The sequence below is a fragment of the Streptomyces sp. NPDC093111 genome (assembly GCF_040683955.1).
Classification (GTDB): Bacteria; Actinomycetota; Actinomycetes; order Streptomycetales; family Streptomycetaceae; genus Streptomyces.
The window spans coordinates 56,115-111,435 of record NZ_JBFBNW010000023.1; the positions used below are offsets into that span (position 1 = coordinate 56,115).

Here is a 55,321-nt window from a genome sequence, read left to right on the forward strand (position 1 = left end):
TCACCCGGGCGAGGGCCCGGTCGAGGTCGCGGTGGAGCGTGCGGGTCGCGGCGAGGGCGCGGGCCTCGGTCAGGTAGCGCAGCAGCTCGTGCAACTGGCGCATCACCGGGAAGACCTCGTACATCTGACGGGCCGTGTCCGGGGCCGCGCGCCAGGAGACGCCGCCGAAGGTCACCTGGGAGACCTTCTGGCCGGCGCCGAAGCAGTCGTACACCGTGCAGCCGGGGAAACCGCTGTCCCGCAGCCGGGTGTGGATGCCGCAGCGGAAGTCCTCCTGGAGGTTCCGGCACGGGTCGCCGGACGACTTGTTCACGGCGAAGTCCGCCGACTTGGCGAAGGGAAGGGCCACGCAGCACAGCCCGAAGCAGTTCGCGCAGTCGCCGCGCAGCTCGGCCTGACGGGTCTCGGACACGGTGAAACGGCTTCCTTCGCTGGTGGGGGAGGACATCCCACCGTATCGCGCTGTCGGCGAACGCGGTTGCCGCGACCGGGCCACCCTGACCATGATCGACGGCATGGCCCCGCACACGCGCACGTTCACGACGTACGACGGAACCGCACGCGCCTACCGGACCGAGGGCCGGGGCGAGCCGCTGGTCGTCCTGCCCGGCGGACCCCTGCGCGACCCGGTCCGTCTCGGCGACCTCGGGGGCCTGTCCGCCCACCGCACCCTCGTCGTGCTCCCCGCGCGCGGCACCGGGGACGGCGCGGCCCCCGCCGACCCGGCGAGCCACCGCCGCGACCGGGTCGCCGACGTCGAGGCGCTCCGCGCCCACCTGGGGCTCGACCGGATCGACCTCCTCGGCCACTCCGCGGGCGGCGACCTGGCCACCCTGTACGCGGCCGCGCACCCCGAGCGCGTGCGCTCCCTCGTCCTCGCCGCCCCCGGCACCCACGCCGTCGGCATCGGCGTCGAGACCTCCGACGAGGAGGGGGACACGGTCCACCACGGCGACGGCGCCTTCGCCCCCGAGGCCACCCGGCGGGCCCTGCGCGCGTTGACCGCCCCGGTCCTCGTCCTTGCCGGCGGGGACGACCACGGGCCCACCCCCGCCGAGGCCGCCGCACTGGCCGTCTGTTTCCCGCACGCCGAGCTGCTCGTCCAGGCGGGCGCCGGACACGTCCCGTGGGCCGACGACCCCGGCGGGTTCGCCCGCCCCGTCGCGGCCTTCCTCGACCCCGAGGTGCGCACGGTCACCGTCGACGGCGTCCGGCTCGCCTACCGGGTGCGGGGCCCCGAGGGCGCCCCGCCCGTCGTCCTGGTGCACGGGCGCGGCGGCGACTCCACGGAGTGGCGGAAGATCACGGCCGAGCTGGCGGCCGACCGCCGGGTGTACGCGCTGGACCTGCGCGGCCACGGTCTGAGCGACCACCCGGGGGAGTACGGTTTCGCCGCGCTCCGTGACGAGATCGGCGGCTTCCTCAAGGCCCTCGGGCTCGCCGGGGCCACCGTCGTCGGGCACTCGATGGGCGGGGCGGCGGCCTGTCTGCTCGCCCAGCGGGAGCCGGCCCTGATCGGGCGGCTCGTCCTGGAGGACGCCCCGGTCTTCTTCCCCGTCCTCCCGCCCCGCGGCCCGGCGGGCCTCCCGGAGGAGCCGGTCGCCTTCGACTGGGCGGTCCTGGACGCGACCAACGCCGACCTGAACGCCCCGGACCCGGCCTGGCGCGAGGAACTCACCGCCGTCACCGCCCCCACCCTGATCATCGGGGGCGGGCCGACCAGCCACCTGCCGCAGCGGCACCTCGCCTGGATGGCCGAGCGGGTGCCGGACGCCCGGCTGGTCACGATCGAGGCCGGGCACCTGGTGCACGCCGCCCGGCCCCGCGAATTCCTTTCCGCCCTGAGGGAGTTCGGCGTGTGAGCCGGACGGACCCGTCAGGCGCCGTCGCCCGGCGCCGCCGCCGAGGCGTCCGCGTCCACCGCCACCGTGCGCGCCCACCGGTAGTCCGCCTTGCCGCTGGGTGAGCGCTGGATCCGCTCGGCGAGCACGAGCTGGCGCGGCACCTTGTAGCCGGCCAGCCGGGTGCGGCAGTGGGCCTGGACGGCCGGCAGGTCCAGCGGTGCGGCCCCGGAGCGCAGCTGGACCACGGCGGCCACGTGGTTGCCCCACCGGGCGTCGGGCACTCCGGCGACCAGCGCGTCGTACACGTCCGGATGGGACTTGAGCGCCTGCTCGACCTCCTCCGGGTACACCTTCTCGCCGCCGGTGTTGATGCACTGGGAGCCGCGGCCGAGGACGGTGACGATGCCCTCCTCGTCGACGGTGGCCATGTCGCCGAGGAGCACCCAGCGCTCGTCGCCCTTCTGGAAGAAGGTCTCGGAGGTCTTGGCCGGGTCGTTGTAGTAGCCGAGCGGCACGTGGCCGCGCTGGGCGAGCCGGCCGATCTCGCCGACGCCGACGAGTTCGTGGGTGGCCGGGTCGACCACCTGGGTGCGCTCGTTGACGTGCAGCCGGAAGCCCTTCTCGGGGCCCGAGTCGTCGGTGGCCCGGCCGTTGGAACCGGACTCCGAGGAGCCGAAGTTGTTGAGCAGCAGCACGTTCGGCGCGAGCGCCCGGAACTGGGCGCGGACGGTGTCGGACATGATGGCGCCCGACGAGGAGAGGCTGAAGAGCGCGGACAGGTTGGTGCCCTTGAGCGGTCCGTTGAGGGCGTCGATCAGCGGGCGCAGCATCGCGTCACCGACCAGGGAGACGCTGGAGACCTTCTCCTTCTCGATGGTCCGCAGCACCTCCTCGGGCACGTACTTGCGGTGGATGACGACGCGCTGCCCGTAGTTGAAGGCGACGAACGAGGTGAGCGTCGAGGTGCCGTGCATCAGCGGGGGAGTCGGGAAGAAGGTGATCCCGGCGCCGCCCGCGGCGACCCGCTCGGCCAGTTCCTCGGGGCGCTTGACGGGCTCGCCCGAGGGGTCGCCGCCGAAGAGCCCGGCGAAGAACAGGTCCTCCTGGCGCCACATCACGCCCTTGGGCATACCGGTGGTGCCGCCGGTGTAGATGATGAAGAGGTCGTCGGCCGAACGCGGTGCGAAACCGCGCTCCGGCGACGAGGCCGCCTCGGCCGCCGTGAACGGGACGCAGTCGAGCGCCGGCGCGCCCTCGGGCGGGGTCCCCACCCGCACGAGGTGCCGCAGCTTCTCCGTCTGCGGCCGCGCGGCCGCGACCCGCTCGGTGAACTCCGCGTCGAACACGAGCGCGGCCAGGTCGGCGTCCCGGTAGAGGTAGACCAGCTCCTCCTCCACGTACCGGTAGTTGACGTTCACCGGCACGATCCGGGCCTTGAGGCAGGCGAGCACCGTCTGGAGGTATTCGATGCCGTTGTACAGGTGGATGCCGAGCTGTTCGCCGGGGCGCAGACCCGCGTCGATCAGGTGGTGCGCGATGCGGTTGGCCGCGGCGTCGAGTCCGGCGTAGGTCAGCCGGCGCTCGGCGCCGGTGCCCGGGTGGTCCACGTAGACCAGCGCCTCGCGGTCCGGGACCACGTCGACGACCGATTCGAACAGGTCGGCAAGGTTGTACTCCACCGTTCCTCCTGATCCTGGCCCGGACGGACCCGACGGTCACTGGCGCGGTCATCAGAGCACCGAAGGGCGGAGGGCGGAAGGGGTCGCGCAGAAGAATCTGACTGGGTGTCAGAAAACTATTGAACTGGACCCGTCACTCCTGCAACCTGTTCCAGAACTGGAGACGGGAGACGCCCATGGGCGGCAGCACCGAGCACCTCACCGTGCGGCGCGAAGGCGCCACGCTCGTACTCACCCTCAATCGGCCCGAGGCCAAGAACGCGCTCTCGCTGCCGATGCTGGTCGGCCTCTACGACGGCTGGCTGGAAGCCGACGCCGACGACACGATCCGCTCCGTCGTCCTCACCGGCGCCGGCGGCAGCTTCTGCGCCGGCATGGACCTCAAGGCACTGGCCGGCAAGGGCATGGAGGGCGAGGCCTACCGGGACCGCATGACCGCGGACCCCGACCTGCACTGGAAGGCGATGCTGCGCCACCATCGCCCCCGCAAACCCGTGATCGCCGCCGTCGAGGGGCACTGCGTCGCGGGCGGCACCGAGATCCTGCAGGGCACCGACATCCGCGTCGCCGGGGCCTCCGCGACCTTCGGCCTCTTCGAGGTCCGCCGCGGCCTGTTCCCGATCGGCGGCTCCACGGTGCGCCTGCCCCGGCAGATCCCGCGCACCCACGCCCTGGAGATGCTCCTCACCGGCCGCCCCTACACGGCCGACGAGGCCCAGCGGATCGGCCTGGTCGGCAGCGTCGTCCCCGACGGCACGACCCTCGACGCGGCCCTGGAGATCGCCGAGCGGATCAACGCCTGCGGGCCGCTGGCCGTCGAGGCGGTCAAGGCATCCGTCTACGAGACCGCGGAGATGACCGAGGAGGAGGGACTGGCGGCCGAACTCAAGCGCGGCTGGCCGATCTTCGCCACCGCGGACGCCAAGGAGGGGGCGAGGGCCTTCGCGGAGAAACGCGCCCCGGTGTACCGGCGCGAGTGAGGGCACGGACCCGCGCGCCGCAGGCACCGCCACCGCGTCCCACCCACCAAGGAGCCGCCCCATGACATCCGCCCCCGAGACGCTCTCCGCCCCCCTCGTCGTCGAGTTCCCCTTCACCCGCTCCCTCGGCCCCGTCCAGTCGGCCTTCCTCACCGGACTGCGCGAACGCACCCTGCTCGGCGTGCGCACCGAGGCCGGCCGGGTACTCGTGCCGCCCGTCGAGTACGACCCGGAGACCGCCGCCGAACTCGGCGAACTCGTCGAGCTCGCCACCACCGGCACCGTCACCACCTGGGCCTGGAACCCCGACCCCCGCCCGGGACAGCCCCTCCAGACCCCCTTCGCCTGGGTGCTGGTCCGCCCCGACGGCGCCGACACGGCCCTCCTCCACGCCCTCGACGCGCCCGGCCCCGACGCCGTGCGCACCGGCATGCGGGTCCGCGTCCGCTGGGCCGCCGAACGGACCGGCGCCCTCACCGACATCGCCTGCTTCGAACCGTACGAGGACACGGACGCCCCCGACGCGACCGCGCCCCGCGCCCACGACGGCCGCTTCGAGGACCCCGTCACCGGCATCGTCGCCCACGCCCGCCTCGACTACACCTACAGCCCCGGCCGCGCCCAGACCGGCTACCTCCAGGGGCTCGCCGAACGCCGCACCGTCGGCGAGCGCTGCCCCTCCTGCGCCAAGGTGTACGTCCCGCCCCGCGGCGCCTGCCCCACCTGCGGCGTCGCCACCACCGACCGCGTCGAGGTCGGCCCGCGCGGCACGGTCACCACGTACTGCATCGTCAACATCAAGGCGAAGAACCTGGACATCGAAGTCCCCTACGTCTACGCCCACATCGCGCTCGACGGCGCCGGGCTCGCCCTGCACGGCCGGATCGGCGGCATCCCCTACGACCAGGTCCGCATGGGCCTGCGCGTCGAACCCGTGTGGAGCGAGGACGGCCGCTACCCCGACCACTACCGCCCCAGCGGGGAGCCGGACGCCGACTACGACACGTACAAGGAGCTGCTGTGAGCCGAGAAGTGGCGATCGTCGCCTTCGCCCAGACCGACCACGCCCGGCGCACCGACGAACTCTCCGAAGTCGAGATGGTCATGCCGGTCCTCCACGACGTGCTGCGGCAGACCGGCCTGAAGACCTCCGACATCGGCTTCACCTGCTCCGGCTCCTCCGACTACCTGGCCGGCCGCGCCTTCTCCTTCACCATGGCCCTGGACGGCGTCGGCGCCTGGCCGCCGATCTCCGAGTCGCACGTCGAGATGGACGGCGCCTGGGCCCTGTACGAGGCATGGGTGAAGCTCCTCACCGGCGAGGCCGACACCGCCCTCGTCTACGCCTACGGCAAGTCCTCGCCCGGCTCCGTGCGCGACGTCCTGACCCGCCAGCTCGACCCCTACTACGTCGCACCCCTGTGGCCCGACTCCGTCGCCCTCGCCGCCCTCCAGGCCCGCGCCCTCATCGACGCGGGGGACACCGACGAACCGGCACTCGCCCGGATCGCCGCCCGCAGCCGCGAGGACGCCGCCGCCAACCCGCACGCCCAGCTGCCCGGGGCCCGCCCCCAGGGCGACTACGTCGTCGCGCCCCTGCGCACCGGCGACTGCCCGCCCATCGGCGACGGCGCCGCCGCCGTGATCCTCGCCGCCGGCGACAAGGCCCGCGAACTGTGCGCGCGACCCGCCTGGATCACCGGCATGGACCACCGCATCGAGGCCCACTCCCTCGGCGTGCGCGACCTCACCGACGCGCCCTCCGTCCGGCTCGCCGCCGAACGCGCCGGAGCCTTCGACCCGGCCCGCCCACCGCTCGACACCGCCGAACTCCACGCGCCGTTCTCCTCCCAGGAGGTCGTCCTGCGCAAGGCCCTCGGCCTCGGCGACGAGGTCAGGGTCAACCCGTCCGGCGGGGCGCTCGCCGCCAACCCCGTGATGGCCGCCGGCCTCATCCGGCTCGGCGAGGCCGCCGCCCGCATCCACCGCGGCGCCTCCGACCGCGCCCTCGCCCACGCCACCTCCGGGCCCTGCCTCCAGCAGAACCTGGTCGCCGTCCTGGAAGGGGACTCGCATGAGTAAGGAGCCCGTAGCGATCGTCGGGATCGGCCAGACCAAGCACGTCGCCGCCCGCCGGGACGTCTCGATGGCCGGACTGGTCCGCGAGGCCGCCCTGCGCGCCCTGGAGGACGCCCAGCTGACCTGGTCGGACATCGACGCCGTCGTCATCGGCAAGGCCCCGGACTTCTTCGAGGGCGTGATGATGCCGGAGCTGTACCTGGCCGACGCCCTCGGCGCCGTCGGCAAGCCGATGCTGCGCGTGCACACCGCGGGCTCGGTCGGCGGCTCCACCGCCCTGGTGGCGGCCAACCTCGTCGCGGCCCGCGTCCACGGCACCGTCCTGACCCTGGCCTTCGAGAAGCAGTCCGAGTCCAACGCCATGTGGGGCCTGTCCCTGCCCGTCCCCTTCCAGCAGCCGCTGCTCGCCGGGGCGGGCGGCTTCTTCGCCCCCCACGTGCGCGCCTACATGCGCCGCACGGGCGCCCCCGACGCGATCGGCTCCCTCGTCGCGTACAAGGACCGCCGCAACGCCCTCAAGAACCCGTACGCGCACCTCCACGAGCACGACATCACCCTGGAGAAGGTCCAGTCCTCGCCGATGCTGTGGGACCCGATCCGCTACTCGGAGACCTGCCCGTCCTCCGACGGCGCCTGCGCGATGGTCCTCACCGACCGGGCGGGCGCGGCCCGTTCGCCCCGCCCGCCGGCGTGGCTGCACGGCGGCGCCATGCGCAGCGAGCCGACCCTCTTCGCGGGCAAGGACTTCGTCTCCCCGCAGGCCGGCCGGGACTGCGCCGCCGACGTCTACCGGCAGGCCGGCATCACCGACCCGCGCCGCGAGATCGACGCGGTGGAGATGTACGTGCCGTTCTCCTGGTACGAGCCGATGTGGCTGGAGAACCTGGGCTTCGCGGAGGAGGGCGAAGGCTGGAAGCTCACCGAGGCGGGCGTGACGGAACTGGACGGCGACCTGCCGGTGAACCCGTCCGGCGGAGTCCTGTCGACCAACCCGATCGGCGCCTCCGGCATGATCCGCTTCGCGGAGGCGGCCCTCCAGGTCCGGGGCCAGGCCGGAGAACACCAGATAGAAGGCGCACGCAAGGCCCTGGGCCACGCCTACGGAGGCGGCGCCCAGTTCTTCGCGATGTGGCTGGTGGGCACGGACGCCCCCAGCACCTGACCCACCCGTACCGAGGCGACCCGATCCGCGCCCTACGCTGGGGATCATGAGTGCAGAGCGTGATCTGACCCGGCTGGTGGCCGGGATGCGTCCGGAGCTCCACCCCGGCCGCTATGTCTTCACCACCGTGGACGGCCCCGTACCCGCGGGCGTCGCCCCGGTCGCCACCGTGGCCGAACGCGAGGGCCTGACGATGGTCGTACGCCAGGAGGACGCCGACGCGGCCTCGCTGGCGTACGACTACGTGGCGGGCTGGATCACCCTGCGCGTCCACTCGGCCCTGGACGCGGTCGGCCTCACCGCGGCGGTGGCCCGAGAGCTCGCCCAGGCGGGCCTGAGCTGCAATGTGGTGGCGGGCTTCCACCACGATCACCTGTTCGTGGAACACGCCCGGGCGGAAGAGGCGTTGGGCACCCTGAACGCCCTGTCGGAACGGGCGTCCGGCGCATTCACATGATCCCCACAATCCCCCTCCCGGAGGGCGCGTCCGGGCGTACGCTGGGGTTTTCGCGGGGCCACCGCCCCGGCCGCATCACTCGTGCGCCGGGCATGCGCCCCCGGCGTGGGGGTGGACGATGGCAGTACACACCGGCAGGTCCGGGGCCCGCGGCTTCGGCCTGTTCGAGCGCGAGGCCGAACTGGCGGCGGCAGAGGAGGCCCTGAACCTCCTGACGGGTCAGGAAGCACCCAGGCCACCCCTCCGACTGGTACGCGAAGCCGAAGACGGCGGGGAGGGGGCCGGGGGCGGAGCGGGGGTGGAGGTGTCCGGACATGGCGGCGCCCGCAACGAGCGAAGCGAAGTGGAGGTCGCAGTCCGGACACCTCCACCCCCGCGGAGCCCCCGGACCCCGCAGCACCACCCGGACCTACCGCCCGCCCAGCCGACGCAGCCCCGCCGAGGCGGAGTCCTGGCCTACGCGGCCCCCGCGGGTCTGGGCAAGACCACCCTCCTGGCCGAGATCCGCCGCAGCGCGGCCGCCAAGGGCTGTACCGTCCTCTCCGCCCGGGGCGGCGACCAGGAGCAGCGCGTGGCCTTCCACGTGGCCCGCCAGCTCCTCCAGCCCCAGCTGGCCGCCGCCTCCCGCACGGAGCTGACCGAGCGTCTGGGCGGCTGGTACGACATCGTCGGCCCCGCCCTGGGCCTGTGCACCGCGGCCGAGGGCTCCCCGCCGGACCCGCAGGGCCTGCGGGACGGCCTGGACTGGGTCCTCACCCACCTGGCCGTCCGCCGCGCCCCGCTCGTGGTCGTCCTCGACGACGCCCACTGGGCGGACCCGGAGTCCCTGGGCTGGCTGTCCGCCTTCGCGCCCCGCGCCGAGGACCTCCCGATGCTGCTGGTCGTCGCCTACCGCCCCGACGAACTCCCGGAGTCCGGCGCGGAGTTCACGGGCCGCCGGTCCGGCCAGCGCCCCCTCGGCCTGGAGCCGCTGACCCAGGAGGCGATCGCGAGCCTGGTCCGTGACCGGGTGGGCGCCCACGCCGACGACGCGTTCTGCCGGGAGTGCTGGGAGGTCACGTCCGGCAACCCCTTCGAGGCGGTCGAACTGGCGGCGAGGGTCCGCGACCGGGGCCTGGAGCCGACGGCGGACCGCGCCCACGCGCTGCGGGACCTGGCCGCGGCCGTCAAGGGCAGCGGTCTGATCGCCCAGATCGAGGGCTTCGGCACCTCGACCGTCCGCCTCGCCTGGGCGTGTGCCGTCCTGGGCACGGAGATCTCCCCGCAGCTCGCGGGAGCCGTCGCGGGACTCGGCGCCGAAGAGGTGGCCCGCTGCGCCGAGCGCCTGCGCCAGGCCCGCGTGCTCGCCCCGGCCTCGCAGACCGCACAGGAGGCCGAACCCGGCGCCGACACCCTGGAGTTCGTGCACCCGCTGATCGCGACGGCCGTCTACGACGCCATCCCGGCCGCCACGCGCGTCGCCCTGCACGGCCAGGCCGCCTGGTGCGTGGTGGACGCGGGGCTCGGCTCGACCGCCGCCGCCCGACACCTGGTGGAGACCCACCCGGACGGCGACCCCTGGGTGGTGCAGCACCTGCGCACCGCCGCCCAGCAGACGCTGCGGGCGGGCGCCCCCGACACGGCCCGCCGCTACCTGGCCCGCGCCCTGCGCGAGCCCCCGGACCAGGACGAACGCGCCGCCGTCCTCTTCGAGCTGGGCTGCGCCTCCCTCCTGACGGAACCGGCGACGACCGTCAACCACCTGCGCGCCGCCCTGGAGGAGCCGGTCGCGGACCCGGCCCTGCGGCACGGCATCGTGTACCGGCTGTCCCAGGTCCTGGCCCACAGCGACCGGCTGGTGGAGGCGTCCGAGCTGCTCGCCCGGGAGTCCCGGCTGACCACGGACGCCCGCAGCAGGCTGCGGATGCAGTCGGAGAAGTTCATGTGGGACGCCTTCCGCGCCGACGAACCCGACTCGCCGGCCCGCTCCCGCCGCCTGGCCAGGCTCGCCGACCGGCTCACCGGCCGCGACCTCACGGAGCAGTACATCATCGGCCTGCGCGCCTGGGACGCGACCCTGCGCGCCGAGCCGTCCGGGATCGGGCTCGGGCACGCCGAGCGCGCTCTGGAGGGCGGCCTCAGCTGGGCCGACGAGAGCCGCGGCTTCGAGGTCCCGGTCCTGGTCGCGCTCACCTTCCTCTACGCGGACCGGCCGGGCCGGGCGGAGGAACTGTTCGCCGCCGGCACGGCGGAGTTCGAGCACCAGGGCTGGCGCGGCGCCCACCTCTCCTTCGCGTACACGCTGCTCGGCTACATCCGCTACCGCCGCGGCCGGCTCGTCGAGGCGGAGGACTTCGTCCGGGCGGGCCTGCGGCTCGCGGAGCGGGTGGGGCCGCGCACGCCCGCCGAGTGGTACGCGGTGGGCGTGATGATCGAGGTGCTGCTCGCCCGGGGCCGTACGGACGAGGCCGAGCGGGTGGCCCGCGCCCACGGCTTCGGGGAGCCCTTCCCGGCGGCCGTCACCTTCCCCGATTCCCAGACGGTCCACGGCGAACTCCTGCTGGCCACCGGCCGCACCGAGGAGGCCGCCGCCGAGCTCGCCGCGGTGGGCCGTCGTCTCGACCCGCGCGGCATGCGCAACCCCGCCTGGTGCCCGTGGCAGCTGCACCTGGCGCTCGCCGAGGCGTGCGAGACCCCGGAGCGGGCCCGCGACACGGCCCTCGCGGGCGTGGCCAGGGCCCGCCAGTACGGTGCGCCCTCCGCGATCGGCCAGGCGCTCCGGGTCACCGCCGAGGTCTCGGGCGAGGCCGACCGGGTCAAGCTACTGGAGGAGTCGGTCGACTGGCTGGAGCGCTCGCCCGCCGCGTACGAGCTGGCCCGTTCCCTGGTGGCCCTCGGCGCGGCGCTGCGCCGCACGGGCCGCGTGGCCGAGGCGGCCGAGCACCTCTACCGGGGCCTGGAGACGGCGCAGAGCTGCGGGGCCGACGGCCTCGTCGACGACGCCAGGTCCGAGCTGGCCGCCGCCGGACTGCGCCCGCGTACGCTCCACCCGACGGGTACCGACACGCTGACCGTCCGCGAGCGCGGCGTGGCCGAGCTGACCGTGCGCGGCGAGGACCCGGCCGTCGTCCTGGGCCTGGACCAGGCGGCCGTCACCCGGCTCCTCTCGGCCGTCTACCGCAAGCTGGGCACCGACCCGGCGGGGCTCGCGCAGGCCCTGACCAGTGGCAGGCCGTGACGCCGCCCCGGCGCGCCGCGCCGCGCGCCGGGACACGTACCATGGCCGTATGTCCTTCCTCCGCCGCCGCAGCGCCGCCACACCCGCTGGCCCGGACTTCGATGTCCTCGCCATGGACCCGGGGGACTGGCCCGGCAATCTCGGCGCCGGCCTGCTCCCGGCCCCCGACGGCACCTGCCAGGGCGTGTTCCTGCGCTACGACCTGTTCGGCGGTCGCGGACCCGCGATGATCATCGGCAACCTGCCGGAGGGCTCCCCGGCGCGCGAGCTGTCCGACGGCCAGATCCCCTTCGAGGTGGCCCAGCTCCTCGCCGCCCTGGAGAACGACGAGCCGGTCGACGTCCTCGACGTCGAGGACGTCCCGGTGATGCAGGGCGACAACCTGCTCATCGTGCGCCGCCTGAAGCTCTCCGAGAGCCGGATCTCCTGCGTGCAGTTCGACCGCAGCGACAACGTCCTGGTGACCATCGCCAGTTGGGACCGGCCGATCACCGACGACCTGTACGCGCTGCTCAAGCCGCTGCCCGCCGAGCTGTTCCAGCAGGGCTGACGGGGAGGGCGGGGGCCGATGAGCGCACGCGTCGACAGCTGGATCTGGGCGGTCCGGCTCACCAAGACCCGCTCCCAGGCCGCCGCGGCCTGCCGGGCCGGCCACGTCAAGGTCAACGGGGAGCGCGCCAAGCCCGCGCAGCCGGTGAAGCCGGGCGACGAGGTGCGGCTCGTGCACGGCGACCGGCTGCGGATCGTCGAGGTGAAGGAGCTGCTGACCAAGCGGGTCGGCCCGCCGGTGGCCGCCGAGGCGTACGTGGACAACAGCCCGCCCCCGCCGCCGCGCGAGCAGGTGGCCGTCGCGGCCGTCCGCGACCGGGGCGCCGGCCGCCCCACCAAGCGCGACCGCCGCGAACTCGACCAGCTGCGCGGCCTGCGCCCGTGACGGCATCGGACCGCCCCCGGAGCGCCGGGGGCGGTCTTTCCGTACCGGCGTCAGCCCACCGGTGATCCGAGGGCGGCGGTCAGGTGGGCCGCCGAGGTGCCGAGCCCCGTCGGGTCCCGGTGAAGCAGCGCGCTGCCGCTGCCGGAGCGGAGGTCTTCCGTCCCGTAACGGCGTACGCTCCGGTGCCAGTTTAGGACGCCCGCCAGCCAGTCCTCCAGCTCCCGCAGATACGCCTGGAAGGCCGCCCGGGCCTCGGAGTCGAGCCCGAACTCCGCGTAGAGCAGCGGCACTTCGTTCTTCTTCACGTGTTCGTACTGGCGCAGCCTGCCGCGCATCAGGTCGTCGGTGATGGTGACGGCGGCCGGGTAGTCGCAGTCGAAGAACTTCTGCACGACCAGCAGCAGGTTGTGCACCTCGCCCTCGACCTCGATCTCCTTCTGGTAGGAGAAGAGGTCGTTGACGAGCGCCCCGTAGTCGGCGACCGAGTTCTCCAGGGCGCGCACGGTGCCCGTGCGGAAGATCTCCGGTGGCAGCTCCCGCCGGTGCGCCAGCCGGGCCAGCAGCATCGTCAGTTCCGCGCCGAAGGTGGCCCGCCTCATCTCGATGTAGTCGACGGGGTCGGGCACCCGGTGCTGGGCCGTGTTGTGCAGCTCCCACAGCCAGCTGTCCAGCATCACGTCCAGGGAGCGGCGGAGCTCGGTCCGCGCCGCGGGGTCCAGCGGCGTCGCGGTCCGCGCCCACAGATCGGACAGCGCACGCTCCAGCGCGTTGGACACCGGTGCGCTCCGCACGCCCGGATTCTCCAGCGGCATCAGGGACTTGAGCCGATCGGTCTGCCGCTTGGCGCCGACGAGGTCGCGCGAGCGGCCGAAGACGAGGGGGTAGTAGTCGTCGGCGTAGGTGCCCCAGGTGAGCCACAGGGCGCTGGTCTCCAGCTCCTCCAGGGTGGCGTCCGGGTCGAGCCCCGCCGAGCAGAGCGCGAGGTCGAAGCCCTCCATCATCGGCCGGTCCCAGATGTCGTCGAGCAGCCCCATCCGCTCCGCCCAGTCCTCCGAGCGCCGCTTCGCCTCCTGGTGGTGGAAGCTGACCGCCAGCGGGTACGGCAGGTCGAACTCCGGCAGCAGCGGCTGTTCGACCTTCTGGTGCGGCTGGTGGGTGAGGGTCCGCAGCCGGCTCGCGGTCTGGCGGGGGCCCATCAGGTTCCGGATGTCGAACGCGGAGGTGCCGATCGGCCGCCCGAACGGCGACGCGTCCTGGACCAGGCCCTCGTTCATGTAGCGGCTGGAGCGCAGGTGCCACTCGTGGCCGCCGGACTGCCAGTCCTGCAGCCCCTTGGTGTACGCGGCGATGGCCGCGGCCTCGGCGGGACCGAGCCCCTGTTCCAGGCAGAGCGCGGGCACTTCGGTGAGCGCGGTGTTCTCGAACTGGTGCAGCCGTGAGGTCAGCAGGTCGTTGACCGAGTCCGCTGCCTGCTGTGTGGTGCAGCCGAGGAACTTCTCCAGGACGAGCACGCCGTTGCTGTTCTCGCCCTCGTCCTCCACCTCGCGCTGGTACGAGAAGAGGTCGTTGCGCAGGTGGACGGCGTCGGAGAAGGTGTCCCGCAGCACGCGCAACGGCCGGGAGCGCGCCACCTGCTCCGGGACCTCGGCGCCCGCCGCGTACTCGACGAGCCCCGCCGACCAGGGCGCGCCGCCCACCTTGCGGCGCATCTCGATGTACTCGACGGGGTTGGCGATCCGCCCCTCGTTGATGTTGTCGAGCTCCCACAGCGACTCGTACAGCAGGTGCTCGGTGGCCTCCGCGAACCGCGCCCGCCATGCCTCCGACATCGCCGGGACGGTCCGCCGCCACAGGTCGGCGAGACCGGCCTCGACCGGGTTGGTCGGTTCGGGCATGCCGGTGACGGGGTCGGCCGGCATGAAGAGCGGCAGCCGGTCGAGGTAGGCCTTGCCGCCCGCCCGGTCCTGGGAGCGCTTGAAGATCTCCAGGAAGTGGTCGTCGAAGAAGAAGACCCACGTGTACCAGTCGGTGACGAGGGAGAGCACGTCCGCGTCGCAGTCCGGGTGGGTGTAGGAGCACAGCAGCGCGTAGTCGTGGGACTGGAGGTCCGCCTCCTCCCAGACGCCGGAGCCCTCCAGCATCCCCCTCTCCCGGGCCCAGTCCCGGGTGTGGGTGCGGGCCACCTCCACATGGGGGTTGAGCCGCGCCGGATACGGGACATAGAAATCCGGCAGAACGAAGGGCTGAGCCATGCCAGGGAGGCCTTTCGGTGAGCGAGGGCGGTGTTCCGGCCGAGCATTACCCCTCGACCCGGACGCTCACGCGAACACCGGAATAGTCATATGAACGGCAAGGGGTGCCGGCAAGGGCCTCAGCCCGCCGGCACCCCCGGAGCTCGTCCTCCGCGCGCCGTCAGGCCCGGGAGATCCGCACGTCAGCGGCCTTCACGAAGGCCACCCGATGCCCGAACTGGATCTCGTAGTACTCCTCCTGGCCCCGCACGACCGTGTGCCCCGCGGGATCGAACGTCGGAGCGAAGAAGTACTCGCCCGGGGTACGGCCGCCCACCACGTACCGCTGCCCCGCGAGCAGCTTGTACGGCAGCGGGGACACCGCCTGCACCGGCACGCCCGCCGGATACGCCGCGGCCTCCGGATAGGCCCGCCCGTACACCGCGACCGACTCCAGGCCCTCCTTCGGCGTCAGGACCACGCCCCGCGCGTTCACCGCCGTCCGCCGCTCCTTCGGGTTGTGGAACCACGCCTTCTGCCCCAGGTACCAGACCGCCGTCCAGTCGCCCCGCCGCTCGGCGACCGCGAAGCTCTGGCCCGTCGAGGCCCGCGCGCCCGTGTCGTTGACCCCGTCCGTCGAGTCCTGCCCACCCGGGCGCAGCCCGATGTCCCGCACCAGCGGCGCGTCGGAGCTCGGGGCGGTGTGGAGGCGCACGGCCCCGCTCCCGTGGGGCGCACAGGCCTCACCGGCCGTCGCGCACCCCGTGTACACCGGCTGGTTCGCCGCGTACTCCGGACGGATCGTCACCACACCCGCGTCCGGGCCCGCGCTCGGCGTGATCGGCCGGCCGAGCAGCCGGAAGTAATGCGCCCAGTCCCAGTAGGGCCCCGGGTCGGTGTGCATCCCGCGGATCGACGAGGTCACCGTGCCGGGCACGTTGTCGTGGCCCAGGACGTGCTGCCGGTCCAGCGGGATGCCGTACCGTTTCGCCAGGTACCGCACCAGGCGCGCGGAGCTGCGGTACATCGCCTCGGTGTACCAGGAGTCCGGCGAGGTGAGGAAGCCCTCGTGCTCCAGGCCCACCGACTTGGCGTTCACGAACCAGTTGCCCGCGTGCCAGCCCACGTCCTTCAGCGCCACGTGCTGCGCGACGTGCCCGTCCGAGGAACGCAGCGAGTACTGCCACGAGACGTACGTCGGGTCCTGCACCAGCTTCAGGGTGGTGTCCCAGCTCGCCTCGGTGTCATGGATCACGATGTAGTCGATCGACTGCGAGGCGGGCCGGTTCCCCAGGTCGTGGTTGCCGTAGTCGCCGTCGCCGAACTCCTCGTACGGCGCCGGGACCCACTCGCACGCCACCGTGCGCGGACACTCCGCCGCGCCCCGCGCGGGCGCGCGCAGACCCAGTGCGGCGACCTGACCGGTGGCCGGGGCGACCGCCGGGTCCGCCGCCAGCGTCACCCGCTGCCCGCCGTCCGTGATCCGCGACTCGCCGGTCCGGATCACGTCGAAGACGTCGTCCGCGTATGTCGCCGCCGTCGCCGAGTCGTCGGCGCCGGAATAGCGCGCCACCGCCCCGTACCAGTCGGCCGGATCGGCGCTCGCCGGCAGACCGGCCTCGCGCTGCGCCGCCGCCAGCAGCGCCGCACCGCCCTCGATGTTCGCCGCCGTGCCGGTCCGCAGCTCCTCGGCGGACCGGCCGGACAGCGCCGCCGCCCGCTCCAGGGTCCGCGACCGCGCCGGCAGCTCCGCCGCCGTCGGGACCCTCGACGCCGCCGGGGCCTGCGCTCCGGTGCCGACGCGGGGCGCCCGGGAGTCGTCGCCGCGCGGGTCCTCCCCGCCCTCCGAGTGGTGCGGTGCGTCGGCGAGCGCGGTCGCCGCGTCCGTCAGGTGCATCGGACCGTACCCACCGGTCACGCTCGGTGCGCCGCCGTGGGCGTCCCACCGCGACTGGAGGTACGACACGCCGAGCAGCACGCTCTGCGGCACGCCGTACCGCTCGGCCGCCGCCGCGAACTGGCGCTGCAACGCGCCCGCCGCCGGCTCCTCGGCGGTCGCGGACGGCGCGGCGGAGAGCAACGGGAACAACAGGGCGGCGGACGCCAGGGCGCCCACCGCCCGGGGAGCACGTCTGGGGGACCCAGGGGACGCGATACGGGGCAAGGCAGCCTCCAGCGACGGGTGAGGACCACGAGGGCAGGGCGTCGTGCGGGACCGGTCCCGTACAGGGGTAGCGGCTCCCGGACCATCCGTCAATCACCCGTCGGGCAGCTCGATTTCCCACGTCAGAGGAGATTCGGGCGGGCAGTGCGCCCGCCTGCGACGCGTCAGTGGACTGGACCATTGGGGGCGTCGAATCGTGTTTCGTTCGCATGCCGACGCGCCGCCCGCCCGGTGTGTCGGCACCGGGCGGGCGGCGCGCCACCCCCGTCTCGTGTCGGAACCCCTCAGCGTGTCCCGACCGCCGCGCGCACGGCCCGCCGTGCCATGGCGCAGTCGTCGTGCAGCCGGCGCAGCAGCAGCCGCTGTTCCTCGCCCGGCGACACCGTCCCGGCGGGCACCGGGACCGAGCCGGCCGGCGGCGCGTCCCTGATGGTGCGCTGCACCGCCGTCTCGTACGTACGGATCTCACGGGTCAGCACGATCATCAGGTTCACCAGGAAGGCGTCCCGCGAGGCGGTTCCCGCCTGCTGCGCCAGCTGGCTGATCTGGCGCCGCGCCAGGGGCGCGTCGCCGAGGACCGCCCAGAGCGTCGCCAGGTCGTACCCGGGCAGGTACCAGCCCGCGTGCTCCCAGTCGACGAAGACCGGACCCGCGGGGGAGAGCAGGATGTTGGAGAGCAGGGCGTCCCCGTGGCAGAACTGCCCCATGCCCTGCCGCCCGCCCGCCTGGGCCAGTCCGTGCAGCAGCTTCTGCAGGTCGTCGCGGTCACGGTCGGTGAACAGACCGAGTTCGTGGAAGCGGGCGATCCGGGCCCCGTAGTCGAGCGGGGCGTCGAAGGTCCCGGCCGGCGGGCGCCAGGCGTTCAGCCGGGCGACCGCTCCGAGCGCGGCCCTTACGTCCGCGCGGGGCGGGGCCTCGGCGGGGTGGCGGGTCAGCGCCGCCGCCCGTCCGGGCATCCGCTCGATCACCAGCGTGCAGTTCTCCGGGTCCGCGGCGATCAGCCGCGGCGCGCGCACCGGGGGACGGTGCCGGACGAAGGAACGGTAGGAAGCTATTTCGTGCCTGAACCGCTCGACCCACGCGGGGGAATGGTCCAGTAAACACTTCGCGACCGCCGTGGTCCGCCCGGTCGTCCCGACGATCAGCACGGAACGGCCGCTGCGGCGCAGCACCTGGACCGGGTTGAACTCGGGGCAGATACGGGTGACGGACGCGATCGCCATGCGCAGTTGCGCGCCCTGGGGGCCGGACAGGTCGATTCTCCCGCTGGGCGGCTGGACGGTGCTCCCCGCCCAGCGCCTCGGCCGCGGCGCTCCCTGCGGAACGGGGGCGAGGTACGGTCCTGAGCCGGCCGGGACGGTGCGGTGGAGCGGCCGGGGCGGGGCGGTCACGGAGGACGATGCTGTGTACATGGAGGAGACAGATCCCTTCGTGCGCCGACGAGTTGCGTGCGTCGCCCCGCCCGCCCGAACGGTCCGCACCCTGGGGAATGCGGGCCGGTCGGCGGGGCGGGGTGGCGCGTTCCTACCTGACACCGTGGCGCGGGTGGCGGAACATCGGGCGCACCCTGGCGAACCCTGGCGAATAGTCGCCAGCCCCATGACAGGGGGTTACTGTCAACTCAGCCGAGAACCTGGGGGCTTAGACGTGACCGGACAGACCAACACCCGCCTGGCGGACCTCTTCGGCCTCGCCGGCTGGTCCAAGGGCGAACTCGCGAGACTCGTGAACCGGCAGGCGGCGGCCATGGGCCACCCCCAGCTGTCGACCGACACCTCGCGGGTGCGGCGCTGGATCGACATGGGGGAGACCCCGCGCGATCCCGTGCCCCGGGTGCTGGCAGCGCTGTTCACCGAGCGACTCGGCCGTGTCGTGACCATCGAGGACCTCGGGTTCGTACGACACGGGCGCGCCGGGAAGAGGCGGGACGTCAGGAACACCGACAACCCTGACGGGCTGCCCTGGGCGCCCGAGCGTACGGCAGCGGTCCTCACCGAATTCACGGGAATGGACCTCATGCTCAACCGACGCGGCCTGGTGGGCGCGGGTGCCGCGCTCGCCGCCGGCTCCGTACTCAGCAACGCCATGCAGGACTGGCTCCACACCGACCCCGCACGACCGGGCGCCACCCCCCGCGCCGTCGATCCCCTCTACGCCGATCCCGCCGGGTTCGACCGCTACGAGGCGGCCCCCATCGGGTCGGAGGAGATCGACGCGCTGGAGCGCTCGGTGGAGGTCTTCCGGGCCTGGGACGCCTCCCGGGGCGGCGGACTCCAGCGCAAGGCGGTGGTCGGCCAGCTCAACGAGGTGGGCGGGATGCTCGCCTACCGCCACCCCGACCATCTGCACCGGCGCCTGTGGGGCGTCGCCGCCAACCTGGCCGTGCTGGCCGGCTGGATGTCCCATGACGTGGGCCTGGAGCCCACCGCCCAGAAGTACTTCGTGATCGCCGCGCACGCGGCCCGTGAGGGCGGCGACCGGCCGCGGGCCGGCGAGGCGCTCTCCCGCGCCGCCCGCCAGATGGTGCACCTGGGCCGCCCCGACGACGCCCTCGACCTGATGAAGCTGGCCAAGTCGGGCTCGGGGGAGCGGGTGCTGCCCCGGACACAGGCCATGTTCCAGACCATCGAGGCCTGGGCGCAGGCGTCGATGGGCCGCGGCCAGGCGATGCGCCGCACCCTCGGCGAGGCCGAGGACCTCTTCGTCTCCGACCGGGGCGAGGAGAAGCCGAGCTGGATGCAGAACTTCGACGAGGCCGACCTGCACGGCATGCAGGCGCTCGCCTACCGCACCCTGGCCGAGCACGATCCGGCCGCCGCGGTCCCCGCGAAGCGCCACGCGAAGCTGGCGATCGAGCTGCGCAGTCACGGGCACGACCGGTCGAAGCTGTTCGACCACATCTCGCTGGCCTCGGCCTGCTTCATCGCCGACGACCCCGAGCAGGCGGACCGCTACGCGCGCCTCGCCCTGGTGTCGATGGGGGACACCTCCTCGCACCGCACCTGGGACCGGCTGCGCGAGATGTACCGGCTCACCGGCCAGTACGCGGGCTACACGAGGATCGAGGACCTGCGCGAGGAGATCGAGATCGCCCTGCCGAAGGCGCCGGCGAACCGCCCGAGAACCGGCGAGGTGTGAGGCGCCGCGTGACCGGACGATACGGGGAGCGGCGGGGCTACCGGCCGACCCGTACGACCATCACGCAGGCGTCGTCCTCGCGCGGGTTCTCGCCGAACTCCTCGACCACCGACAGGACGCAGTCCTGCGCGTCGCGCGCGGCGGCCAGCCGCGGGGCGAGGGCCAGCAGCCGCCGCGTGCCGTCGTCGGCGTCCAGGCTGCCGACGGTGCGGGTCAGGCCGTCGGTGTGCAGGAGCAGCAGGTCGCCGGGGAGCAGCCGGGTCTCGGCCTCCTCGTACGCGGCGCCGGTCGTCGCGCCGAGGAGCACGCCCTCCGGCCTGGCCAGGGTGCGCACCGTCCCGCCGCGGAACAGCAGCGGGGCGGGGTGCCCGGCCTGGGACCAGGTGAGGACCTGGGAGGTGGGGTCGTAGCGGCAGCACATGGCGCTGCCCAGGGCGGGCTGTACGGAGGTCTCCAGGAGCTGGTTGAGGTGCCCCATCAGGGCGCCGGGCCGGATCCCGGCCACCGCCATGCCGCGCAGCGCGCCGAGGAGCATGGCCATCGAGGAGGTCGCCGCGACGCCGTGCCCGGTCAGGTCGCCGACGGTCAGCAGCGCGTCGCCGTCCGGGAGCGCGAGGGCGTCGTACCAGTCGCCGCCGATGAGTCCGGTCGACGCGGCCGGGAGGTAGTGGCCGGCGACGTCGAGCGGGGCCGGTCCGTCGTGGGCGAAGCTGAGCGAGCCGCGCCACGGCGGCAGCACGGCTTCCTGGAGCTCGACGGCGACCCGGCGCTCGGTGTGCTCGATCTGCCGGTGCCGCTGGAGGCTGTCACGGCTCTCGCGGACCGCGCGCTCGCTGCGCCGCAGTTCGCTCACGTCCCGCAGCACGGCCCACATGGAGGCCGTGCAGCCGTCGGAGTCGAGGACGGGCTCGCCGGTCATGTGGACGGTGCGGACCCGGCCGTCGCTGCGGACGATGCGGAACTCGCCGTCGATGGGCTTTCCGTCGATCAGGCAGTCCGTCACCATCGCCTGGAGCAGCGGCTGGTCCTCGGCGAAGACCAGCGAGGGCAGCTCGTCGAGCGACAGGGGGCCGCGCTCCTGGGGGCGGCCGAAGATCTGGAACAGCTCCTCGGACCAGTGCACGGCGTCGGTGAGGAGATCCCACTCGGCGCTGCCGACCCGGGAGAGGAGGGAGCCGCTGACACGAGGGGCCGGGACGGCGTACGCGGCGGGCGACTCGCCCGGGTGTTCGACGGGGAGGCCGCTCTTCAGCTGACCCAAGTGTGCGCCGAGGTCGTCGAGTTGGTGTACGGCCAGATCACACAGGGCGCGCTGCCACCGGTGGTGCGGGTCGTCCTCGTCCACGGCCGAGTCCCTGCGGACCGCGTCCACCTCGCCGCGCAGCCGACGCGTCTGCGAGATCAACGCGTCCACCGTGCCGGGCTCGGGCGGCTGGGCGGGACGATCCGCGAACAGATGGGACGGCATGTCGTACTCCGATACAGGCGACTGGGACCACGCGGCACGGCCAGGTCATGAAGTTGAAGCCCGGCTACGACTTTCGCACAGGCCGGGACACCTCGTAAGGGATATGGCAACACTCGATACGGTGGTGCTTCTGGCATATGCCAAAGGCCCACAAGGTGACCGTCCGGTACCCATCGGCATTTCGGCCACGCCGACTCGGGTTACGGTGCTGGTGTGGTGAGCGACAAGGTGAACACAGTGGGTACGGCCCTCCTGCTGGCGGCCGCGCCGGCCGGAAGAGGCCGGGCGATGGACGCGGCCTCCGTGCTGCCCGCGCTCGCCGCCGTGCCGGCCGCGGCCCTCACGGGCACGGACATGGCGACGGTCGTCGAACTGGCGGACCCCCTGGATCCGCAGACCGTCCTGACCCGCCTGCGCGCCGCCGCCGCCACGCCGGGACCGCTCACCCTCTGCCTCGCCGGACAGCTCCAACTCGACCGCCGCCAACGCCTTCCGCACCTCGCGCTCGCCCGCAGCACCCCGACGACCCTGCGCTACACGGGACTTCCCTGGCACTGGCTCGCCGGCGAACTGGCGCCGCGCCGCCCCGGCACCACCACCGTCATCGCCGACCTGGCAGCCGAACCCGAACTCCTCCAGCACCTCGCCACCGACCCGAACGCACTCCAACTAGGCCCGTCGGTAGCCCTGTTCGCCCATCTGACACCCTTCCCGAGGCGCGGAGCCCCCACGACCCCGGAGTACCTCCGGCACTACGCCACCATCTGGCGCACCGGCGCCCGTCCCCCGCTCCCGTTCCTCCACACGGAGGCCGCCGCGGCGGCCGCCGCCACGGACGCCCTCCTGCTCGCACCCGCCCCGTCCATGGGCGAGCCGCACCCGGCCCCGTCGACGCCGCCCCCGGTGCCGCCGCTAGGCGAGCCCTTGGCCGAGCCGCCCCCGACCGGACGGCTCGGGGGGCCGGCCGACCGGCCCGCCGCGGAACGGCGCGCACCGACGAGTCCGGCGGAGACTGCCGCAGGGGCGGTCGTCGCGGTCGCCGTCGGTTCGGCTCCGGTAGCCGTGGGGTCGGGTCCGGCGGTTGTCGCGCCGGAGGTCGCCGCCCCGGTGCTCCCCGCCCCTGCGGCCCCCGCGCCCCCCGCCCCTCCCGTCGTACGGCAGGCCGTCGAGGTGCGGACGGTCCCGCCCCGCCCGGCCGGGGCGCCCGTCCCCTCGCCCCAGCCCCGCCCGCAGCGGCAGGCGCACCCGCCTGCCCCCTCGGGTCACGTCGGGGCGGGCGACCCGCACCCGGCCATCCTGGCCGCTGCCATGGCCGGGCGGCACGGGGAGGCCGCCGCCATGGCCGCGGCGTGGGAGAGCGAGGCGCTGCGTCGGTACGGGCCGCGGTCGGGGGAGGCGGTGCACTGGGTGGAGGTGCGGGCCGATCTCGCGCGGCTGGCGGGGGAGCCCGCCCGCAGCTGCGAGCTGTGGATCGCCGCCGCGCAGGCCCGGCTCGGTCTGCGCCAGGGGCCGGACGAGCCGGACGTCGAGGGGGCCGTGGACCGGGCCCACCACCAGTGGGAGCAGATCCAGGACCCGGCCAGGGCCCGCTCCCTCGGCCCCGTGCTGGTCGAGCTGCGCCGCCACGTCCCGGGCCGCCGCGCGGGCGCGCTCGCCGCGCTCCAGCGGAGGATGGGCTGAGGCCCGCACCTCGTACGAACCACCGCTCGCCCGTACCGTACGAAAGGACGCCGTGACCTCCCTCGCCACCGCCCAGCGCGCCCTGCTCGACCCTTCCGTGCGCCACCCGCTCTGGCCGCCGCTGACCGCCGGGTGCCCGGTGACCTCCACGGAGGAGGTCGCGTACCCGCTGGACATCGACTACGCCTACGACCAGGTCCCGGACGACCTGTTCGCCCGCCCCGCCGCGCACGGCCTGGAGCGGTGGGCGCCGCTGCTCCCGCCGCTCGCCGCGCCGGGGCTCGGCGAGGGGAACACGCCGCTGGTGCCGCTCGGCGACGACGTCTGGATCAAGGACGAGTCGCGCAACCCCACCTGGAGCCACAAGGACCGGCTGAACCGGGTCGCGGTGAGCGCCGCCGTCGCGTCCGGCGCGCGCGGGATCGTCGTGTCGTCCTCCGGCAACCACGGGGCCGCTGCCGCCGCCTACGCGGCCCGCGCGGGCCTGCCGTGCGTGGCCTTCGCCTCGGCCGGCGCCCCGCCGGCGGTCGCCTCCCACCTGCGCGCCTACGGTGCGACGGTGATCACCGCCCCGCGCCCTTCGGTGCGCCCGCTGATGCGGCGGATCGTCGAGGAGCTCGGCTACCAGCCGGTGAGCAGCGTGACGGACAGCGCGCACACAGGGCATCCCTTCGGCCCGGAGGGCTACAAGACGATCGCGTACGAGATCGCGCTCGATCTGGGACGCGCCCCGGCCGCCATCCATCTGCCCACCGGATACGGTGAGTTGCTCTTCGGCGTCACCAAGGGATTCCAGGAACTCGCGCGGCTCGGCGTCACCGGATCCGTCCCCCGCGTGTACGCGGCCGAGCCGTCGGCCGCCGGGGCCCTGACCGAGGCGATGCGCACCGGAGCGGACACCGCCCGGGTCCCGGTCGGGCCGACCGCCGCGTACGCGATCGACTGCGAGATCAGCGGTTACCGGGGGGTCGTCGCGCTCCGCGCGAGCGGAGGAGCGGCCCGTACGGTGACTGATGATCAGATGAGTGCCGCGCAAGCAGAGTTGGCGGCAGAGGGGATGTGGTGCGAGGTCTCCTCGGCGGCCGGTCTGGCGAGCCTGCGCGCGCACGGGCCCCAGGAGGAGGACGGACCCGTCGTCTGCGTCGTCACGTCCAGCGGCTACAAGGACACCGCGACCGCGCGCGAGACGCACACCCCGATGGACCTGGAGTGGGCCGAGGTGAAGGCGCTGCTCGCTTAGGGCGGGTTTCGGGATCGGTTCCTGCTCGGGACGGTGGTCTTGGCTGCCGGTCGGCTTCGAGGTCTCGTGCACCTCGGCGATCACGGGCGGTCAGGTCGACCGTGAAGTGCCACCTCTGAGGGTGATGGTGGGGAAGAGGGGCTCCCGAACCGGACGTCTCTCCCCTCCGGGGCCCGATGAGTGTGAATGCCGGTCGGGAGGTGCGTGAACGACGCCGCCCCCGCCAAGCAGGCGGGGACGGTGGTAGAGGTGCGGTGGGAGGTCAGCGTCTGGCGGCACGAGAGGCGGCCGGCGCGACGGCGTTGTCCGTGGTGGCGGGTTCGATCGTGCGGCGCTTGACGATCACGAGGACGATCAGGACGACCTGGAGCACGATCGGCAGGACCATGCCGGGGGACGCCTTCGGGTCGAGGCCGACCGCGTTGGAGACGAGGCTGAAGTCCCACAGGCCGTGCACGAGCATCGGGAGCAGGAGCGTGCCGCCGACGCGCAGGCAGAGGTAGAAGAAGTAGCCGGAAGTCGAGACGATCACGGCCTGGAGGAGGGCCTGGGCGCCCTCGCCGAAGGCGTTGCTGACGTGGACGATGCCGAAGGCCACGGAGGACCACAGGGCGACCTTGCCCTCGCTGAGGCCGGCGCGCTTGAAGACCTGGACGCCGATGCCGCGGAACATCAGCTCCTCGCCGATACCGACGAACAGGGTCATCACGATCAGGCTCAGGACGAGGGAGAACGGTTCCAGGTCACCACGGCCGCGCCGAAGAGGACCGACAGGCCGATCGGGATCACGCCGTTCCGGATGACCGCCTCGGTGGTCGGGAACTGGCTGTCACCACCGCTCGCGTCGACGCCGATGAGCGCGCCGAGCCCCTGGAGGATCGCGAGATAGACGACGACCACGGCCAGGAATCACGGCCAGGTCAGCCGACGGCCGGCCGGGGCGGGGGATGAGTGTGCGGGCATGGCGGTGCTCCTCGCGGTACGGCGGTGGTGTCGCCCGTCCGCGGGAGCGACCACCTGTTCCCACAGGCCGCGAAAATCAGTAAAGATCATGGTAAGTCGACCAAAAGGGGCCGGGGGGAGCTTCGATCGATTCGCGGATGGCCCGTGAGGTCGGAAGGCGTGTGACCGCACGAGGCCGTACCGGCAGGCTCGCCCGACCGAGGTGATCAATATCGGCTACCGGCGATCATTAACGATCTTTCGCGGCGGGCGCCCCCTTCACGGTGATCGAATGACGATCCGTCAATGTCTTTGATCTTGAGGAGAGCCCCGTGATCGACGCCGCCCTGATCGCCATCATCGACGCCCTTCAGCCCATCATCGTTCCTCTGATCACGAGCAACCGTGACGTGAAGCACGACGTCAAGCCCCTCACCTGACCCCCGCCCCGATACCGGCCGGAGGCCGCCATGCGTATCGCCGCCCTGGTCCGCGGGTTCGCCTCGACGTTCTTGCGGCCCCGGCCCCCGCGCACGGAGAGGGCCGAACCCCTCACCCGAGCGCAGATCCTCGATCTCCTGGAGAAGCTGCCTGTCAGCGAGTGGCGCTACGACTGGGACCCCGACGCCCTCCACATCGGACCGATGGCCCAGGACTGGCGGGCCGCCTTCGGCTACGGCCGCCGCGAGACGACCATCGACGTCGTCGACGCCCAGGGCGTGCTGATCGCCGCCGTACAGGAACTCACCCGCCGACTCCACCGACTTGAAGAACAAATGGCCGCGCGACCGGCGTGCTGCGCACCCGGGCACACACCCGAGCATGAACCCGGAAAGAGAAATCCATGCCCCTGACCGAAGCCATCATCGCTCTGATCAACGCCCTCGGCCCCGTGATCACCCCGCTCTGACCCGCCCACCTGCCCGGATGTCAAACGGCAAGCCAAGGACCATCCCATGAGCGTCTTCCGTCGTGCCGCGAAAGCGGCCACCGTCCACTCCCGGGCCGCACTCGCCCTGTTCGGGTCCGTGACCCTGCTGACCTTCGGGACCTCCCTCCACCAGATCTTCCCCGTGACCGTCGGCATCGGCGCCTGACCTGGCGACGCCCCGGCCGTGCCGGAGGAGACAGACCGGCCGGACCCGTTGACCGGGGAACGGCCGGTTCACCCCTTGCGGGCCCCTGTCTGTGCAGGCGAAGCTGCCGGGCGGCCGCACTCCGTGGCCGCGGGGGTGCAGTACGAGAACGGGCGGGAACATGATGCGCAGGCGGGGCTGGCTCAAGCGGCTGCTGGCGTCGTTGCTGGGAACGGTGCTGGCGGCAGCCGGGCTGGTGGCCGGCGGGACGGGAACGGCGGCCGCGGTGGTGGGCGGCACGGACGCCCCCGCGGGCGCATACCCGTACCAGGTGGAGCTATGGAAGCGGACCTCCACCGGCGACTGGCACCCCTCCTGTGGCGGATCGATCATCGGCGACCGGTGGATCCTCACCGCGGCCCACTGCGCCGAGGCGACGACGGCCGACCGGATGATCGTGACGGTCGGCTCGAACACGCTCGACCCCGCGGGAACCGTCTACCGGGTCCAGGAGACGATCCGGCACCAGGACTACAACGGCAACGCCGCCGGCAACCCGAACGACATCGGCCTGCTGAAACTGACCACCCCCATCGCCTACACACCCCTGGTCCAGCCGATCGCGCTCCCGGACCCGCCCCAGTTCCCCAGCGGCACCGCGACGCTGACCGGCTGGGGAAAGACCAGCGGTAACGGCCAGGCGTCCAACACCCTTCGCCAGGCCACGGTCACCGTCCTGACCGTCGCCGAATGCCAGGCGCGCTGGTACGGCCAGAACATCAACGCCAACCACGTCTGCACCTACGACAAGGGCACCGGACAGTCCGCGTGCGAAGGCGACAGCGGTGGCCCGCTCGCCCAGAACGGCCGGGTCATCGGCATCGTCAGCTGGGGCCACAGCGTGTGCAGCGGGTTGTATCCGTCCGTGTACACCAACGTCGCCGGCTACCGGACTTGGATCACCACCAAGACCGGCATCTGACCCGCACCGGAAGGACGACCTGGCAACGGGTCCGGATCGCTTGACGCCCGTTCAAGATCAGAGCCGCTCGTCGACAGTTGCGATCAGCACGGTCGCCTCGTAACAGACTGCCAGCTTGTCACATCGCGTGGCGACGGCGCGGTGCCTCTTGAGGCGGTTGATCCCGCACTCGACCGCATGGCGCTTGCGGTAATCGGCCGGGTCGAAGTACGGCGGCCGGCCGCCGCGGGAGCCGAGCTTTCGGCGTTGCGGGCCTGGTCGGTCTTGTCCGGGATGGTGCAGCGGATCCGACATGGGCTTTTGCCCCTGCTCTACCGCCAGATGCAGCTTGGTGGTGAACCCGCCGCGCGAGCGTCCCAGCCCGTGATCACCAGGCTCGGTGAACACGCCGCCCGGCGGTTCCTTCTGCAGATCACCCTGCTTCCGGGCGCCAGCCGCATGCTGATGAGCGCGGCACACAGTGGAGTCGACACTCAGGTCCCACGTGATCGCGCCCTTCGCATCAGCCAGGGACTGAAGCCGGGTCAGGACGCGGTGCCAGACGCCGTCCCGCTGGCACCGCCGGAAGAGGTCGTAGACCCGACCCCACGGCCCGTACTCGACAGGCAGGTCCCGCCACGGCACACCGGTCCGGACCCGGAATAGTATGCCGTCGATCAGCCGCCGCCGAGGCCAGAGCGGCGGTCGCCCAGCCCTGACCGCCTTCGGCAACAACGGCTCCAGCACCACACACTGCTCGTCCGTAAGATCTCCTCGCCCCATGAACGTAATCATCCGCAGGTCAAGATCCTCTTTCGATACAGGCCCTAAAGGGTGTTGCAGAAGGTGCGCTTCGGGCAGGCCTGAATGGCGTTTGACCTGCTGGTTCACCGTGTCATGGCGAGGTTGTGCATGGCAGCGACGGCCTGGACGGCATGGTGAAGTCCGTCGCCTCGCTGGCGGCAGTCGCGCAGGATCTTCCAGTTCTCCTTCCGGGCGAAGGTGTGCTCGACGCGGGCACGGACGCGTCGGTGTTCGGCGTTGTCCGCCGTCGACGATCCACAACCGTTCGGTGTCCACCACCGGCCGCGGAGCCCGCTCAAGCGCCAGCAACGGACGGAGCCGCTGGACGACCCGGCACACCGTCGCCGGCGAGACGCCGAACAGCGGCGCGAGCTGCCGCATGGTGAGGTTCGTGCGGTAGTACACGGCCACCAGCAGCACCCGGTCCGCCAGCGGCAGACACCACGGACGGCCACCACCGGGCCCGTTCCCACCCCGTTCGCGCACCGCCTTCACCAGCTTCGCGAACCGATCCATCCGCAAACCCGTGAACGTCTCCACCCACACCGACTCAGCCCGCAACATCCCAGTCGGTCACGGGACCTGGAACCCGCCCAGCTCCGGCACCTTGGTCAGGCCGACCCGCACCACACCGAATCCTCGGCGGTCACCGCGCGCACGGCAGCTCCGCGGTGATGGTGGTGGGCCCGCCGACGGGGCTGCTGACGTGGAAGGCCCCGTCGAGGGAGCCGACCCGCTTGGCCAGCCCGGTCAGGCCCGTGCCGGCGGCGGTGTCGGCGCCGCCCAGCCCGTCGTCGGTGACGCGGACGCGCAGCACCTCGCCGACCTGGCGAACTGTCACCTCCGCGCGCATCGCGTGGGCGTGCTTCGTCGCATTGGTCAGCGCCTCGGAGATCACGAAGTACGCGACCGACTCCACGTGGGGCGCCACCCGCTCCTCAAGATCGACCCGCAGCCGCACCGGCAGGGGCGTGCGGGCGGCCAGCCCGGACAACGCCGCGTCCAGACCCCGGTCTTCGAGCACGGCCGGGTGCAGCCCCCTCACCAGGTCATTGAGCTCGGCGATCGCCTCCTTCGCCTCCAGGTGCGCTCTCGCGATCACCTCGCGGGCATCACTCGGCAGGTCCGGATTGGCGGCGATGGCCAGACCCAGGTTGACCGCGAGGGACACCAAGCGCTGCTGGGTGCCGTCGTGCAGGTCGCGCTCGATCCGGCGCCGCTCCGCGTCGACGGCCTCGATCAGGTCGGTCCGGCTCACGGCCAGCTGATCGACCCGCTCCTGGAGCCGCTGCGCCCGGCTGGGCCCGAGCAGGCCCGACGCCAGCCGCGCCTCGGTCCGGGCTACCGCCCGCGCGGTCCAGGGCAGGACGCACAGGAGAAGGAGTCCAGCCGCCGTGTAGGCCGGCAGCTCGGTCAGGTAGCCGAACCAGTCCTGGCGGATTCCGGTGGGCAGTGCCCATGACCAGGCGCAGGCGGTGACGCCCGCCAGGCCCGCCGCTGCCACCACGAGCACCAGCAGCTCCAGCAGCGCGAGCGGCGGGCCCAGCAGGAGGTGGTAGCCGATCTTGCGCCAAGGCCGCGTCGACCCGAGCCACCGGGCGGTCGAGGCCCACGTCCACTGTTCCGGCGCGGTGGGGGTGAGCCGGGGGACGTCCACCCCGATGAGCACCCGGTAGCGAGCCCGCTGAACGGCCGTCAGCGCCGGGGCGATGAGCAGGACCAGGGCGGCCGACAGGGGAACCGTGAGGAGCCAGTTCCCCGTCCTGGCGGTGGTCGTCGCCGCCCAGGCCCACACGGGCACCAGCGCCAGGTGCGGCAGCACACCAGTGGCAAGAAAGCCGGTGTCCCGCCGCGCCCGGAGGACGGCGCGCCTCAGTCCGGCTGGAATCGTCATGGCACGACGCTAGGGCACCGCGGGAGGACGCTGCCATGGAGCCCGTACCCGATCCCATGGTGAAGCTAGTACCAGCTGTAGATCTTGATCGTGGCCTGTGGCCTGTGGCCTGTGGCCTGTGGCCTGTGGGCGCGGACAGCGTGGGCCGTCGGGCCTGGCATCATCGATGCATGGCCCCTGCATCCGCCTCCCTCCGCACCGAGCGGCTCGTCCTGCGTCCCGTACGCGCCCGGGACCTGCCCGCCGTGACGCGGCTGTGGACCGACCCGGAGGTGCGACGCCACCTGGGCGGGCCCGTGATCGACTCCGTGGTGCGCATCCGGCAGCGGCGGATCGTGGGGGCGAGCGGCTTCCACGCCGTCGAGCGGGCCGCCGACGGCGCGGTCCTCGGACTGGTCACCGTGGCGGCGGGCGGGCGGGACGGGGAGACGGAGGTGTCCTACCAGTTCCTGCCCGAGCACTGGGGGCAGGGCTACGCCCGCGAGGCCGTCTCCGCCGCCGTCGAGCGCGCCCTGGGCGACACGCCGAGCGTCGTCGCGGTCACCCAGGAGGCCAACGCCCGCTCGCGCCACCTCCTGGAGTCCGTGGGCATGGCGCACGCCGACTCCTTCGTCGAGTGGGACGCGCACCAGGTGCTGTACCGGCGGCGCCGCGCCTGAGGCGCCGCCCGCCCGCCGCCGGGCGGGGGTCCGGGCCGGTCAGAAGCGGGCGTGCGTGGTGATGTCGGACTCGAACTGCGTGATCATCTCGGGCGTGACCGTCGGCCGGCACTGGGCGATCGCGTCCAGGTAGTCCCGGGTGGTCGCGCCCGGCGCGGGCTCGTCCCCGGTGCGGGAACCGACCGACACGAGGTCCCGCTCGAAGGAGCTCTGTGCGGCGATCCGGGCCGCGTGCTCGATGTCGGCGGGAGTGAACAGCTCGCTGGCGAGGACGAGTTCGTCCACGTCGACGTCCGGTCGCGCGTCGGTGTAGCGGGACCAGATCGCCGCCCGGGCCGCCTTGTCCGGCGTACCGATGGGAATCAGGTAGTCGAAGCGTCCCGGGCGCAGGAACGCGGGGTCGAGGGAACGGATCGAGTTGGTCGCGCAGACGAGGAGGCGCTCGTCCCGCTCCCGGAAGCCGGGTATGAGCTTGAGCAGCTCGTTGGTCACGCCGTGCGCCCCGCCGGGCTGCACGGGCTCGGTGCGCACGGGTGCGATCTCCTCGACCTCGTCGATGAAGACCAGGACCCGCTCCAGTTCCGCGATCCGGGCGAAGGCGGAGCGCAGCGCCGCCGCCAGGTTGCCCTCGTCGGCGAGCCGGGACGGCAGGATCTCCACGAACGGCCAGCCGAGCCGGGAGGCGATGGCCCGCGCGAAGGTCGTCTTGCCGGTGCCCGGCGGGCCGAAGAGGCCGAGGGCGCGCGGCGGTCTGACCCCGTGCCGGGCGGCCCGCTCGGGTTCGGCGAGCGGCAGCACGACACGCCGTTCGATCAGGTCCTTCTCGCGTTCCATGCCGGCGACCTTCGCCCACAGGTCGGCGGGGAGCAGTCGTCCGCCGAGGTCGTCGAGGAGGTTCGCGGCGGGCCCGTGCAACGGTTCGACCTTCTCGAAGTACGCCACCGCCGGCTGCCGGGTGTACCCGGCGTTGAGCAGCCCCTCGCCGACGAGCTCCTCCTCGGGCAGCACATAGGCGATCCGGCCCACCCGGGCGGCCACCAGGCGCCGCTCCAGCTCGACGAGCAGCGCGCTCGCGAGGCCCCGGCCGCGCCACGCCGACGCGATCGCGATCCGCATGACCCAGGCGCGCTCGCCGGCGACGCAGGCCAGTGCGGCGCCGATGGGCGTGCCCTGGTGGACGGCGACGACGGCCGGCTGACGGGAGGTGAGGGCGCCGATGCACTCGGCGAGCGAGAAGACCGACTCCTGGCCGAGCTCGGCCGTGGTGTCGATGAGATGGACGACGGCGGCGAGATCGCTCTCGCGATAGTCGTGGATGAGCCAGTTCACCGGTGGTACCGCCCCTCGTTGCTGCTGTCGCGCTCCGTGACGGCGAGGCTAGGCGGGGCGGCGGGGGCGGGTCCTGCGCCATCGTGCACAAGGGGCGCGGGCGAACGCGCCGTACCGGCTCTATGCATGCGGGGTCCGCGCGGGCCGGTTCCATGGCGGCGGTTCCGTGCGGGCCGGTAGGCGGGCGGGTTCCAGGCCGGCGGTTCCCTGCGGGTCGGTTCCACGTCGGCGATTCCATGCCGGCGGTTCTGTGCGGCGCCGCGCATGTCCACGTGTCTCCGCTCCCGGCACGCGGAAAGCCCCCGCGACGGACGCGCGGGGGCTTCGACGTACGGGACGGGACCGTCAGTAGGCCGGGGCCAGCTTCGGGTTCGGGCCGTGGGCGTTCTGCTGGGAGTCACCCTCGGTGGCGAGGAAGACGATCAGGATGATGGCGCCGACCAGCGGCACCAGGTCGATGAGGATCCACCAGCCGGAGCGGCCCGTGTCGTGCAGGCGCCGGACGGTCACGCCCAGGGCGGGAAGGAACACGCCGAGGGCGTAGATCGCGTAGAGCAGCGGATACGTGCCCAGCGCCATGTCGACGACCATGACGATGATCGCGGCGATCACGTTGAACAGGAAGAACATCCAGAATTCCTGGCGCCGCGCCCGGCCGCTGAATACCGCGTACTTCTTGAGAACGTCGAGGTACCAGTTCACTTAGTCCCCCCAAGGACTGGATCGTGTATGGGGCCTGCCCCTGTGGAGCTAGCTTTACGCAGAACTTATGTGGCCGAAACCGTGTGGGTCAATTCGTTACCAGGTGGTGGCCGTTCACAGATACGGCCGCGACGAACGTGAACGGCGTCGCCCGCTCGTGCGAGAGGGCGACGCCGTTCCGGGGAGAGGATCGGGAGTCACGTCCTTCTCTTGGTCATGAGCAGTCCGCCCGCGGTGAGGGCGAAGAGACAGACGCACGCGCCGGTGATGACATTGCTGAGGATCGCGCCGGTACCGGCGTCCCGGGAGACCACCCAGGGGGAGACGATCAGCCATGCACCGAGCAGCAGGACCACGAAGTTGAGGTCCTGGGACCGCTCCGGGGCCATCGACATGCACAGCCCGAGGCCGGCGAGAGCGATGCCGACGATCAGGTTGCTGATAGCCAGTTCCGGCTTCGCGGCGGCGAAGTGGACGGTCCACGCGGAGACCGCGGCGTAGAGGCCGGCCAGGATCACCAGCTCCTCGACCGCCGCCACCCCACGGGTCTGCAGCACACGGGCATAACGGTCCCGCATTTCTCCCGCGTCGGGGTGTCCGCTGATATCACCGGGACGGTGAGAGACGTCGGCCATACGACTCGCCTCCTTCTGGCGTCCTGCACGTCTGACCGCGCTTGCGGCATGACGCCGCGGTTTCATTGTGCGCTTATCTGGCCTTTATGTGTAGATCTGTCCGATAAGGGATGTGCACAGAAAACGACGTCCGCATATGCAGGGAACCGCCAAAGACGGGGAAGGTTCAACAAGCGTTCAGGGAAAGATCAAGAGGGCTGCCGCATTTTTATGCGCATTCCTCTTGAATCGTCACCCGCCGTCCTCCATCCTCCGTCCCCGGCCCGTTCGCCCGAGCGCCCGGACCGCAGACCCTGGAGAGACCCGATGACGCGTGCCCCCGTCCTGGCCGAGGACGTCTTCACCCCCGCCGCCCTCGACGACCCGCACCCCCTCTACGCCCGGCTCCGCGCCGCGGCCCCCGTGCACCACCTGCCGGGAGCCGGACTCCACCTGGTCGCCCGGCACGCCCAGGTCCTGGAGGTCCTCGACGACCCCGCCACCTACTCCAGCAACCTCACCGCGCTGTTCTTCGCGGGCGAGGACGGCCGCCCGGCCCTCCTCGACGCGGGCGGCACCGGGCCCGACGTCCTCGCCACCGCCGACCCGCCCGCCCACACCGGACAACGCGCCGTCGTCCGCCACGCCTTCGGCCGCGGCGCCGTCGAGTCCTGGCGCACCGGCGTCGAGGAGATCGCCGCACCCCGGATCGAGGAGTTCGCCGCGCGCGGCGGCGGCGACTGGATGGCCGAACTCGCCGCTCCGCTCCCGGTGCTCGTCATCGCCCGCGTCCTCGGGCTCCCCGACGCCGACGCCGCGCGGCTCACCACCTGGGCGGACGCGGGTGTCGAGCTGTTCTCCGGACACGCCGACGCCGACCGGATGCTCCGTCTCGGCGCCGACATGGCGGACTTCCTCGGGTACCTCCGGGCCCGGCTCGACGCCGCCGGGACCACCCCCACGGGCGGCCTCGTCGACACCCTCGTCGCTGCCCGCGCACAGGGCGGGCTCGCCGCCGACGAGGCCACCGCCGTGCTGCTCCAACTGGTCATCGCGGGCTCCGAGTCCACCACCAGCCTGCTGGGCAGCGCGGTCCGGCTGCTGGCCGGCCGGCCCGACCTCCAGGACCGGCTGCGGAAGGACCCGCCGGCCGTCGACCGGCTGGTGGAGGAGGTACTCCGGCTGGAGAGCCCGTTCCGGGGGCACTTCAGGATCACCACGCGCCCGGCCGTGCTCGGCGGCGTGCGACTCCCCGCCGGAGCGCGGCTGATGCTGCTCTGGGGCGCGGCCAACCGGGACCCGGCGGCCCACCCGGAACCGGACGCCCTCGACCTCGACCGGCCTGGGGCGAAGGGGCACCTGGCCTTCGGCCGGGGCATCCACTTCTGCCTCGGCGCCCACCTGGCCCGCCTGGAGGCCGTGGTCGCCCTGCGCCTCCTGCTGGCGGCCGGCGACCTCGCGCTGCCGCCGGGTGCCGCCCCCGCCTATGTGCCGAGCCTCTTCGTCCGGCGGCTCGCCCGGCTGCCGATCGAGGTCAACGGCGCGTGTACGGGCGGGTGATGATCTCCATGTTGTGGCCGTCGGGGTCGTCGAAGTAGGCGCCCCGGCCGCCGTAGCGGTGGTTGACCCGGCCCGGCTCGGTGTGGTTCGGGTCGGCGTAGTACGTCACCCGCATCCCCTCCAGCCGCCCGATCATCGTGTCGAACTCGTCGTCCGGCACGAGAAACGCGTAGTGGGTGGTGGTGAACGGCTCGTCACCCTGCTGGTAGTAGTCCAGGGTCACGCCGTTGCCGGTGTCCACCGGCAGGAACGGGCCCGTCGGGGCACCGACCGCGAGGCCCAGCACCTCGGCGAGGAATTCGGCGGAGACCCGCCGGTCACGGGCGTACACGATGGTGTGATTGAGCTCAACGGTCATGGGGGGTCCTTTCCCAGGGCAGGCGCTGTCGACTCTCTCCTGTCCCGTACCAGCGGTACGGGAGGGACGGCCGCGGCGGACCCCGCGCGCACCACCCGGCGGCGCTCACGCCACGGCCGGGTGCCCTACTCGCTCACGGCCCATGGCCGACCCGGCAGTCATGCCTCCACGTTAGCCCGCGCCGATCTTGTACGACAACGCGGTTTACGGCCACGGCCCGGCCGGTCGGCACCGGGTCCGGCGGGCCCCGGGTGGGCCCCGGGTGGGCCCGCCGGACCTCCGGCGTGCGACCCGGAGCGCGGCAAGCGGGACGTGCGCCGGGCCCGTGCGGCGTAGCCTGGAGGTGGACTCGGGGTCGCGCGTTCCACCGCCGGGAGGCGGACGACGATGACCGGAATCGTTTCCAGGAGCTTCGACTCCGCAGACGAGACCCGCCCCTTCGACGGAGGCAAGGGCCGGCTGGACCTGCTCAACACGGACAAGGGCCAGATCGGCAGGGCCGTGTTCGAACCGGGCTGGCAGTGGACCAAGCACGTGAAGCCCCTCGCGGGCACCGACAGCTGCCAGGCGCACCACGTCGGCTACGTCGTCAGCGGTCGCATCAAGGTGGTGATGGACGGCGGCGACAGCGCGGAGCTGGGCCCCGGGAGCTTCTACGAGATCCAGCCGGGACACGACGCCTGGGTCCTGGGCGACGAAGCCTGTGTGGCCCTCGACTGGGTCGGCTTCGGCGACTACGCCGTACCGTCCGGCTCCTGACCTCCCGGCGAACGGCACGCGCACCGGGGCCTCGTGGACGGACCGCTCGTACGCGCCGTTGCGCGTTCGGAAGTGCGAACCGTGTTCGGCCCGAGCGACCGGTGCGGTGAGCAAGCGACCGTTGCGGTGAGCAGGGGAGACCGGTCCAGGCCCCCTGCCCGTCGCCCTCCCGCCGAGCCGCCGAAATACGCGGGCCCGCGCCCCGTCACCGCTGGCAGGATGCGGGGATGACCCTCCAAGACCGCCGGACCCAGCCGCCCTGCACCGCCGACGAACGCACCACCCTCACCACCATGCTGGACTTCCAGCGGGACACCCTCGCCATGAAGTGCGAGGGGCTGACGGCCGAGCAGCTGAAGGACCGGGCCGTCGGACCCTCCGCGCTCTCGCTGCTCGGGCTGGTGCGCCACGCCGCCGAGGTGGAACGCGGCTGGTTCCGCAACGTCATCAACGGGGAGAGCAGCCGCAGCCCTTGGACCCCGGTCGGCTCCACCGACTGGGCGGACTTCGACGTCGACGACGCGGACGACGCCGACGTCGCGGAGGCGTTCGCCGTCTGGCGCGAGGAATGCCGGCGCGCCCGCGCGATCGTCGAGGCGGCCGACTCGCTCGACGTGACCGGGCACATCGACGAGGAGGTCTTCTCGCTGCGCTACGTCCTCGTCCACATGATCGAGGAGTACGCGCGCCACAACGGCCACGCCGACCTGCTGCGCGAGCGCATCGACGGCGCCACCGGCGAGTAGCGGCACCGGGCACCCCGCCGCCCCCTCCCTCGTACCGTCCCGAGCGGAAGAAACTCCTGGTAGCGGCGGTGCTCCTGGCTGTTATCGTCACCGCATGCCGCAGCTGATCGCCCCCACCGCGCGACTCCACGCCTCCTGGCTCGACGCCCACGCCGAATGGATCCCCGGCGTCAACCAGGACGGCACCGGAATGCGGCTCGCCGCGGACGACGCCTTCGCCATGCCCGAGGTCTTCACCTCCTGGGTGGGCCGGCTCCGCGAACAGTCCGACCGGACCCGGCCCCAGCCCGAGGGCCGGGTCCACGCCACCCACTGGTGGATCGCCGAGGACGACACGTACCTCGGCGCGATCGACCTCCGCCACGAGCTCAACGACTTCCTGCTCCGGGCCGGCGGCCACATCGGCTACAGCGTCCGCCCCTCCGCCCGCCGCCGCGGCCTCGCCACCTGGGCGCTCGCCACCGTCCTCCCCGAGGCCCGCGCGCTCGGCCTGACCCGGGTCCTGCTCACCTGCGACGACACCAACACCGCCTCGGCCCGCACCATCGAGCGCAACGGCGGCGTCCTGGAGGACGTCCGCCCCACCGAGATCGGCCTCAAGCGCCGCTACTGGATCGAGCTGTAGGCGTCGGTCATGCAGTCCGCCGCGCACCGCCCGCGCTCGTACGCCTGGCGCAGCGCGGCAGCCGCGTGCGCCCGGCTGACCTCCTCGTAGCCGAAGCGCTCGTGCGCGAGCCGTACGACCGACTCGACGGTCACGATGGCCGGTTCGCCCCGGCCCGCCGCCTCGCGGGCGGCGGCGATCGCCAGCTCGGCCGAGCGGGTCAGCGCCCGCACGTAACTCTGCCAGGCGGCCCTCCGCGCGCGTCGGGGCGCGGGCGGGCGCACGGCCCGCCCCTTCCAGCGGGCACCCGCCGCGACGACGACGGCCCCGGCCACCACGACCAGGGCTCCGAGCAGGGCATCGGGACTCACGTTCACACCGCGAGCCTTCCCTGACCGAGGACCGGGCAACCGGCCGCCCCGCTCACCCGGAAGCCGAGCCGCGGCTGACGCCCGAGCCCGACGCAGACGCCGAGTTCGAGTCCGACCCCGACCCTCCGCTCGACGCCGACGCCGACGCCGACGCCGACGCCGACGCCGACCCCGGCCCCGCCCCCGGTACGGCCGCCGGGTCGTCCAGCACCGCGTCCCGCCCGTACGTGAGCGCACCCGTCAGCGCCGCGTCCGCGCCCAGCACGCCCGGCACCGGGTCCGGCACGAGCAGGTCCACGAGGGCGCGGCGGCCGGACAGGCGTGCGGTGAGGCCGGGTTCGAGCCAGGGGTGCCAGTCGGCGAGGTAGCCGCCGAGGACGACCTCGTCCACGTCGAGGAGGCTGGTGACGGCGAGCACGGCCGCGCCCAGTACCTCGCCGGCGGCGTCCAGCGCGTCGAGTGCCCGCCGTTCCCCGGCCGCCAGGGCCGCGCCGAGGGCGGCCAGCGCCGCGTCCGGGCCCGCCGAGGCGCGCAGTCCGGCGAGGCCCGCCGCGTCGGTGAGCGCCTCGGGGCCGACGTACAGGGCGAGGCAGCCCCGTCCCCCGCAGGCGCACGCCGGTCCGTCGAAGGCGACGGGCATGTGCCCCGGCTCGCCCGCCACCCCGTGCCCGCCGGTGTGGATGCGCCCGTCGAGGACGAGCCCGCCGCCGACGCCGATGTCCGCCTTCAGGTACGCGAGCGAACGCGGCGCCGTGCCGCGGCGCGCCGCCAGGGCGCGGTACTCGGCGAGCGCGGCGAGGTTGGCGTCGTTCACCAGGGCCAGCGGGAGCTCGACGGGGTCTTCGTCCGGTCCGGTGCGCCGCAGCTCCTCCCGTACGAGCCCGGCCAGGTCCACCGGCCCCGGCCAGCCGAAGTCGGTGCTGAACACGTGGGCGCCGTCCGCGTCGACCGGACCCGGCATCGCCAGCACGGCGCCCCACACGTACGCCCCCGGCACGGCCAGCGCGGCCGCCCGGGCCTCGCGCAGCGCGCTCGCGACGGCGCGGGCGAGGGGCCGCGGGTCGCCCCGCGGGGTCCGGTGGGGGAGCGAGGCACGGTGCACGGCCTCGCCCGCGAGGTCGGCGACGGTGGTCTGGAGCCGTTGGCGGGTGATCCGTACCGCGAGGGTGAGGACCCGTCCCGGCACCAGTTCCAGCTGCCGCCGGGGCCGCCCGCGTCCGCCCGCCGGGGTCAGCCCGGCCTCCCGTACGAGTCCCCGGTCGATGAGGTCGGCGGTGAGGGCGGTGAGCGAGCCGTGGGCCAGGCCGGTCGCGACCGAGACCTCGCTGCGGGAACAGGGGCCGCGCTCGGCGATGTGCCGCAGGACGCGCGACAGGTTGAGGCGGCGTACGGCGGCGGAGTCGGAGGGCGGTTCGGCAGGGGCTACGAGCACCCGGCGATTCTCTCCGACGCCGGGGAGCGAACGGTGGACCACCCTCCGCTGACACGAGTAAGTGACACGCGTCACCTTTTTATTTCGAGTATTGACGTAAATGGTTTCCGGTCAGACGCTGTGGACGTCCCCGACGACGACGTCGGGGCCGACGAGGCCGTCGAGGCCGCCCCGGGAGACCCGGGCGGCCCGGCCAGGAAGGCAGCAACCGCCCATGCCCATCGCGCCCTCACCGCAGGCCGCCCCCGCGTCGCCCCGGGCGGCGGGGACCACGACCCTCCTGTGGTCGATGCTGGCCGGATTCACCACGCTCTACATGGCCTACTCGGGCCTGCTGGGCGTCCTCCTGCCGATCCAGGTCGAGGCCATCGCCCCGGACTCCAAGGAGTCCAGCCTCGCGATGGTGACGATGACCTCCTCGATCGTCACCCTCTTCGTCCAGCCCATCGCCGGCGCGCTCTCCGACCGCACCCGCGGCCGCTTCGGCCGCCGCACCCCCTGGATGGCGCTCGGCGCCGTCGCCTCGACCCTCGCCCTGCTCGCCATCGGCCAGGCCACCGGCCTGCTCTGGCTGACCGTCATGTGGGTCGCCGTCCAGGTCCTGCTCAACGTGGTCCAGGCCCCCATGACCGCGATCCTCGCCGACCGCGTCCCCGCCGCACGCCTCGGCATGTTCTCCGCGTTCATCGGCGTCGGCAGCCAGGTCGGTGCCACCCTCGGCGTCGTCATCGGCGCCCGCTTCGCCGCGCACGTCGGCATCGGCTACGCCGTCTTCGCCGCCTGCGTCCTCGTCGTCACCCTCGCCTTCGTCCTGGTCAACAAGGACACCCCGGTCACCGACGAGCCCGAGCCCTTCTCGCTCGGCGCCTTCCTCAAGGGCTTCTGGGTCTCCCCGCGCAAGCACCCCGACTTCGCCTGGGCCTTCCTCGCCCGCGTCGTCTTCGTCTTCGGCTACTGGGGCGTGCTGATGTACCAGCGCTACGCCCTCACCGACTACGTGGGCCTCGACGGCGCCGACGTCGACCGGGCCCAGTCGCTGATGGCCGTACTGACCCTGGTCGGCACCTTCGCCGGATCCCTCCCGGCCGCCAAGCTGTCGGACCGCACCGGCCGCCGCAAGATCTTCATCGCCGGCGCGGCGCTCGTCCTCGCCGCCTCCATGGTCCTCCCGCTGATCAGCCCCACCACGTCCGCGATGTACGCGTACGCGCTGCTCGCCGGCATCGGCTTCGGCACCTACATGTCCCTCGACATGGCCCTCATGACCGAGGTCCTGCCGGCCGGCGACAGCGCGGGCCGCGACCTCGGCATCCTCAACATCGCCACCAACGTGCCGCAGGCCCTCGGCCCGCTGGTCGCCGCCGGGATCATCGGCCTCTTCTCCGACGGCGCCGACAAGGCCCCCGGCTACCGGGCGCTGTTCCTCTTCGCGATCGGCGTCGTCCTCGTCGGCGCGCTCGCCATCAAGCCCATCAAGAGCGTCAAGTGAACCGTTCCGAGCCCCGACAGGAGCCTCCCATGACCGGCACCCTCCCGCCCCTCGTCACCACCACCCGCGGTCCCGTCCGCGGCGAGCTCCGGGCCGACGGAAGCTGCCGCTTCCTGGGCATCCCGTACGCCCAGCCGCCGGTCGGCCCGCTCCGCTTCGCCGCGCCCGTGCCGCCCGAGCCGTGGACCGAGCCGCTGGACGCCACCGCGTACGGACCGACCGCGCAGCGCCGCCCGTTCGCGGACGTCACCACCATCCCCGAGCCGTCCATCCCCGGCGACGGCGTCCTCAACCTCAACGTCTTCACTCCCGCGCCGGACGCCGACGCGGCCCTGCCGGTCCTCGTCTGGATCCACGGCGGCGGGTACGTCGCGGGCTCCGCGGCGAGCCCCTGGTACGACGGTGCCGCGTTCAACCGCGACGGCGTCGTGCTCGTCTCCCTCGGCTACCGGCTCGGCATCGAGGGCTTCCTCCACCTGGACGACGCCCCCGACAACCGTGGCGTACGGGACTGGATCGCCGCCCTGGAGTGGGTCCGCGACAACATCGCGCGCTTCGGCGGCGACCCCGCCAAGGTCACCATCGCCGGCCAGTCGGCGGGCGGCGGCGCCGTCCAGACCCTCCTCGCGGTCCCCTCCGCCCGCGACCTCTTCCGCGGCGTGATCTCCGTGTCCGGCGCCGTCATGCGCCCCGACGGCCCCGAGATCGCCCGCGCCGTCGCGCGCCTCTTCACCGCCCGTACGGGCCTCCCGGCCACCGCCGCCGCCCTCCAGGACCTCGGCGACGACGAGATCCTCGACCTCCAGGACCGCCTCGGCGAGCCGGGTCCGGACCGCGAGGGCCTCCCGCCGATGCTCTCGCTGGTGCCCTTCGCCGACGGCGAGCTGATCCCCGAGCCCGTCCTGGACGCGCTCACCACCGGTGACGCCGGAGCCGGGGTGCCGCTGATGCTGGGCTTCACCGCCCACGAGTTCAACATGATCCCCACGCCCGGCGCGGGCCCCGAGGACGCCCCCCTGCCGCTGCCGCTGCTGCTGGGCGGACTCGGCCTCGACGAGGCCGGGGCGGGTGCCTTCGCCCGGACGTACGCGGACACCGACCCGGCCGCCCACTTCGGCCAGGCCCTGACCGACGCGACCTTCCGCGCCCCGTCCCTCGCGGTCGCCGACGCCCGCGCCGAACGCGGCGAGCCCACCTGGCTCTACCAGTTCGACTGGACCTCGCCGCTGAACGGGCAGTCGTTCCACTGCCTCGACCTGCCCTACGCCTTCGACCTGCTCGACGCGGAGGGCGTCACGGCCGCCGCGGGCGACAACCCGCCGCGGGCGCTGGCCGACGCCATGCACCGCGCGTGGGTCGCGTTCGTCACGGAGGGGAACCCGGGGGAGGAGTGGCCCGCCTACACCTCCACCGGCCGCGCGACGATGCTCTGGAACGCGACGCCGGAGGTGGCGGAGGACCCGCTGAAGGCGGTCCGCGAGATCTGGCTGGGCTGAGCTGGGCTGAGCCCCCAGAGGGCGGGAGCGTGCCGGCACACCCGCGTACGGGTGTGCCGGCACGCCGTCAGCGCGCCGGCACGCTCCGGTAGTGCGTCGTGAGCCGGCCGGCGTCGAAGACGTGGAAGGCGAGCGCCGGCGGGGTCTCGTCCCGGTACACGTAGTCCCGGGGGCCGCCGTTCTGCTCCCACGGCAGCTTGGACGTGGACACCACACCGGGCGCCACCAGCAGCGGCCGGCCCGCGAACGTGGTCGCCGCGCCGGTGTGGGCGTGCCCGCACAGCAGCGCGACGACGTTCGGATGCCGGCGCACCAGCGCCGCGAGCCGCTCCTCGCCGAACTGGCGGAGCCCGTCCACGAAGGGGATCCCGAGCGCGACCGGCGGATGGTGGAACCCCACGAACACGGGGACGTCCTCGGGCGTCCGCGCCAGCTCCTCCTCCAGCCAGTCCAGGGTCTCCTCCTCCAGGAACCCCTCGTCCTTGCCCGGCACCGAGGAGTCGCACAGCGCGAGGACGAAACCGTCCGCGCGCAGCACCTGGTTCACCGGCGCCTCCGGGGCGGTGGGTTCCGCACCGAGCAGCACGCGCCGGAACGCGTCCCGGCGGTCGTGGTTGCCCGGACAGGCCAGCACCGGATGCCGGGAGCCCAGGACGTGTTCACGGATCCACGCGTACTCCGCCTCCGTGCCGTGATCGGCCAGGTCACCGGTGGCGACGACCGCGTCGAAGGCGTACGGGAGGGAGTCCAGGAACTCCGTGACGGCCCGCGTCCGTGCTCTGCCGCGCGGCGAGGAGCCGACGTGGATGTCGCTGAAGTGCGCTATCACGATCACGGTGGCAGTCTCCTCCGGTCCCCGTCACCTTGCGGTTCCCGTGGGACCGTACCCGCCCGCCGCAAGTCCCGCACGGCCGACACCCGGTCGTCGGCCCGTTCCCGCCCGGCCCGCTCGGCTAGCATCCGGACCTCCCACCCCGTCGAAGGGAGCATCCCGTGAACGAGCCCGCCGACACGAAAGGGCCCACGGCCCCCGCCGCGCTCGACGAGCGCTTCGCCGCCCTCGCCACCCCGCTGATCGCCGACGCCTGCGTCCGGCTCGGGGAACCGCTGCGGGCCGCGCCCGCCGGCATCCTGCCGGTGCTCCCCGGCCGCCGGATCGCGGGCCGCGCACTGCCCGTCCGGCACTACGGCAGCGTCGACGTCTTCCTGGAGGCATACACCCGCGCCGCCCTCGGCGACGTGCTCGTCATCGACAACGAGGGCCGCAGGGACGAGGCGTGCGTCGGGGACCTCGCCGTCCTGGAGGCGGGGACGGCCGGCATCGCGGCCGTCGTCGTGTGGGGGCTGCACCGGGACACGCCCGACCTGCTGGAGATCGGGCTGCCGGTCTTCTCGTACGGGGCCCACGCGCCCGGCCCGGTGCGGCTCGACCCGCGCGGGCCGGAGGCGCTGAGCAGTGCCCGTGTCGGCGAGCACACGGTCGGCGCGGACGACGTGGTGTTCGCCGACGACGACGGCGTGCTGTTCGTGGCGGCGGACCGCGCGGAGGCCGTCCTGGAGACCGCCGAGGAGATCTTCCGCACCGAGCGGAACCAAGCCCGGCTGATCAGGGCCGGGCGGACCCTGCGCGACCAGACCCGCTTCGACCTCTACCTGGAACGGCGCGCCCAGGACCCGGCGTACACCTTCCGCCGGCACCTGCGCGCGACCGGCGGCGCCATCGAGGAGTAGGCGGGCCGGGCGGCGCCGGGTCCGACGGGGCTCAGCCGGCCCGGAAGCCGACGGTGCCGTCCGGGAGGATCGCCTCGACCTCCGCGCCGTGCTCGACGGTACGGCTCACCGTGCAGAACTTCTCGTGCGTGAGCCGTACCCCGCGGGCGAACACGTCCGCCGCCCGCGGGTTGTTGTCGGGCAGCTCGAACTCGTAGCTGACCCGGATCCGCCCGACCCGCCCGTCGTCCTCCGGACCGGCCACGCCCTCGACGACGATCCGCAGCTCGTCGTGGTCGACGGCCCGCGCCGTCCGGTCGATCACCATGCCGCCGCATCCGCCCATCGCGGCGAGCAGCAGCTCGACGGGCGTGAACGAGGGCTGGGCGTCCGCGTCGTCGGCGGCCCCGATGCGCACCTCGGCGCCCCGGTCGTTGCGGGCGGTCCAGGTGCGGTATCCGGTGCGGACGGTCTCGATCCGGTACTCGGCCATGGGCGGCACTGCTCCTCACTGCGGTCCGTGCGCACACGAACGCGTGCGCACGGACCATCCCATCATTCCCGCGCCCCCGCGCCCGCCCTCACGCGCGCTCGCGCTCCCGCCCGCCCGGCCCCGGCACCGGAACGCGCACGCCCTCCGTCTCCGCCGCCTCCCGCACGACGGCGCCCCAGGACTCGGCCATCGCGCCCCAGACCGCGCGCAGCTCGGGCTCCGCCTCCCGTACGGAGGCGATCGCGCCGTCCGGGTCCCCGCCCGCGGCTCGTGCGGCGGGCCCGTCCGAGGCCGCCCAGTCGGCGATCGCGTCCGCGAGGACCTCGGGGTGGAACTGCACGCCCCAGGCCCGGGTCCCGACCCGGAAGGCCTGGTACGGGCAGTAGTCCCCGGTCAGCAGCGGCACCGCGCCGGCCGGCAGCGCCTCGGCCTCGTCCCAGTGCCACTGGGCCGCGAGCGCGCCCTCGGGCACGGCGCCGAGCACCGGGTCGGCGTCGGCGGCGGGCAGCCGGCGCAGCGGTACGGCCCCGAGCTCGGGCCCCTGCGGGCGGCGGCCGACCCGCCCGCCCAGGGCATGGGCCAGGATCTGCCCGCCGAGGCAGATGCCGAGGACCGGGACACGGGCGTCGACGGCCTGCCGTATCAGCTCCCGGACGCGCGGCAGCCAGGGCGCGGCGGTGTCGTCCTCGCAGTTGGGCGCGCCGCCGAGCACCAACAGCCCCGCCCAGCCGGCCACCTCGGCGGGCAACTCCTCACCGCGCCACGGGTGATGGACCCGCAGGTCGAGCCCGGCCGCGCGGAGCCGCTGGCCGACCAGGCCGGGGCCGGCGTCGGCCTCGTGCTGGACCACCAGGACAGGGTGTGCGGACAGTTGGGTCACGGGCGTCCCGCCTCCACGATGCGTCGAAGGAACGCCGAGTTGCGTTCCGTCCTGCCGAGGGTCGCCCAAAGCCCCCTCCGGCGCATCCCCTTCGTCCGAGCGGGCGCCGCCCCTTCGCACCGGGCCGGTGGGGGAGGAGGTGCCGGACGCCCGAGGATGAGTACCCGGCGCCCGTCCACCTGAGTACGCGGCACGGTGCCCGGCCGCCCGCCCCGCTGGTGCACTGTCACCATGAACACGCACACCCCGCGCCGCGCCTCCCGGGGCCCCCGCCCCCTGCGCAACGTCACCGCCACGGCCACCGCCACCGGTTCGGCCCTCGCGGTGGCCCTGCTGCCGCTGGTGGTCGGGGCGCTCGTGGCGCGGACCGCCGGGGGCGACCCCATGGTGTCGGTGAACGCCCTGATCGCGGGCGGCGGCCAGCGTGCCCGGCTGTCCCGCACGCAGCTGCGGCAGTGCCGGGGCCGGGCGGTCGCGACGGCGCGGGGCGCGTGGGGCCGGTCGGCGCGCGTGCGGAGGGGGCGCGTGCGGACGGGGCGCGGCGGCCCGGTCGTCGCTCAGCCGCGGAAGGACTCCGGCCGCTCCGGCGACGCCTCGGCCAGGGCGCGTTCGACCGCCTCGACGCCGCCGCGGAGGCCGTAGACGGGGGTGTCGGGCTGCTGGCGCCAGGAGTCGTCGATGCCGCCCGCGTCGACCGTGTCGAAGCCGAGCTCGTCGATGAGTTCGCGGACCGTCTTCTTCGCCTGCTCGTCGTCGCCCGCGACCGGCAGCGCGATGCGCTCGGGGTCGCCGGACGGGCGGTGGCGGTCGAGGATGTCCTGGGCGTAGGTGCCGTTGAATGCCTTGACCACCGGGTGGCCCAGGTGGCGCTCGGTCCAGCGGCTCTCGGTCAGGCCCTCGTCCTCGATGGCGGCGATGCGGCCGTCACGCTCCCGCGGGTAGTAGTTGCCGGTGTCGAGGACGACGAAGTCCTGGGCCGCCCCGTCGAACAGGCCGGTCGCCGGGAGGTCGGGGATCGCCTTCAGGGGGATGGTGACGACGACGAGCCGCGCGCCGCGGGCCGCCTCCGTGACGGGCACGGGGGTCGCGCCGGTCTCCTCGGCGAGGGCGGTGAGCGTCTGCGGGCCGCGGGAGTTGGCCACGGACACCTCGTGGCCGAGGGCGGTGAGGCGGCGGGTGAGGTTGCCGCCGATGTTGCCTGCCCCGATGATGCCGATCTTCATGAGCGTCTGCCTTTCGGGCGGGTGGCGCGGTTCGCCGCTGTGGAAGTGCGCAACCGGGCGACCCCGCCCGCTATTCCCCGTCCCGGGCGTGAGAACTTGGCGTGCCCCGGGTGGGAACCGGGCCGTTCGGGCCCCGCCACGGGCCCGGACGGGTGATGATCCACTGGGCGGCGGGGCACCGCGTCCTCCGCGTCCGCCCGGCACGCACCACACGGCGTTCCGTTCCCGGTTCGCCGTGCCCGGCATCGTTTCACCCCTCAACTCATCCTTCGTTCCTTCACCCCGCATCGAAAGGGCAGCGCCGATGACAGCGCAGGACCGCGCCGCACAGCACGAGCAGGAGGCCGCGCCGCCCCGCGGCATCGGCCGGCGCCGATTCCTCGGATACGTCCTGGCGGCGCCGACCCTCACCGTCGCCGCCCAGGTCGGCGCGGAGGTCCTCGCGCCCGGGCCGGCCGCCGCCGCGGTCCCGGCCGTCGTGCCGTCCCTGCCCGGGCCCGCCGACCTCTACGACCTCAACGACATGCTCACGCACGCCGCCCTCCCGACGGCGAACCTCGTCACCATCCGGATCGACCCGGACGGCACCGCCCACTTCGCGCTGCCCCGCGCCGAGGTCGGCCAGGGCATCACCACCTCCACCGCGATGATCATCGCCGAGGAGCTCGACCTGCCCGTCGAACGGGTCAGGGTCACCCTCGCCGACGCCCGCCCCGAGCTGCTGTTCAACCAGCTCACCGGTGGTTCCAACACCACCATCTCGACCTTCACCCCGATCCGCGTCGCCGCCGCGATCGCCCGCGGCCGGCTGCTGCGCGCCGCCGCCCTCGAACTCGGCGAGCTCGTCGGCACGCTCACCGCCAAGGCGGGCGTCATCACCTCCGCCGCCGGGGTGAGCCTCAGCTATGGCGAGCTCGCGGTGAAGGCCGCCGCGCTCACCGACACCCAGGTCTCCGTCAGCCTCAAGGACCCGGAGAAGTTCCGCGTCATCGGCACCGGACGGGGGCGCGTCGACGCGCTCGAAGCCGTCACCGGGCGCAAGAAGTTCGCGATGGACGTGCAGGTTCCGGACGCCCTGCCCACGATGGTCTGCCGCCCGCCGACCATCAACGGCACCGTGCGCTCGGTGGACAACCTCGCCGACGTACAGGCCATGCCCGGCATCACCGATGTCGTCGCCGTCTCCACCGGCGTCGCCGTCCGGGGCCGCACCTTCGGCCAGTGCATCGACGCCGTCCGCGCGCTGAAGGTCACCTGGGGTCCGGGCACCGCCGAGGGCGCCTCCGACGCCACCGTCCTCCAGAAGCTCCGCCGGGCCGAACTGCCGCTCGTCGTGCCCCCGTTGGACCTGCTCACCAAGTCGGTCGACGCCCGGTTCACCTTCGCCTTCGCCAGCAACGGCGCCCTGGAGACGAACTGCGCCGTCGCCGACGTGCGCCCCGGCTCCGCCGAGATCTGGGCGAGCCTGAAGTCGCCGATCGTCGCCCAGGAGAAGATCGCCCTCCGGCTCGGCCTGCCCATCGGCGCCGTCACCGTCCACGTCACCGAGGGCGGCGGCTCCTTCGGACGCAAGCTGTTCCACGACGCGGCCGGCGAGGCGGCCGAGATCTCGAAGAAGATGCGCAAGCCCGTCCGGCTCATGTGGCACCGCACCGACGACTTCCGGCAGGGCCGTACGCACCCGATGGCCACCTCCCGGGTGCGCGCCACGTACGCCCTGGGCGAGATCCTCACGTACGAACAGCGGCACACCTCCGTCGCGACCGACTTCGGGCACGGCATCGGCGAGATCATCACCTCCGAGGTCGCCCAACTCCCCGTCGCGAACCTGGCGTTCTCCGAGACCATGTTCCAGCTCACCCAGGCCAGCCCGTACCACCTCGGCGTCACCACGCAGCTCCTCAACGAGGTCGACACCGGCTTCAACACCGGTTCCATGCGCAACATCTACTCGCCCAACGTGCGCTGCGCGCAGGAGCTCGTCCTGGACGAGCTCGCCCAGCGGATGGGGCAGGACGCCCTCGCGTTGCGCCGCCGCCTCCTGAAGGACGAGCGGGCGCGCGCCGTGCTCGACAAGGTCGCCGAAGCGGGCGGCTGGGGCCGCCGGATGGAACCCGGCACCGCCCAGGGCATCGCCGTCCATCCCGAGTACCACGCCTTCGTCGCCGTGCTCGCCGAGATCGACTGCCGTCCCGCCACCACCGGGCGGAAGGTGCGCGACGCCTACACGGGCCCGCGCGTCACCAAGGTCGTGTGCGCCGTCGACGTCGGACTCGCCGTCAACCCGCGCGGTCTGGAGGCCCAGATGATGGGCGGCATCATCGACGGCATCGCCCTCACGCTCACCTCCGGACTCCACCTGAAGGACGGGCACTTCCAGGAGAGCAGCTGGGACAACTACTACTACACCCGGCAGTGGAACACCCCGCCCGAGCTGGAGATCATCGTCATGCCACCGACGGGCGACAAGCCCGGCGGCGCGGGCGAGCTGGCCGTCGGAGCCGCCGCGGCGGCCGTCGCCTGCGCCTACGGCCGGGCCACCGGCACCATGCCGACCAGCTTCCCGGTCAACCACGCCGAGCCGCTGCCGTTCACGCCGCTGCCGACCGTCCCGCCCATCCCCGCGTCGCCCACCGACGGCCGCGCCCGCGCCCTCTGACGCCGACCTCCGACAGGAACCAGGAGCCACCGTGCCCCAGCACACCTTCATCCTCAACGGCAAGGCCGTCACCGCCGAGGTCGAGGACGACGTCCGCCTGCTCTGGGTGCTCCGGGACGTCCTCGGCGTCACCGGCCCCAAGTACGGCTGCGGCGTCGGCGTCTGCCAGGCGTGTACGAGCCACCTCAACGGCCGGGCCTTCACACCCTGCGCCGTCCCCGTGAAGGACCTCACGCCCGCCGACGAGGTCACCACCATCGAGGGCCTGCCCGCGACCGTCGGCAAGGACCTCCACCCGATGCAGGAGGCCTGGCTCGACATCGACGTGGCCCAGTGCGGCTACTGCCAGCCCGGCCAGATCATGACCGCCGTGGCGGCCGTGCGCCGCGCCCACGAGGCCGGGCGCGAGGTCGACGAGGCCGATCTCGACCAGATCCGCAACATCTGCCGCTGCGGAACCTATAACCGTATCCGAGAGGCCATCAAGGAGGGCGCCCGCCGCATGGTCTGACACGGCCGGGGCCCTCGCCCACGAGAGGGTGTGCACCAGATGCCGGGAAAGATCGTTCTGTTCGCGGGCGTGTCCCTGGACGGCTACATCGAAGGGCCGGACCACGACATCGCGTGGCACCGCGTCGACGAGGAGCTGCACCTCCACTTCAACGAGCAACTCGCCGCCATGGGCCACTTCCTCAGCGGCCGCCGCACCCACCAGCTGATGGCCGACTTCTGGCCCACGGCCGACGCCGACCCGGCGGCCTCCCCCGCCACGCGGGAGTTCGCCGGGATCTGGCGCACGATGCCCAAGACCGTCTACTCCACCACCCTGGACCACGCCGACTGGAACACCACGGTGGTCCCACGCGTCGACCCGGACGAGGTCCGCGCCCTCGCCGCCGCGGCCGACGGCGACCTCACCCTCAGCGGCGCCGGCCTGGTCGCCTCCTTCCGCGAGCACGACCTGATCGACGTCTACCAGATCTACGTCCACCCCGTCGTGATCGGCCGCGGCACCCCGCTCCTCGCCCCGACGGACGCCACCGCCGACCTCCGCCTCGACACCACCCGCACCTTCCCCAACGGCGTGGTGCTGCTGCGCTACGAGAGGGTCCACGCCGGCCCGGAAGGGGAGTGACCCGCCGGCCGACGGCCACGGCGACGCCCCCGTACGGAGTACCCGTCATACCTGAGAGCTACCCCGGGGTTTGGCTCCCCGGTGGGACGCCGACCACACGCCACGCTTCGTAACTTCGGTGCCGGATCGAAACCCGGTACGGAAGGAACACCCATGGCGCCCCTCCCGCGCGGCCCCCGCCGCGCACCCGCCCCCGGACGACTGCGCCGCACCCTGCTCGCCGCGCTCGTCACCGCCACCGTCGCGGTGCCGGTCGCCGGGGCCGCGCGGCCCGTGGACGTACCCGCCCCCGCCCCCGCGCCCGTCGCGCCGCTGACCGCGGCGAGCACCGAGGAGCTCGCCGCGCGCTACACGGCCGGACGGGCGGCGGTACGGGCGGCCGAGCGGAGCGCCGACGCGTACGGGGCACACAAGCGGGCCGCCTCCCTGCACGCCATGGCCGCGCCGGGACGCCGGTTCCTCTCCTTCGACGGACGCGACGGCGGACGCGCCGCCGAGGTCGTCGGCGACCTCGCCGCGGCCGACCGCATCGCGGTGCTCGTCCCCGGAGCCGACACCGACCTCGACCGCTACGGGCGCTTCCGGGCCGGCGCCGTCGCCCTCCACGACACGCTCAGCGCCCGCCCCGGCACCCACGCCGCCGTCGTCGCCTGGCTCGGCTACCGCACCCCCGCCACCGGCAGCACCGCCTCCCTCACCCCCGGCCGCGCCGACCAGGCGGCACCCGCGCTCCGCGCCTTCGTCGACGAGCTGCGCCGGGCGAAGCCCGACGCCCGCATCACCCTGCTGTGCCACTCGTACGGCTCCGTGGTCTGCGCCCGCGCGGCCGCCGGCCTCCCGGCCGACGCCCTCGTCCTCTACGGCAGCCCCGGCACCGGCTCCGACTCCGTCGCCGACCTGCACACCCGGGCCGCCGTCTGGGCCGGGCGCGGCGCCGCCGACTGGATCGGCGACGTCCCGCACGTCCGCCTCCCGCTGCTGCCCGGCACCGAACTCGGCTTCGGCGAGGACCCCTTGGCCGCCGGATTCGGCGCCCGCACCTTCGACGCGGGCGACGGCGGCCACAGCGACTACCTCCTCCCCGGCTCCGTACCGCTGGAGAACATCGCGAGGATCACCGACGGACGGGAGCCCCACCATGCCTGAGCGCACCCGCGGGATCGGCGCCTCCCTCCGCGCCGTCGTCGACCGCGTCGAGACCGCCACCCCGCCCGGCCGCGACCGCGCCCTCGACGCGCTCCGCGGCCTCGCCATCCTCGGCGTGGTCCTGGGCCACTGGTGCGTCACCGCCCTCGTCAGCGACAGCGGCACCCTCCGCGTCGAGAGCCCGCTCGGGCACCTTCCCGAACTCACCCCCGTCTCCTGGGTGTTCCAGACCCTCGCCGTCTTCTTCCTGGTCGGCGGACACGTGGCGGCGCGCGGTCACGCCGCCGCCCGGGCCCGCGGCGAGAGCCACGGCAGCTGGATCTCCGCCCGACTGCGCCGCCTCTTCCGGCCGGTCGTCCCGCTGCTCGGCGTCTGGACGGTCGCCACGGGCGTCATGCTCGCCTGCGGGGTGCCCTGGCAGACCCTCCACACGCTCGGCAAACTCGTGCTCTCCCCGCTGTGGTTCCTGCTGGTCCTCGCCGCGCTCACCGCCGCCACCCCGCTCGTCGCCCGGATCCACCCGCTGTGGCCGCTCGCCGTCGTCCTCCACGTCGACCTGCTGCGCTTCGGCTTCGACGGACCCGAGGCGCTCGGCTGGCTCAACCTGCCCGCGGGCTGGCTCGTCCCGTACTGCCTCGGCGCCCTCCTCGCCCGCCGCGGCCCGCTGAGCTCCGGCGCGGCCTGGGGGCTGCTGCTCGGCGGCGCCGCCGCCACCGGACTGCTCGTCGCCTTCGCCGGCTACCCCGGCTCCATGGTCGGCGTGCCGGGCGCCCCCGTCTCGAACCTCAACCCGCCCACCCTCGCCGCCGTCACCTTCGGCCTCGCCCAGTCCGGCGGCGCCATGCTGCTCCTCGGCCCGCTCCGCCGCGTCCTGCGCCGCCCCGCCGCTTGGGCCGCCGTCGCCCTGCTCAACCTGTGCGCCATGACCGTCTTCCTCTGGCACCAGACCGCGATGATCGCCGTCACCGCCGCCGGACTCCTCACCGCCGGATTCCTCGGCCACGGACCCCTGACCGGACTCCACACCGTCCCCGACGGCTACACCTGGGTCCTCGCCCGGCTCGGCTGGCTCCCCCTCTTCGTGGGCGCCCTGCTGATCTGCGGCGCCGCGTTCCACGCGTACGAGCGGAGCACCGCACGGCGTCCGGCCCGGCGCGACCGCCCCGCACGCCCGGCGGATCAGCGGCCCGCCGTCCGGACGGAGGCGCGACGTGCCTAGGCTGGGACACCGAGACGATCTTCGAAACGACGCACGCACCCACACGCCATCACACGCACACGCCGGGGGGAACGCAGTGAAGGACACGACACGGTGGGAAGGAGCCCTGCGGGCCGTGCCGGCCGTCCTGCGCGCCGACCTCTGGACCGCGCGGCGTGACCCGCTGCCCCGCAACCGCTGGCTCAACTGGCTGCCGCACGCCCACCTCGTGCTCCTCACCGTGCTCCTCGGCGTGTGGAACCTGAACCTCTACGCGCGGTCCATGGACCCCGCCCCCGGCAGCGTCACCCTGCTCGTCGTCGCCCAGTGCGCCGCCCCCGTCCTCGCCCTCACCCGGCCCGCCGCCGGCTGGTGGCTCTCCACGGCCGCGGTCATGGTGTCGGTGAACGTCACCTCCTCGGTCTTCGGCGCCGAGTGGCCCTGGAACTCCGGCGCCATCGCCCTGCACACCCTCGTGCTGCTGCTGCTCTCCCTGCGCGTGCGGCCCGTCGCCGCCGCCACGGCCCTCGGCATCACCCTGCTCACCGGAATCGGCGCCCTCACCCCCGGCGGCGTCCCGCACCTGCCGACGCTCTGGGCCGGCATCACCGCCTTCGCCACCGCCACCGTCGTCGGCGCCTCCCTGCGGGCGACCCGCGTCTCGCGCACCCGGCTCGTCGAGCAGGAGGAACTGACCGCGGAGGAACGCGCCCGGCGCGCCCTACTCGAAGAACGCGGCCGGATCGCCCGCGAGCTCCACGACGTCGTCGCCCACCACATGTCCGTCATCTCCATCCAGGCCCAAGTGGCCCCGCACCTGGTCGAGAACCCGTCCCCCGAACTGCGCGAGAACCTGGCCGGCATCCGGCAGAACGCCGTCGACGCCCTCACCGAACTGCGCCGGGTCCTCGGCGTCCTGCGCGGCGACGGGGCGGCGGGCGACGCCGCCGCGGGCGTACGGCACGCCCCGCAGCCCACCCTGGACCGGCTCGGCGAACTCCTCGCCAACGTCCGCGCGACCGGCCTCGACGTCACCGCCGAGACCGTCGGCGAACCCCGGTCGCTCTCCCCGGGCACCGAACTCTCCGCGTACCGCATCGTCCAGGAGGCCCTGAGCAACGCCATGCGGCACGCGCCCGGCGCCCGGGCCGCCGTGGCCACGCACTACCACGCCGACGGACTGACCGTACGGGTCACCAACACCGCCGCCACCCGCCGCACCGGCCCCGTACCCTCGGGCGGGGGCAGGGAACCCGGGCACGGGCTGCTCGGCATGCGGGAACGCACCGCCATGCTGGGCGGCGAACTCGCGGCCGGACCCACCCCCGACGGCGGCTGGGACGTCACCGCCACCCTGCCCGCCCCCCTCCTCGACCCACCCCGCACGAAGGACGGTTCATGACCGACGGCAGTCACGGCAGCGGTTCCGAGCGCGACATCAGGGTGCTCATCGCCGACGACCAGGTGATGGTCAGGCAGGGCTTCACCGTCCTGCTGAACGCGGAACCCGGCATCCAGGTGGTCGGTCAGGCCGTCGACGGCGCCGACGCCGTCGCCAGGACCGCCGAACTAGCCCCCGACGTCGTCCTGATGGACATCCGGATGCCCGGCACCGGCGGCCTCGAAGCCACCCGCATCCTCACCGCGCCCGCCGACGCCACCGTCAAGGTCCTCGTCCTCACCACCTTCGACCTCGACGAGTACGTGTACGAGGCGCTCCGCGCCGGCGCGTCCGGCTTCCTCCTGAAGGACGCCTCCGCCGAGGAACTCGCCCAGGCGGTAAGGGTCGTGGCGCGCGGCGACGCGCTGCTCGCCCCCAACGTGACCAAGCGGCTCATCGCCGAGTTCTCCCGGCTCAGCCCCACGCCCCGCTCCCCGCTCATGGACCGGGTCGGCGCCCTGACGGAGCGCGAGACCGAGGTGCTCACGCTCATCGCGCAGGGCCTGTCCAACGCCGAGATCGCCGCACGGCTCGTGGTCGCCGAGCAGACCGTGAAGACGTACGTGAGCCGCATCCTCACCAAACTGTCGCTGCGCGACCGTACGCAGGCCGCCGTCCACGCGTACGAGACGGGCCTGGTCCGCCCCGGCGGGTTCTGACCCGCGCGACACGGGGACAGCACGCGGCCCCCTCCACGCGTCCACGGACGAGCGGAGGGGGCCGCGTGCGGGCGGGGGACCGTCAGGCCGTCGGAGGGACGTGGCCGGGGCGGCCCGAGCCGCGGGTCAGGACGTAGCCGCCGATCCCGGCGAGGGCGGCCAGCACACCGCCGGCGGCCGTCCAGATCCAGCGGTCCGACCACCAGCCCGAGGACCAGCCGTCCTCGGGCGCGCGGGCCTCGACCGTCTCCGGCGTGCTCGCCCCCGGCACCAGCGGCACGGCGAGCGCGCCGTCCGTCGCGTACGCCCCGCCCTTGTCGAGCGAGGTCGCGGCGAGCCGCGCCGAGAACGGCTGGCCCAGGTCCTCCTCGGGGAGCCCGGTCACCGTCAGCCGGACGAAGTAGCTGCCGGGCAGCGCCTCGTTCGACCAGGTGTCCGCGGCGGCCCGGACGGGACGCAGCACACAGGTCAGCCTGACCGTCGCCGTCTCCTTGGCCGCGAGCCGGCTCTGCATCCCGTACATGCACGGCTGGCGCCTGCGCAGCCCGTCGTACACGTCGATCCGCCAGGCGGAGGAGCCGTGCCGCAGGGCGGCCTCGGGCAGCGTGACCGTCGCGTCGACGGTCGGCCGCTGGCCGGTGTCGGCGGGGAACACCCAGTACAGGTAGTCACCCGTGGACGCCTGCGCCGTGGCCTCCTGGCCCTGCC

General features: G+C 73.5%; 53 protein-coding genes and 1 pseudogene (2 of these 54 only partly in view). 31 read left to right on the forward strand and 23 right to left on the reverse strand.

The annotated features are described in order from the left end of the window. Positions 1–412, reverse strand: the 5' portion of a protein-coding gene (locus tag AB0Q96_RS32435) for a pentapeptide repeat-containing protein (protein ID WP_365331771.1). It extends 404 nt beyond the left edge of the window; the window shows 412 of its 816 coding nt (coding positions 1–412); its start codon is at positions 410–412; the stop codon falls past the left edge of the window. Positions 413–515: 103 nt separating this feature from the next. On the opposite strand from AB0Q96_RS32435, the gene AB0Q96_RS32440 reads away from it, so the two are divergent. Then, positions 516–1,862, forward strand: a complete 1,347-nt coding sequence (locus AB0Q96_RS32440; RefSeq protein ID WP_365331773.1) for an alpha/beta fold hydrolase — start codon at positions 516–518, stop codon at positions 1,860–1,862. A gap of 14 nt (positions 1,863–1,876) precedes the next feature. Here the strand turns inward: AB0Q96_RS32440 and AB0Q96_RS32445 are convergent, their stop codons facing one another. Then, a complete protein-coding gene (locus AB0Q96_RS32445) occupies positions 1,877–3,523 on the reverse strand; it encodes an acyl-CoA synthetase (RefSeq protein WP_365331775.1) in 1,647 nt (548 codons plus the stop codon). Positions 3,524–3,699: 176 nt separating this feature from the next. Here AB0Q96_RS32445 and AB0Q96_RS32450 point away from each other — a divergent pair, with 176 nt between their 5' ends. The 8 genes from AB0Q96_RS32450 (at position 3,700) to AB0Q96_RS32485 (ending at position 12,352) form a co-directional block, all read left to right on the forward strand. Then, positions 3,700–4,503, forward strand: coding sequence for a crotonase/enoyl-CoA hydratase family protein (locus AB0Q96_RS32450; RefSeq protein ID WP_365331777.1), 804 nt, complete (start codon positions 3,700–3,702; stop codon positions 4,501–4,503). 61 nt (positions 4,504–4,564) lie between these two features. Beyond that, a complete protein-coding gene (locus AB0Q96_RS32455) occupies positions 4,565–5,527 on the forward strand; it encodes an OB-fold domain-containing protein (protein ID WP_365331779.1) in 963 nt (320 codons plus the stop codon). Next, on the forward strand, positions 5,524–6,585 hold the full coding sequence (locus tag AB0Q96_RS32460) for a thiolase domain-containing protein (protein ID WP_365331781.1): 1,062 nt from the start codon (positions 5,524–5,526) through the stop codon (positions 6,583–6,585). The genes AB0Q96_RS32455 and AB0Q96_RS32460 overlap by 4 nt, the downstream gene beginning before the upstream one ends. Next, positions 6,578–7,744 (forward strand): thiolase domain-containing protein, encoded by a 1,167-nt coding sequence (locus tag AB0Q96_RS32465; protein ID WP_365331783.1) that lies wholly within the window; start codon positions 6,578–6,580, stop codon positions 7,742–7,744. Before AB0Q96_RS32460 ends, AB0Q96_RS32465 begins: the two co-directional genes overlap by 8 nt. Before the next feature lie 46 nt (positions 7,745–7,790). Next, a complete protein-coding gene (locus AB0Q96_RS32470) occupies positions 7,791–8,201 on the forward strand; it encodes an ACT domain-containing protein (RefSeq protein WP_365331784.1) in 411 nt (136 codons plus the stop codon). 118 nt (positions 8,202–8,319) lie between these two features. Then, the gene (locus tag AB0Q96_RS32475; protein ID WP_365331786.1) at positions 8,320–11,418 is read left to right on the forward strand and encodes an AAA family ATPase; all 3,099 of its coding nucleotides are present in this window, start codon (positions 8,320–8,322) and stop codon (positions 11,416–11,418) included. A gap of 49 nt (positions 11,419–11,467) precedes the next feature. After that, positions 11,468–11,968 (forward strand): hypothetical protein, encoded by a 501-nt coding sequence (locus tag AB0Q96_RS32480; RefSeq protein WP_365331788.1) that lies wholly within the window; start codon positions 11,468–11,470, stop codon positions 11,966–11,968. Between the two features lie 18 nt (positions 11,969–11,986). Then, positions 11,987–12,352 (forward strand): RNA-binding S4 domain-containing protein, encoded by a 366-nt coding sequence (locus AB0Q96_RS32485; RefSeq protein WP_365331790.1) that lies wholly within the window; start codon positions 11,987–11,989, stop codon positions 12,350–12,352. Between the two features lie 50 nt (positions 12,353–12,402). Here the strand turns inward: AB0Q96_RS32485 and AB0Q96_RS32490 are convergent, their stop codons facing one another. From AB0Q96_RS32490 to AB0Q96_RS32500, 3 genes are all read right to left on the reverse strand, one after another. Next, on the reverse strand, positions 12,403–14,604 hold the full coding sequence (locus AB0Q96_RS32490) for a terpene synthase family protein (protein WP_365331792.1): 2,202 nt from the start codon (positions 14,602–14,604) through the stop codon (positions 12,403–12,405). A 160-nt stretch (positions 14,605–14,764) separates the two neighbouring features. Further along, the gene (locus AB0Q96_RS32495) at positions 14,765–16,699 is read right to left on the reverse strand and encodes a peptidoglycan recognition family protein (protein ID WP_365331794.1); all 1,935 of its coding nucleotides are present in this window, start codon (positions 16,697–16,699) and stop codon (positions 14,765–14,767) included. 332 nt (positions 16,700–17,031) lie between these two features. Continuing rightward, positions 17,032–18,159: an aminoglycoside phosphotransferase family protein gene (locus AB0Q96_RS32500; protein WP_365331796.1), complete on the reverse strand. Its 1,128-nt coding sequence runs from the start codon at positions 18,157–18,159 to the stop codon at positions 17,032–17,034. 235 nt (positions 18,160–18,394) lie between these two features. Between AB0Q96_RS32500 and AB0Q96_RS32505 the strand changes: the two genes are divergently transcribed. Then, positions 18,395–19,885 carry a hypothetical protein gene (locus AB0Q96_RS32505; RefSeq protein WP_365331798.1) on the forward strand — a complete coding sequence of 497 codons (1,491 nt, stop codon included), beginning with the start codon at positions 18,395–18,397 and terminating at the stop codon, positions 19,883–19,885. Between the two features lie 37 nt (positions 19,886–19,922). Here the strand turns inward: AB0Q96_RS32505 and AB0Q96_RS32510 are convergent, their stop codons facing one another. Next, positions 19,923–21,353, reverse strand: a complete 1,431-nt coding sequence (locus AB0Q96_RS32510) for a SpoIIE family protein phosphatase (RefSeq protein ID WP_365331800.1) — start codon at positions 21,351–21,353, stop codon at positions 19,923–19,925. Positions 21,354–21,569: 216 nt separating this feature from the next. Between AB0Q96_RS32510 and AB0Q96_RS32515 the strand changes: the two genes are divergently transcribed. Together AB0Q96_RS32515 and AB0Q96_RS32520 are read left to right on the forward strand one after the other, a co-directional pair. Continuing rightward, a complete protein-coding gene (locus tag AB0Q96_RS32515) occupies positions 21,570–23,033 on the forward strand; it encodes a hypothetical protein (protein ID WP_365331802.1) in 1,464 nt (487 codons plus the stop codon). Between the two features lie 52 nt (positions 23,034–23,085). After that, positions 23,086–24,273 carry a pyridoxal-phosphate dependent enzyme gene (locus AB0Q96_RS32520; protein ID WP_365331804.1) on the forward strand — a complete coding sequence of 396 codons (1,188 nt, stop codon included), beginning with the start codon at positions 23,086–23,088 and terminating at the stop codon, positions 24,271–24,273. A gap of 262 nt (positions 24,274–24,535) precedes the next feature. On the opposite strand, the gene AB0Q96_RS32525 is transcribed toward AB0Q96_RS32520, so the two are convergent. Further along, entirely contained in the window at positions 24,536–24,979 is a 444-nt protein-coding gene (locus AB0Q96_RS32525; RefSeq protein ID WP_365331806.1) for a CPBP family intramembrane glutamic endopeptidase, read from the reverse strand. 11 nt (positions 24,980–24,990) lie between these two features. Then, on the reverse strand, positions 24,991–25,173 hold the full coding sequence (locus tag AB0Q96_RS32530; protein ID WP_365331808.1) for a hypothetical protein: 183 nt from the start codon (positions 25,171–25,173) through the stop codon (positions 24,991–24,993). A gap of 512 nt (positions 25,174–25,685) precedes the next feature. Between AB0Q96_RS32530 and AB0Q96_RS32535 the strand changes: the two genes are divergently transcribed. From AB0Q96_RS32535 to AB0Q96_RS32545, 3 genes are all read left to right on the forward strand, one after another. Then, positions 25,686–26,069 (forward strand): tail fiber domain-containing protein, encoded by a 384-nt coding sequence (locus AB0Q96_RS32535; RefSeq protein WP_365331810.1) that lies wholly within the window; start codon positions 25,686–25,688, stop codon positions 26,067–26,069. 102 nt (positions 26,070–26,171) lie between these two features. Next, positions 26,172–26,312 carry a hypothetical protein gene (locus AB0Q96_RS32540; RefSeq protein ID WP_365331812.1) on the forward strand — a complete coding sequence of 47 codons (141 nt, stop codon included), beginning with the start codon at positions 26,172–26,174 and terminating at the stop codon, positions 26,310–26,312. Between the two features lie 160 nt (positions 26,313–26,472). After that, entirely contained in the window at positions 26,473–27,273 is an 801-nt protein-coding gene (locus tag AB0Q96_RS32545) for a serine protease (protein ID WP_365331813.1), read from the forward strand. Between the two features lie 57 nt (positions 27,274–27,330). On the opposite strand, the gene AB0Q96_RS32550 is transcribed toward AB0Q96_RS32545, so the two are convergent. The 3 genes and pseudogenes from AB0Q96_RS32550 to AB0Q96_RS32560 all read right to left on the reverse strand — a co-directional run bounded on the left by AB0Q96_RS32550 (position 27,331) and on the right by AB0Q96_RS32560 (position 29,950). Then, the gene (locus AB0Q96_RS32550; protein WP_365331897.1) at positions 27,331–28,035 is read right to left on the reverse strand and encodes an IS5 family transposase; all 705 of its coding nucleotides are present in this window, start codon (positions 28,033–28,035) and stop codon (positions 27,331–27,333) included. 104 nt (positions 28,036–28,139) lie between these two features. Next, positions 28,140–28,620 (reverse strand): annotated as a pseudogene (locus AB0Q96_RS32555) (transposase family protein). Positions 28,621–28,702: 82 nt separating this feature from the next. Next, positions 28,703–29,950 carry a histidine kinase gene (locus AB0Q96_RS32560; RefSeq protein ID WP_365331815.1) on the reverse strand — a complete coding sequence of 416 codons (1,248 nt, stop codon included), beginning with the start codon at positions 29,948–29,950 and terminating at the stop codon, positions 28,703–28,705. Positions 29,951–30,120: 170 nt separating this feature from the next. Between AB0Q96_RS32560 and AB0Q96_RS32565 the strand changes: the two genes are divergently transcribed. Then, positions 30,121–30,609, forward strand: coding sequence for a GNAT family N-acetyltransferase (locus tag AB0Q96_RS32565; protein ID WP_365331817.1), 489 nt, complete (start codon positions 30,121–30,123; stop codon positions 30,607–30,609). A gap of 39 nt (positions 30,610–30,648) precedes the next feature. Here AB0Q96_RS32565 and AB0Q96_RS32570 read toward each other — a convergent pair whose 3' ends face one another. From AB0Q96_RS32570 to AB0Q96_RS32580, 3 genes are all read right to left on the reverse strand, one after another. Continuing rightward, positions 30,649–31,938, reverse strand: coding sequence for a bifunctional GNAT family N-acetyltransferase/ATP-binding protein (locus AB0Q96_RS32570; protein WP_365331819.1), 1,290 nt, complete (start codon positions 31,936–31,938; stop codon positions 30,649–30,651). Between the two features lie 345 nt (positions 31,939–32,283). Then, entirely contained in the window at positions 32,284–32,640 is a 357-nt protein-coding gene (locus AB0Q96_RS32575) for a DUF805 domain-containing protein (protein WP_365331821.1), read from the reverse strand. A gap of 197 nt (positions 32,641–32,837) precedes the next feature. After that, complete coding sequence (locus AB0Q96_RS32580) at positions 32,838–33,197, reverse strand: SPW repeat protein (protein WP_365331823.1); 360 nt, start codon at positions 33,195–33,197, stop codon at positions 32,838–32,840. Between the two features lie 384 nt (positions 33,198–33,581). On the opposite strand from AB0Q96_RS32580, the gene AB0Q96_RS32585 reads away from it, so the two are divergent. Next, positions 33,582–34,814, forward strand: a complete 1,233-nt coding sequence (locus tag AB0Q96_RS32585) for a cytochrome P450 (protein WP_365331825.1) — start codon at positions 33,582–33,584, stop codon at positions 34,812–34,814. Here AB0Q96_RS32585 and AB0Q96_RS32590 read toward each other — a convergent pair. Further along, entirely contained in the window at positions 34,789–35,172 is a 384-nt protein-coding gene (locus tag AB0Q96_RS32590; RefSeq protein WP_365331827.1) for a VOC family protein, read from the reverse strand. The two genes, AB0Q96_RS32585 and AB0Q96_RS32590, sit on opposite strands and share 26 nt — an antisense overlap. 387 nt (positions 35,173–35,559) lie before the next feature. On the opposite strand from AB0Q96_RS32590, the gene AB0Q96_RS32595 reads away from it, so the two are divergent. The 3 genes from AB0Q96_RS32595 (at position 35,560) to AB0Q96_RS32605 (ending at position 37,302) form a co-directional block, all read left to right on the forward strand. Next, complete coding sequence (locus AB0Q96_RS32595) at positions 35,560–35,931, forward strand: cupin domain-containing protein (RefSeq protein ID WP_365331829.1); 372 nt, start codon at positions 35,560–35,562, stop codon at positions 35,929–35,931. 227 nt (positions 35,932–36,158) lie between these two features. Continuing rightward, positions 36,159–36,677, forward strand: a complete 519-nt coding sequence (locus AB0Q96_RS32600; RefSeq protein ID WP_365331831.1) for a DinB family protein — start codon at positions 36,159–36,161, stop codon at positions 36,675–36,677. 94 nt (positions 36,678–36,771) lie between these two features. Further along, positions 36,772–37,302 (forward strand): GNAT family N-acetyltransferase, encoded by a 531-nt coding sequence (locus tag AB0Q96_RS32605; protein WP_365331833.1) that lies wholly within the window; start codon positions 36,772–36,774, stop codon positions 37,300–37,302. On the opposite strand, the gene AB0Q96_RS32610 is transcribed toward AB0Q96_RS32605, so the two are convergent. From AB0Q96_RS32610 to AB0Q96_RS32620, 3 genes are all read right to left on the reverse strand, one after another. Continuing rightward, complete coding sequence (locus tag AB0Q96_RS32610) at positions 37,284–37,658, reverse strand: hypothetical protein (RefSeq protein WP_365331835.1); 375 nt, start codon at positions 37,656–37,658, stop codon at positions 37,284–37,286. The two genes, AB0Q96_RS32605 and AB0Q96_RS32610, sit on opposite strands and share 19 nt — an antisense overlap. A gap of 46 nt (positions 37,659–37,704) precedes the next feature. After that, complete coding sequence (locus AB0Q96_RS32615) at positions 37,705–39,084, reverse strand: ROK family transcriptional regulator (protein WP_365331837.1); 1,380 nt, start codon at positions 39,082–39,084, stop codon at positions 37,705–37,707. A 111-nt stretch (positions 39,085–39,195) separates the two neighbouring features. After that, the gene (locus AB0Q96_RS32620; protein WP_365331839.1) at positions 39,196–39,357 is read right to left on the reverse strand and encodes a hypothetical protein; all 162 of its coding nucleotides are present in this window, start codon (positions 39,355–39,357) and stop codon (positions 39,196–39,198) included. Positions 39,358–39,373: 16 nt separating this feature from the next. Between AB0Q96_RS32620 and AB0Q96_RS32625 the strand changes: the two genes are divergently transcribed. Both AB0Q96_RS32625 and AB0Q96_RS32630 read left to right on the forward strand, forming a co-directional pair. Then, positions 39,374–40,573, forward strand: a complete 1,200-nt coding sequence (locus tag AB0Q96_RS32625) for an MFS transporter (RefSeq protein ID WP_365331841.1) — start codon at positions 39,374–39,376, stop codon at positions 40,571–40,573. A gap of 29 nt (positions 40,574–40,602) precedes the next feature. Further along, on the forward strand, positions 40,603–42,069 hold the full coding sequence (locus AB0Q96_RS32630; protein ID WP_365331843.1) for a carboxylesterase family protein: 1,467 nt from the start codon (positions 40,603–40,605) through the stop codon (positions 42,067–42,069). Positions 42,070–42,136: 67 nt separating this feature from the next. Here AB0Q96_RS32630 and AB0Q96_RS32635 read toward each other — a convergent pair whose 3' ends face one another. Next, positions 42,137–42,904, reverse strand: coding sequence for a metallophosphoesterase (locus tag AB0Q96_RS32635; RefSeq protein ID WP_365331844.1), 768 nt, complete (start codon positions 42,902–42,904; stop codon positions 42,137–42,139). A 158-nt stretch (positions 42,905–43,062) separates the two neighbouring features. On the opposite strand from AB0Q96_RS32635, the gene AB0Q96_RS32640 reads away from it, so the two are divergent. Beyond that, positions 43,063–43,800: an RraA family protein gene (locus tag AB0Q96_RS32640; protein ID WP_365331846.1), complete on the forward strand. Its 738-nt coding sequence runs from the start codon at positions 43,063–43,065 to the stop codon at positions 43,798–43,800. A gap of 31 nt (positions 43,801–43,831) precedes the next feature. Here AB0Q96_RS32640 and AB0Q96_RS32645 read toward each other — a convergent pair whose 3' ends face one another. Together AB0Q96_RS32645 and AB0Q96_RS32650 are read right to left on the reverse strand one after the other, a co-directional pair. After that, positions 43,832–44,272: an OsmC family protein gene (locus tag AB0Q96_RS32645; RefSeq protein WP_365331848.1), complete on the reverse strand. Its 441-nt coding sequence runs from the start codon at positions 44,270–44,272 to the stop codon at positions 43,832–43,834. 88 nt (positions 44,273–44,360) lie between these two features. Further along, positions 44,361–45,122 carry a type 1 glutamine amidotransferase gene (locus AB0Q96_RS32650; RefSeq protein ID WP_365331850.1) on the reverse strand — a complete coding sequence of 254 codons (762 nt, stop codon included), beginning with the start codon at positions 45,120–45,122 and terminating at the stop codon, positions 44,361–44,363. A gap of 261 nt (positions 45,123–45,383) precedes the next feature. Between AB0Q96_RS32650 and AB0Q96_RS32655 the strand changes: the two genes are divergently transcribed. Continuing rightward, positions 45,384–45,794, forward strand: a complete 411-nt coding sequence (locus AB0Q96_RS32655; protein ID WP_365331852.1) for a hypothetical protein — start codon at positions 45,384–45,386, stop codon at positions 45,792–45,794. Here AB0Q96_RS32655 and AB0Q96_RS32660 read toward each other — a convergent pair. After that, positions 45,710–46,738 (reverse strand): NAD(P)-binding domain-containing protein, encoded by a 1,029-nt coding sequence (locus tag AB0Q96_RS32660; RefSeq protein WP_365331853.1) that lies wholly within the window; start codon positions 46,736–46,738, stop codon positions 45,710–45,712. The two genes, AB0Q96_RS32655 and AB0Q96_RS32660, sit on opposite strands and share 85 nt — an antisense overlap. Here AB0Q96_RS32660 and AB0Q96_RS32665 point away from each other — a divergent pair. The 7 genes from AB0Q96_RS32665 to AB0Q96_RS32695 all read left to right on the forward strand — a co-directional run bounded on the left by AB0Q96_RS32665 (position 46,680) and on the right by AB0Q96_RS32695 (position 54,613). After that, positions 46,680–49,034: a molybdopterin cofactor-binding domain-containing protein gene (locus AB0Q96_RS32665; protein ID WP_365331855.1), complete on the forward strand. Its 2,355-nt coding sequence runs from the start codon at positions 46,680–46,682 to the stop codon at positions 49,032–49,034. The two genes, AB0Q96_RS32660 and AB0Q96_RS32665, sit on opposite strands and share 59 nt — an antisense overlap. A 31-nt stretch (positions 49,035–49,065) precedes the next feature. Next, positions 49,066–49,545, forward strand: coding sequence for a (2Fe-2S)-binding protein (locus tag AB0Q96_RS32670; protein WP_365331857.1), 480 nt, complete (start codon positions 49,066–49,068; stop codon positions 49,543–49,545). A gap of 39 nt (positions 49,546–49,584) precedes the next feature. Further along, entirely contained in the window at positions 49,585–50,169 is a 585-nt protein-coding gene (locus AB0Q96_RS32675; RefSeq protein WP_365331859.1) for a dihydrofolate reductase family protein, read from the forward strand. A 153-nt stretch (positions 50,170–50,322) separates the two neighbouring features. After that, positions 50,323–51,315, forward strand: coding sequence for an alpha/beta hydrolase (locus tag AB0Q96_RS32680; protein ID WP_365331861.1), 993 nt, complete (start codon positions 50,323–50,325; stop codon positions 51,313–51,315). Further along, positions 51,308–52,534, forward strand: a complete 1,227-nt coding sequence (locus AB0Q96_RS32685) for an acyltransferase (protein WP_365331863.1) — start codon at positions 51,308–51,310, stop codon at positions 52,532–52,534. The genes AB0Q96_RS32680 and AB0Q96_RS32685 overlap by 8 nt, the downstream gene beginning before the upstream one ends. A gap of 76 nt (positions 52,535–52,610) precedes the next feature. After that, complete coding sequence (locus tag AB0Q96_RS32690) at positions 52,611–53,915, forward strand: sensor histidine kinase (protein WP_365331865.1); 1,305 nt, start codon at positions 52,611–52,613, stop codon at positions 53,913–53,915. Next, complete coding sequence (locus tag AB0Q96_RS32695; protein ID WP_365331867.1) at positions 53,912–54,613, forward strand: response regulator transcription factor; 702 nt, start codon at positions 53,912–53,914, stop codon at positions 54,611–54,613. The genes AB0Q96_RS32690 and AB0Q96_RS32695 overlap by 4 nt, the downstream gene beginning before the upstream one ends. An 82-nt stretch (positions 54,614–54,695) precedes the next feature. Here AB0Q96_RS32695 and AB0Q96_RS32700 read toward each other — a convergent pair whose 3' ends face one another. Then, positions 54,696–55,321, reverse strand: partial view of a hypothetical protein gene (locus tag AB0Q96_RS32700; RefSeq protein ID WP_365331869.1) — the 3' portion only. Its footprint extends 184 nt past the window's final position; the window shows 626 of its 810 coding nt (coding positions 185–810); the start codon falls outside the window, past its right edge — the gene reads right to left on this strand; it ends in the stop codon at positions 54,696–54,698.

Bases quoted from the DNA above. Each gene is read 5' to 3' on its own strand.
- AB0Q96_RS32500 (WP_365331796.1), bottom strand. From the start codon at position 18,159: ATGTACACAGCATCGTCCTCCGTGACCGCCCCGCCCCGGCCGCTCCAC.
- AB0Q96_RS32545 (WP_365331813.1), top strand. From the start codon at position 26,473: ATGATGCGCAGGCGGGGCTGGCTCAAGCGGCTGCTGGCGTCGTTGCTG.
- AB0Q96_RS32660 (WP_365331853.1), bottom strand. From the start codon at position 46,738: ATGCCGCGGGGCGGCGCGGCCTCCTGCTCGTGCTGTGCGGCGCGGTCC.
- AB0Q96_RS32510 (WP_365331800.1), bottom strand. From the start codon at position 21,353: ATGCCGTCCCATCTGTTCGCGGATCGTCCCGCCCAGCCGCCCGAGCCC.
- AB0Q96_RS32645 (WP_365331848.1), bottom strand. From the start codon at position 44,272: ATGGCCGAGTACCGGATCGAGACCGTCCGCACCGGATACCGCACCTGG.
- AB0Q96_RS32475 (WP_365331786.1), top strand. From the start codon at position 8,320: ATGGCAGTACACACCGGCAGGTCCGGGGCCCGCGGCTTCGGCCTGTTC.
- AB0Q96_RS32540 (WP_365331812.1), top strand. From the start codon at position 26,172: ATGAGCGTCTTCCGTCGTGCCGCGAAAGCGGCCACCGTCCACTCCCGG.
- AB0Q96_RS32485 (WP_365331790.1), top strand. From the start codon at position 11,987: ATGAGCGCACGCGTCGACAGCTGGATCTGGGCGGTCCGGCTCACCAAG.
- AB0Q96_RS32490 (WP_365331792.1), bottom strand. From the start codon at position 14,604: ATGGCTCAGCCCTTCGTTCTGCCGGATTTCTATGTCCCGTATCCGGCG.
- AB0Q96_RS32695 (WP_365331867.1), top strand. From the start codon at position 53,912: ATGACCGACGGCAGTCACGGCAGCGGTTCCGAGCGCGACATCAGGGTG.
- AB0Q96_RS32685 (WP_365331863.1), top strand. From the start codon at position 51,308: ATGCCTGAGCGCACCCGCGGGATCGGCGCCTCCCTCCGCGCCGTCGTC.
- AB0Q96_RS32585 (WP_365331825.1), top strand. From the start codon at position 33,582: ATGACGCGTGCCCCCGTCCTGGCCGAGGACGTCTTCACCCCCGCCGCC.
- AB0Q96_RS32470 (WP_365331784.1), top strand. From the start codon at position 7,791: ATGAGTGCAGAGCGTGATCTGACCCGGCTGGTGGCCGGGATGCGTCCG.
- AB0Q96_RS32525 (WP_365331806.1), bottom strand. From the start codon at position 24,979: ATGACCCTGTTCGTCGGTATCGGCGAGGAGCTGATGTTCCGCGGCATC.
- AB0Q96_RS32595 (WP_365331829.1), top strand. From the start codon at position 35,560: ATGACCGGAATCGTTTCCAGGAGCTTCGACTCCGCAGACGAGACCCGC.
- AB0Q96_RS32675 (WP_365331859.1), top strand. From the start codon at position 49,585: ATGCCGGGAAAGATCGTTCTGTTCGCGGGCGTGTCCCTGGACGGCTAC.
- AB0Q96_RS32630 (WP_365331843.1), top strand. From the start codon at position 40,603: ATGACCGGCACCCTCCCGCCCCTCGTCACCACCACCCGCGGTCCCGTC.
- AB0Q96_RS32455 (WP_365331779.1), top strand. From the start codon at position 4,565: ATGACATCCGCCCCCGAGACGCTCTCCGCCCCCCTCGTCGTCGAGTTC.
- AB0Q96_RS32680 (WP_365331861.1), top strand. From the start codon at position 50,323: ATGGCGCCCCTCCCGCGCGGCCCCCGCCGCGCACCCGCCCCCGGACGA.
- AB0Q96_RS32535 (WP_365331810.1), top strand. From the start codon at position 25,686: ATGCGTATCGCCGCCCTGGTCCGCGGGTTCGCCTCGACGTTCTTGCGG.
- AB0Q96_RS32550 (WP_365331897.1), bottom strand. From the start codon at position 28,035: ATGGGGCGAGGAGATCTTACGGACGAGCAGTGTGTGGTGCTGGAGCCG.
- AB0Q96_RS32665 (WP_365331855.1), top strand. From the start codon at position 46,680: ATGACAGCGCAGGACCGCGCCGCACAGCACGAGCAGGAGGCCGCGCCG.
- AB0Q96_RS32450 (WP_365331777.1), top strand. From the start codon at position 3,700: ATGGGCGGCAGCACCGAGCACCTCACCGTGCGGCGCGAAGGCGCCACG.
- AB0Q96_RS32655 (WP_365331852.1), top strand. From the start codon at position 45,384: ATGAACACGCACACCCCGCGCCGCGCCTCCCGGGGCCCCCGCCCCCTG.
- AB0Q96_RS32605 (WP_365331833.1), top strand. From the start codon at position 36,772: ATGCCGCAGCTGATCGCCCCCACCGCGCGACTCCACGCCTCCTGGCTC.
- AB0Q96_RS32625 (WP_365331841.1), top strand. From the start codon at position 39,374: ATGCTGGCCGGATTCACCACGCTCTACATGGCCTACTCGGGCCTGCTG.
- AB0Q96_RS32590 (WP_365331827.1), bottom strand. From the start codon at position 35,172: ATGACCGTTGAGCTCAATCACACCATCGTGTACGCCCGTGACCGGCGG.
- AB0Q96_RS32440 (WP_365331773.1), top strand. From the start codon at position 516: ATGGCCCCGCACACGCGCACGTTCACGACGTACGACGGAACCGCACGC.
- AB0Q96_RS32565 (WP_365331817.1), top strand. From the start codon at position 30,121: ATGGCCCCTGCATCCGCCTCCCTCCGCACCGAGCGGCTCGTCCTGCGT.
- AB0Q96_RS32600 (WP_365331831.1), top strand. From the start codon at position 36,159: ATGACCCTCCAAGACCGCCGGACCCAGCCGCCCTGCACCGCCGACGAA.
- AB0Q96_RS32480 (WP_365331788.1), top strand. From the start codon at position 11,468: ATGTCCTTCCTCCGCCGCCGCAGCGCCGCCACACCCGCTGGCCCGGAC.
- AB0Q96_RS32560 (WP_365331815.1), bottom strand. From the start codon at position 29,950: ATGACGATTCCAGCCGGACTGAGGCGCGCCGTCCTCCGGGCGCGGCGG.
- AB0Q96_RS32465 (WP_365331783.1), top strand. From the start codon at position 6,578: ATGAGTAAGGAGCCCGTAGCGATCGTCGGGATCGGCCAGACCAAGCAC.